Origin of the sequence: Streptomyces sp. NPDC056128, from assembly GCF_042263835.1 — a bacterium.
Lineage (GTDB): Bacteria > Actinomycetota > Actinomycetes > Streptomycetales > Streptomycetaceae > Streptomyces.
On record NZ_JBHJVQ010000020.1, the window covers coordinates 1 to 50,299 of the forward strand.

General features: G+C 71.0%; 41 protein-coding genes and 1 pseudogene. 22 read left to right on the forward strand and 20 right to left on the reverse strand.

What is annotated here, in order from left to right; all coding sequences use genetic code 11:
• Positions 1-577: 577 nt before the first annotated feature.
• On the reverse strand, positions 578-1,585 hold the full coding sequence (locus ACFC1X_RS28295; RefSeq protein ID WP_352155801.1) for a stage II sporulation protein M: 1,008 nt from the start codon (positions 1,583-1,585) through the stop codon (positions 578-580).
• Positions 1,586-1,711: 126 nt separating this feature from the next.
• Here ACFC1X_RS28295 and ACFC1X_RS28300 point away from each other — a divergent pair, with 126 nt between their 5' ends.
• On the forward strand, positions 1,712-2,647 hold the full coding sequence (locus tag ACFC1X_RS28300; RefSeq protein WP_376358522.1) for an RDD family protein: 936 nt from the start codon (positions 1,712-1,714) through the stop codon (positions 2,645-2,647).
• Positions 2,648-2,649: 2 nt separating this feature from the next.
• Here ACFC1X_RS28300 and ACFC1X_RS28305 read toward each other — a convergent pair whose 3' ends face one another.
• From ACFC1X_RS28305 to ACFC1X_RS28345, 9 genes are all read right to left on the reverse strand, one after another.
• Positions 2,650-3,264 carry a hypothetical protein gene (locus ACFC1X_RS28305; RefSeq protein WP_376358525.1) on the reverse strand — a complete coding sequence of 205 codons (615 nt, stop codon included), beginning with the start codon at positions 3,262-3,264 and terminating at the stop codon, positions 2,650-2,652.
• A 106-nt stretch (positions 3,265-3,370) separates the two neighbouring features.
• Positions 3,371-4,828, reverse strand: coding sequence for an adenosylhomocysteinase (gene ahcY, locus ACFC1X_RS28310; protein WP_376358528.1), 1,458 nt, complete (start codon positions 4,826-4,828; stop codon positions 3,371-3,373).
• A gap of 219 nt (positions 4,829-5,047) precedes the next feature.
• Entirely contained in the window at positions 5,048-6,028 is a 981-nt protein-coding gene (locus ACFC1X_RS28315) for a cation diffusion facilitator family transporter (protein ID WP_376358531.1), read from the reverse strand.
• Between the two features lie 154 nt (positions 6,029-6,182).
• The gene (manA, locus tag ACFC1X_RS28320; protein ID WP_376358534.1) at positions 6,183-7,334 is read right to left on the reverse strand and encodes a mannose-6-phosphate isomerase, class I; all 1,152 of its coding nucleotides are present in this window, start codon (positions 7,332-7,334) and stop codon (positions 6,183-6,185) included.
• A 61-nt stretch (positions 7,335-7,395) separates the two neighbouring features.
• Positions 7,396-8,523 (reverse strand): SIS domain-containing protein, encoded by a 1,128-nt coding sequence (locus ACFC1X_RS28325; RefSeq protein ID WP_376358536.1) that lies wholly within the window; start codon positions 8,521-8,523, stop codon positions 7,396-7,398.
• 93 nt (positions 8,524-8,616) lie between these two features.
• Complete coding sequence (locus tag ACFC1X_RS28330; RefSeq protein ID WP_020940431.1) at positions 8,617-8,787, reverse strand: Trm112 family protein; 171 nt, start codon at positions 8,785-8,787, stop codon at positions 8,617-8,619.
• Between the two features lie 202 nt (positions 8,788-8,989).
• Positions 8,990-10,354 carry a phosphomannomutase/phosphoglucomutase gene (locus ACFC1X_RS28335; protein WP_376358540.1) on the reverse strand — a complete coding sequence of 455 codons (1,365 nt, stop codon included), beginning with the start codon at positions 10,352-10,354 and terminating at the stop codon, positions 8,990-8,992.
• Positions 10,355-10,433: 79 nt separating this feature from the next.
• Positions 10,434-12,050 carry an L-lactate permease gene (locus tag ACFC1X_RS28340; RefSeq protein WP_376358543.1) on the reverse strand — a complete coding sequence of 539 codons (1,617 nt, stop codon included), beginning with the start codon at positions 12,048-12,050 and terminating at the stop codon, positions 10,434-10,436.
• A gap of 137 nt (positions 12,051-12,187) precedes the next feature.
• On the reverse strand, positions 12,188-12,604 hold the full coding sequence (locus ACFC1X_RS28345; RefSeq protein WP_352155793.1) for a DUF3499 domain-containing protein: 417 nt from the start codon (positions 12,602-12,604) through the stop codon (positions 12,188-12,190).
• A gap of 294 nt (positions 12,605-12,898) precedes the next feature.
• On the opposite strand from ACFC1X_RS28345, the gene ACFC1X_RS28350 reads away from it, so the two are divergent.
• Positions 12,899-13,351 carry a metallopeptidase family protein gene (locus ACFC1X_RS28350; protein WP_376358770.1) on the forward strand — a complete coding sequence of 151 codons (453 nt, stop codon included), beginning with the start codon at positions 12,899-12,901 and terminating at the stop codon, positions 13,349-13,351.
• A gap of 47 nt (positions 13,352-13,398) precedes the next feature.
• Here ACFC1X_RS28350 and ACFC1X_RS28355 read toward each other — a convergent pair whose 3' ends face one another.
• From ACFC1X_RS28355 to ACFC1X_RS28365, 3 genes are all read right to left on the reverse strand, one after another.
• Positions 13,399-14,913, reverse strand: coding sequence for a DUF5719 family protein (locus tag ACFC1X_RS28355; protein WP_376358545.1), 1,515 nt, complete (start codon positions 14,911-14,913; stop codon positions 13,399-13,401).
• Complete coding sequence (locus tag ACFC1X_RS28360; RefSeq protein WP_376358548.1) at positions 14,910-18,701, reverse strand: glycosyltransferase family 2 protein; 3,792 nt, start codon at positions 18,699-18,701, stop codon at positions 14,910-14,912. Before ACFC1X_RS28360 ends, ACFC1X_RS28355 begins: the two co-directional genes overlap by 4 nt.
• 184 nt (positions 18,702-18,885) lie before the next feature.
• Complete coding sequence (locus ACFC1X_RS28365; RefSeq protein ID WP_010034659.1) at positions 18,886-19,149, reverse strand: WhiB family transcriptional regulator; 264 nt, start codon at positions 19,147-19,149, stop codon at positions 18,886-18,888.
• Positions 19,150-19,835: 686 nt separating this feature from the next.
• Here ACFC1X_RS28365 and ACFC1X_RS28370 point away from each other — a divergent pair.
• The 4 genes from ACFC1X_RS28370 (at position 19,836) to ACFC1X_RS28385 (ending at position 23,751) form a co-directional block, all read left to right on the forward strand.
• On the forward strand, positions 19,836-20,354 hold the full coding sequence (locus ACFC1X_RS28370; RefSeq protein ID WP_376358550.1) for a cysteine dioxygenase family protein: 519 nt from the start codon (positions 19,836-19,838) through the stop codon (positions 20,352-20,354).
• 33 nt (positions 20,355-20,387) lie between these two features.
• Positions 20,388-21,347, forward strand: coding sequence for a 2-phospho-L-lactate transferase (cofD, locus tag ACFC1X_RS28375; RefSeq protein WP_376358553.1), 960 nt, complete (start codon positions 20,388-20,390; stop codon positions 21,345-21,347).
• Positions 21,344-22,675, forward strand: a complete 1,332-nt coding sequence (locus ACFC1X_RS28380; RefSeq protein ID WP_376358556.1) for a coenzyme F420-0:L-glutamate ligase — start codon at positions 21,344-21,346, stop codon at positions 22,673-22,675. Before cofD ends, ACFC1X_RS28380 begins: the two co-directional genes overlap by 4 nt.
• A 95-nt stretch (positions 22,676-22,770) precedes the next feature.
• On the forward strand, positions 22,771-23,751 hold the full coding sequence (locus ACFC1X_RS28385) for a DNA-3-methyladenine glycosylase family protein (RefSeq protein ID WP_376358559.1): 981 nt from the start codon (positions 22,771-22,773) through the stop codon (positions 23,749-23,751).
• A gap of 388 nt (positions 23,752-24,139) precedes the next feature.
• Here the strand turns inward: ACFC1X_RS28385 and ACFC1X_RS28390 are convergent, their stop codons facing one another.
• Together ACFC1X_RS28390 and ACFC1X_RS28395 are read right to left on the reverse strand one after the other, a co-directional pair.
• Entirely contained in the window at positions 24,140-25,222 is a 1,083-nt protein-coding gene (locus ACFC1X_RS28390; protein ID WP_376358562.1) for a sugar phosphate nucleotidyltransferase, read from the reverse strand.
• Positions 25,223-25,325: 103 nt separating this feature from the next.
• On the reverse strand, positions 25,326-26,702 hold the full coding sequence (locus ACFC1X_RS28395) for a peptidoglycan recognition protein (RefSeq protein WP_376358565.1): 1,377 nt from the start codon (positions 26,700-26,702) through the stop codon (positions 25,326-25,328).
• A gap of 139 nt (positions 26,703-26,841) precedes the next feature.
• Between ACFC1X_RS28395 and ACFC1X_RS28400 the strand changes: the two genes are divergently transcribed.
• The 6 genes from ACFC1X_RS28400 to ACFC1X_RS28425 all read left to right on the forward strand — a co-directional run bounded on the left by ACFC1X_RS28400 (position 26,842) and on the right by ACFC1X_RS28425 (position 36,579).
• Complete coding sequence (locus ACFC1X_RS28400) at positions 26,842-27,606, forward strand: TIGR03089 family protein (RefSeq protein WP_376358567.1); 765 nt, start codon at positions 26,842-26,844, stop codon at positions 27,604-27,606.
• Positions 27,607-27,902: 296 nt separating this feature from the next.
• Positions 27,903-29,084, forward strand: a complete 1,182-nt coding sequence (locus tag ACFC1X_RS28405) for an LCP family protein (RefSeq protein ID WP_376358570.1) — start codon at positions 27,903-27,905, stop codon at positions 29,082-29,084.
• 262 nt (positions 29,085-29,346) lie between these two features.
• Positions 29,347-31,056 (forward strand): LCP family protein, encoded by a 1,710-nt coding sequence (locus ACFC1X_RS28410; protein ID WP_376358573.1) that lies wholly within the window; start codon positions 29,347-29,349, stop codon positions 31,054-31,056.
• 195 nt (positions 31,057-31,251) lie between these two features.
• The gene (locus tag ACFC1X_RS28415) at positions 31,252-32,976 is read left to right on the forward strand and encodes an LCP family protein (protein ID WP_376358576.1); all 1,725 of its coding nucleotides are present in this window, start codon (positions 31,252-31,254) and stop codon (positions 32,974-32,976) included.
• A 205-nt stretch (positions 32,977-33,181) separates the two neighbouring features.
• Entirely contained in the window at positions 33,182-34,930 is a 1,749-nt protein-coding gene (locus ACFC1X_RS28420; protein WP_376358579.1) for an LCP family protein, read from the forward strand.
• Between the two features lie 77 nt (positions 34,931-35,007).
• Complete coding sequence (locus tag ACFC1X_RS28425) at positions 35,008-36,579, forward strand: LCP family protein (RefSeq protein ID WP_376358582.1); 1,572 nt, start codon at positions 35,008-35,010, stop codon at positions 36,577-36,579.
• A gap of 6 nt (positions 36,580-36,585) precedes the next feature.
• Here the strand turns inward: ACFC1X_RS28425 and ACFC1X_RS28430 are convergent, their stop codons facing one another.
• A complete protein-coding gene (locus ACFC1X_RS28430) occupies positions 36,586-37,641 on the reverse strand; it encodes a glycosyltransferase family 2 protein (protein WP_376358585.1) in 1,056 nt (351 codons plus the stop codon).
• A 287-nt stretch (positions 37,642-37,928) separates the two neighbouring features.
• Here ACFC1X_RS28430 and ACFC1X_RS28435 point away from each other — a divergent pair, with 287 nt between their 5' ends.
• Positions 37,929-39,305, forward strand: a complete 1,377-nt coding sequence (locus tag ACFC1X_RS28435) for an LCP family protein (RefSeq protein ID WP_376358588.1) — start codon at positions 37,929-37,931, stop codon at positions 39,303-39,305.
• Between the two features lie 24 nt (positions 39,306-39,329).
• Here ACFC1X_RS28435 and ACFC1X_RS28440 read toward each other — a convergent pair whose 3' ends face one another.
• Positions 39,330-40,610, reverse strand: a complete 1,281-nt coding sequence (locus ACFC1X_RS28440; RefSeq protein ID WP_376358591.1) for an LCP family protein — start codon at positions 40,608-40,610, stop codon at positions 39,330-39,332.
• Between the two features lie 120 nt (positions 40,611-40,730).
• Between ACFC1X_RS28440 and ACFC1X_RS28445 the strand changes: the two genes are divergently transcribed.
• Positions 40,731-41,297 carry an acyl-CoA thioesterase gene (locus ACFC1X_RS28445; RefSeq protein WP_161329101.1) on the forward strand — a complete coding sequence of 189 codons (567 nt, stop codon included), beginning with the start codon at positions 40,731-40,733 and terminating at the stop codon, positions 41,295-41,297.
• Here the strand turns inward: ACFC1X_RS28445 and ACFC1X_RS28450 are convergent.
• Positions 41,251-41,780: pseudogene (locus tag ACFC1X_RS28450) on the reverse strand (ATP-binding protein). The gene ACFC1X_RS28445 and the pseudogene ACFC1X_RS28450 sit on opposite strands and share 47 nt — an antisense overlap.
• Before the next feature lie 225 nt (positions 41,781-42,005).
• Here ACFC1X_RS28450 and ACFC1X_RS28455 point away from each other — a divergent pair.
• On the forward strand, positions 42,006-42,860 hold the full coding sequence (locus tag ACFC1X_RS28455; RefSeq protein ID WP_376358594.1) for a helix-turn-helix domain-containing protein: 855 nt from the start codon (positions 42,006-42,008) through the stop codon (positions 42,858-42,860).
• Between the two features lie 11 nt (positions 42,861-42,871).
• Entirely contained in the window at positions 42,872-43,060 is a 189-nt protein-coding gene (locus ACFC1X_RS28460) for a DUF397 domain-containing protein (protein ID WP_376358596.1), read from the forward strand.
• 36 nt (positions 43,061-43,096) lie between these two features.
• Here the strand turns inward: ACFC1X_RS28460 and ACFC1X_RS28465 are convergent, their stop codons facing one another.
• Complete coding sequence (locus ACFC1X_RS28465) at positions 43,097-44,137, reverse strand: vWA domain-containing protein (protein ID WP_376358599.1); 1,041 nt, start codon at positions 44,135-44,137, stop codon at positions 43,097-43,099.
• A 403-nt stretch (positions 44,138-44,540) separates the two neighbouring features.
• Between ACFC1X_RS28465 and ACFC1X_RS28470 the strand changes: the two genes are divergently transcribed.
• The 5 genes from ACFC1X_RS28470 (at position 44,541) to ACFC1X_RS28490 (ending at position 47,436) form a co-directional block, all read left to right on the forward strand.
• The gene (locus tag ACFC1X_RS28470) at positions 44,541-44,732 is read left to right on the forward strand and encodes a hypothetical protein (protein WP_376358602.1); all 192 of its coding nucleotides are present in this window, start codon (positions 44,541-44,543) and stop codon (positions 44,730-44,732) included.
• Complete coding sequence (locus ACFC1X_RS28475) at positions 44,716-45,240, forward strand: DUF6879 family protein (protein WP_376358605.1); 525 nt, start codon at positions 44,716-44,718, stop codon at positions 45,238-45,240. Before ACFC1X_RS28470 ends, ACFC1X_RS28475 begins: the two co-directional genes overlap by 17 nt.
• Complete coding sequence (locus ACFC1X_RS28480) at positions 45,237-46,067, forward strand: helix-turn-helix domain-containing protein (protein WP_376358607.1); 831 nt, start codon at positions 45,237-45,239, stop codon at positions 46,065-46,067. The genes ACFC1X_RS28475 and ACFC1X_RS28480 overlap by 4 nt, the downstream gene beginning before the upstream one ends.
• Positions 46,068-46,599: 532 nt before the next feature.
• A complete protein-coding gene (locus tag ACFC1X_RS28485) occupies positions 46,600-46,824 on the forward strand; it encodes a DUF397 domain-containing protein (protein ID WP_376358609.1) in 225 nt (74 codons plus the stop codon).
• Between the two features lie 87 nt (positions 46,825-46,911).
• On the forward strand, positions 46,912-47,436 hold the full coding sequence (locus ACFC1X_RS28490) for a hypothetical protein (protein WP_376358612.1): 525 nt from the start codon (positions 46,912-46,914) through the stop codon (positions 47,434-47,436).
• A gap of 90 nt (positions 47,437-47,526) precedes the next feature.
• Here ACFC1X_RS28490 and ACFC1X_RS28495 read toward each other — a convergent pair whose 3' ends face one another.
• Positions 47,527-48,684, reverse strand: a complete 1,158-nt coding sequence (locus tag ACFC1X_RS28495; protein ID WP_376358615.1) for an acyl-CoA dehydrogenase — start codon at positions 48,682-48,684, stop codon at positions 47,527-47,529.
• 182 nt (positions 48,685-48,866) lie between these two features.
• Between ACFC1X_RS28495 and ACFC1X_RS28500 the strand changes: the two genes are divergently transcribed.
• A complete protein-coding gene (locus tag ACFC1X_RS28500; RefSeq protein WP_376358618.1) occupies positions 48,867-50,210 on the forward strand; it encodes a UDP-glucose dehydrogenase family protein in 1,344 nt (447 codons plus the stop codon).
• Positions 50,211-50,299: the final 89 nt, after the last annotated feature.

Genomic DNA, 50,299 nt, shown 5'->3' on the forward strand with positions numbered 1-50,299 from the left:
ACTCTCCGTGAATGTTTACCCGTAATCGGGTGACACCACGAGAGCGGAACAGTCGGAGGAATAATCCGACCGTTCACAGCGTCCTCGCTGTGTGTATTTCAAAGGAACCTCAACCCGATCAGACGAAACCGATCAGGCCGGAGGTATCAACATATCTGGCGTTGACTTTTGGCACGCTGTTGAGTTCTCAAGGAACGGACGCTTCCTTTGTACTCACCCTCTCGGGCTTTCCTCCGGGCGCTTCCCTTCGGTCTTGCGTTTCCGACTCTATCAGATCTTTCCGATCCGATTTCCTCGGTGCCTTTCAGGTTCCCGCTTTCGCGTTTCCCTTTCCGGCGACTCCGACTTTATCAGAAGTTCTGAGTCGGTCTGACCGGCTCGTTCGTTTCCGATTTGATCGAGAGAGTGCTTCGTCGAATTCGAGATTCGGGAGGAAGCAAGCAGATGTTCACTGTGACCCTCGGGGATGAACCCCGTCTACAGGCAACTGTTCAAATCTACCTCCCCGCTAGCTCCGTGTCAACGGCTCTTGCGGGAACGAAGAGGACACTAGCAGCTCACCAAGGCCCGATGCACATCAGGCGGCCGTGGGCACCGTGGCGCTGCGTTCGGCCTCCTCCACGTCGCCCGTGTCACCTTCGCGTACGGCACGACGACCCAGGACGTAGACGTAGGCGAGGAAGGCCAGCTCGGCGACGACGCCGATGGTGATGCGGGCCCAGGTGGGCAGTCCGGACGGGGTGACGAAGCCTTCGATGGCGCCGGAGATGAAGAGGACCAGGGCGAGTCCGATGGCCATGCCTATGGCGGCTCGGCCCTCTTCGGCCAGGGCGATGCGCCGGCTGCGGGGGCCCGGGTCGATCAGGGTCCAGCCGAGGCGGAGTCCGGTGCCCGCGGCCACGAAGACCGCGGTCAGTTCGAGCAGGCCGTGGGGCAGGACGAGGCCGAGGAAGGTGTCGAGGCGCCCGGCCGACGACATCAGACCGAATCCGACGCCGAGGTTCAGCATGTTCTGGAACAGGATCCAGATGACGGGCAGGCCCAGGAAGACGCCCAGGATCAGGCAGAGCGCGGCGGCCCACGCGTTGTTCGTCCAGACCTGTGCGGCGAAGGAGGCCGCGGGGTGGCTCGAGTAGTACGTCTCGTACTGACCGCCCGGGCGCGTCATCTCGCGCAGTTCGGCGGGCGCCGCGATGGTCGACTGGACCTCGGGGTGCGTGCCGATCCACCAGCCGAGGAGCGCCGCGACGGCGGTCGACAGGAGTGCGGTGGGGACCCACCAGTGCCGGGCCCGGTAGACGGCGGCCGGGAACTGCCGGGTGAGGAAGCGGGTGACGTCGCGCCAGGAGGCTCGACGGGTGCCGGTCACGGCACTGCGCGCGCGTGCCACCAGCTGGCTCAGGCGTCCGGTCAGCTGGGGGTCGGGCGCGCTGGACTGGATCAGGGAGAGGTGAGTGGCGGTGCGCTGATAAAGGGCGACGAGTTCGTCGGTCTCGGCGCCGGTGAGTCGGCGCCGGCGCCGGAGCAGGGCGTCGAGGCGGTCCCACTCCGCGCGGTGGGCGGAGACGAAGACGTCGAGGTCCATCGGTGTGCCTGCTCCTCGGCTATCGTCAGCGGCTCGTCGTGGATCAGCTTGTCGTACTGCGGCGCGGTGCGTCCTCAGCTTGGCAGACTGGCGGGGACGGGGGGAGACGAGGGAAGGGCGGCGGGCGTGAGCGAGCTGGTGACGGGCGAGGCGGTGGCGCTGGAGCTGCGCCCCGCGAGGCTGCCCAGCAGGGCGTTGGCCGTGCTGCTCGACCTTGCGGTGGCCGTGGCTGTCTACATAGCGGTCACCATCGCCCTGGTGGCCTCCACCGCCTCCTTGGACATGGCGGCGCAGACCGCGCTGTCGATCGCCGTCTTCGTGCTCGTCCTGGTGGGTGGGCCGATCGCCGTCGAGACGCTCAGCCATGGACGTTCGCTCGGGAAGATGGCGTGCGGGCTGCGGGTGGTGCGGGACGACGGCGGGCCGATCCGGTTCCGGCACGCGCTGGTGCGGGGCCTGATCGCGGTGATCGAGATCCTCATGACGTTCGGGGTGGTCGCCTGTATCGCCTCGCTGGTGTCGGCGCGGGGGCGTCGGCTCGGGGACGTGTTCGCGGGCACCCTGGTCGTGCGGGAGCGGGTGCCGGTCGCGTCCGCAGGGTTCATGCCGCCGCCTCCGCCGTGGCTGGCCGGGCGTTTCTCGGGGCTCGACCTGTCCGCGGTGCCCGATGAGCTGTGGCTCGCCGTCCGTCAGTACCTGACGCGGATGGGGCAGCTCGATGCCCGCGTCGGCTGGGCCATGGCGGAACGGCTCGCCGCGGACGTGGCGGCTCGGACGGGCGCCCCGGTGCCGCAGGAGGTTCCGCCGCCCGCCTATCTCGCGGCCGTGTTGCAGGAACGGCAGGCGCGGGAGGCGCGGCGGGCGTTCGGGGGTGCGGCCGTGGGTGCGGATCCGGCGGCGACGGCATCGCCGCGTCCTCCGGTCACTCCTGTAGCTCCTCCTGTGGCTCCTGTAGCTCCGGTCACCCCTGCCCCTCCCCCACCGAGTTCCTCCGCCGTGCCTCCGGCCGCGCCGTCGGACGGGCGCCCCGGTTCCGGTACCGGGTTCGTGCCGCCCGCGTAGTTTCACGGGAACGCGGACGGCGGCGACTCCAGGTCCTCCAGCTCGATGCCGGGGGCCGCGAGCACTACGTCGCCGGCGATGTGCACGGCATGCTGCTCGCCGGTGTCCAGGGCTGTGACCTGGTATTCGTCCACGGTGAGGGGGCCGTTGTCAGTGGCGTGTGCTTCTCTCTTCAGCAAGGCCCAGGACTGGTCCACGGTGCGGGGGGCGAGGACCGGGTCGGTGAGGGCGACGAGGCGTAGGCGTGTGGCTGATCCGGAGGGGGTGAGGCGCAGGAGACGGGTGACGGCGACGAGGAAGGCCGGGGAGCTGCCGGTGAAGGCGTGGGCGCGCACATTGCCTTCGGTGGCGTGGACTCCGGTGGGGTCGGTACGGACCCAGGTGATGCCGTCGATGGCCGCGCCGCGTACCTGCCAGTCGGCGGCGTGGAGTTCGAGGCGGATGGGGCGGCCGAGTTCGTCGAGGGCGAGGTCGACGGAGCCGTGGTGTTCTCCGGTGGGCGTGGTCAGCCGGGAGACGTAGCGCCAGCCGGAGGGTCCGGGGGCGCACTGGAAGTGTTCTTCTGCGAGGGGGGTGTGGTCATGCGGGTCGTGGAGCGAATAACGGCCGCGGGGCATGGTGGTCCTGGAGGGTGACGGGCTGCTGTTCCGGCCGCTGCGGCGCCAACGGGGCAGGCCCCCGGCACGGGGGTGCGGGGGCCTGTCTCGGAGGAGCCGGCAGGGCTCAGTAGCGGTAGTGGTCCGCCTTGTAGGGGCCCTCGACCTTGACGCCGATGTACTCGGCCTGCTCCGGGCGGAGCGTGGTCAGCTTGACGCCGAGGGAGTCGAGGTGGAGGCGGGCGACCTTCTCGTCCAGGTGCTTGGGCAGCACGTACACGTCGGTCGGGTACTCGTCGGGCTTGGTGAACAGCTCGATCTGGGCCAGCGTCTGGTCCGCGAACGAGTTGGACATGACGAACGACGGGTGGCCGGTCGCGTTGCCCAGGTTCAGCAGGCGGCCCTCGGAGAGGACGATGAGGACCTTGCCGTCGGGGAAGGTCCAGGTGTGGACCTGCGGCTTGACCTCGTCCTTGACGATGCCCGGGATCTGGGCGAGGCCGGCCATGTCGATCTCGTTGTCGAAGTGGCCGATGTTGCCGACGATGGCCTGGTGCTTCATCTTGGCCATGTCCACGGCCATGATGATGTCCTTGTTGCCGGTCGTCGTGACGAAGATGTCGGCCTGGCCGACCACGTCGTCCAGCGTCGAGACCTGGTAGCCGTCCATCGCCGCCTGCAGGGCGCAGATCGGGTCGATCTCGGTGATGATCACGCGGGCGCCCTGGCCGCGCAGGGACTCCGCACAGCCCTTGCCCACGTCGCCGTAGCCGCAGACGACGGCGGTCTTGCCGCCGATCAGGACGTCGGTGGCGCGGTTGATGCCGTCGATCAGGGAGTGGCGGCAGCCGTACTTGTTGTCGAACTTCGACTTCGTCACGGCGTCGTTGACGTTGATGGCCGGGAACAGCAGGGTGCCGTCGCGGTGCATCTCGTACAGGCGGTGGACGCCGGTCGTGGTCTCCTCGGTCACGCCGCGGATCTCGGACGCCAGCTGGGTCCACTTCTGCGGGCTCTCGTTCACCGTGCGGGTGAGGAGTTCGAGGATGACGCGGTGCTCGTCGGACTCGGCGGTGTCGACCGAGGGGACCTTGCCGTCCTTCTCGTACTCGACGCCCTTGTGGACGAGGAGGGTGGCGTCACCGCCGTCGTCCAGGATCATGTTCGGGCCGCCGGTGGGGGTGTTCGGCCAGGTCAGCGCCTGCTCCGTGCACCACCAGTACTCCTCCAGGGTCTCGCCCTTCCAGGCGAAGACCGGGACGCCCTGCGGGTTGTCCGGCGTGCCGTTCGGGCCGACGGCGATGGCGGCGGCCGCGTGGTCCTGGGTGGAGAAGATGTTGCAGGAGGCCCAGCGGACGTCGGCGCCGAGGGCGACGAGGGTCTCGATGAGTACGGCGGTCTGCACGGTCATGTGCAGGGAGCCGGTGACGCGGGCGCCGGCGAGGGGCTGGGCCTCGGCGTACTCCTTGCGGATCGCCATCAGGCCCGGCATCTCGTGCTCGGCGAGAGTGATCTCCTTGCGGCCGAACGCGGCCAGGGAGAGGTCGGCGACCTTGAAGTCCTGTCGGTTGTCGACAGTCGTCATTACGGGCTGCTCCTCGGGTTGGGTCGAGGTGGGTACGGCTGACCTGCGCGGCGGCGGACACAGGGGTGTCCCGGAAGAGGACACAGGCATGCCCGCGTACGCGCAGCGCAGTCCGTCGGAGGCCCTCTCTCCCTCGGCCGGTCCGTCCTGGACCGCCCGACCGCCATCAGCAGCGACGTCTGGCTCCACCCCAAGCTACACCGCGGACGTCCGTGGGCGTCAGTGGGCGTCGGGCGGTGTGGCCGGGCCGCCGGGGGTCGCCTCGCGGTCCGGTCCCTTGGCGGCCTCGGACTTGTTGTAGATGTCCGGCTCCAGGTAGATGACGCGGGCGATCGGGACGGCCTCGCGGATGCGGGACTCGGCGGCGTCGATCGCGGAGGCGATCTCGGTGGCCGTGCCGTCGTGGCGGACGGCGATCTTGGCGGCGACGAGGAGTTCCTCGGGGCCGAGGTGGAGGGTGCGCATGTGGATGATGCCGGTGACGGTGTCGCCGGCGACGATCGCGGCCTCGATCTGCTGGACCGCCTCGGGGCCGGCGGACTCACCGAGGAGCAGGGACTTGGTCTCGACGGCCAGGACCAGCGCGATCACGATGAGCAGCACGCCGATGCACAGGGTGCCGATGCCGTCCCAGACGCCGTCGCCGGTGAGCAGGGCCATGCCGACGCCGCCGAGGGCGAGGATCAGACCGACGAGGGCGCCCAGGTCCTCCAGGAGGACGACCGGCAGCTCCGGGGCCTTGGCGTGGCGGACGAACTCCTTCCAGGACTTCTGTCCGCGCAGGGCGTTGGACTCCTTGATGGCGGTCCGGAAGGAGAAGGTCTCGGCGATGATCGCGAAGACCAGGACGCCCACCGGCCAGTACCAGTGCTCGATCTCGTGCGGGTGCTTGATCTTCTCGTAGCCCTCGTAGAGGGCGAACATGCCGCCGACCGAGAAGAGCACGATGGAGACGAGGAAGGCATAGATGTAGCGCTCGCGGCCGAAGCCGAAGGGGTGTTGGGGGGTGGCGGCGCGCTTGGCCCGCTTGCCGCCGAGGAGCAGGAGTCCCTGGTTGCCGGAGTCGGCCAGGGAGTGCACGGACTCGGCGAGCATCGACGACGATCCACTGAAGAGGAACGCCACGAATTTCGCTACCGCGATCGAGAGGTTGGCGAGCAGTGCCGCCACGATCGCCTTGGTTCCGCCTGACGCGCTCATGTGTCGCGTTGTCCCTTCGCCTTCGTCTGCGTCCGTACGCCGGTGGGGGCGCGGCCGGTGACCGGCTTTGCCCCTCCTTTGCGGTGCGCCATTGTTGCAGCCCTCGGCGGCTCCCGGGTGCCGGGTGATCCGTCGTGTGCGCGTCAGGCGGGTGTCAGACGCGCACGGTGGCCCGGAAGATCGTGCCACTCCCGGACACTTCGGCTTTTTCGCCCGCGGGGACGAAGACGGAACGGCCGGGCGTCAGTTCGTGGTCGCCGGCCCGTACGGTGCCCGCCGTGCAGAGCAGGATCTGCGGGGTGGGCAGGGTGAGGTCGTGGGCGCCGGTGCCCTCGGGCAGGACGTGGCGGGACAGGCGGAACTCGTCGATCGGGGTCTCGTAGACCTCTTCGCCGTCCGGGGACGCCTCCGGGCGCAGCACGCCGGGGTCGCCGGCCTCGAAGCGGACGATGCGCAGCAGTTCGGGGACGTCGACGTGTTTGGGGGTGAGGCCGCAGCGCAGGACGTTGTCGGAGTTGGCCATGATCTCGACGCCGAGGCCGTTCAGGTAGGCGTGCGGGATTCCGGCGCCGAGGTAGAGGGCCTCGCCGGGCTGGAGCCGGACGTGGTTGAGGAGCATCGCGGCGAGGACGCCGGGGTCGCCCGGGTAGTGGTGGGCGATGTCGGCGTAGGGGGCGTAGGCGCCGCCGAGGCGGTCGCAGGCGGCCGCGACCTCGGTGACCGTGTGGGACATCTCCTCGGGGTCGGCCGTGAGGACGGCGGTGAGGACCTCGCGCAGGGCGGCGTCCTCGGGGTGTGCGCGCAGCAGGTCGACGTACGGCTTGAGGGAGGCGACGCCGAGGCCGTCGAGCAGGTCGGCCGTCTCGGTCGGCGGGCGGAAGCCGCACAGGCCGTCGAACTCGGTGAGGGCGCAGATCAGTTCGGGCTTGTGGTTGGCGTCCTTGTAGTTGCGGTGCGGGGCGTCCAGGGGGATGCCGCGGCGTTCCTCGTCCGCGTAACCGGCCCTGGCCTGGGCGAGGTCGGGGTGGACCTGGAGGGAGAGCGGGGCGCCGGCGGCGAGGAGCTTGAGGAGGAAGGGCAGCCGGGGGCCGAACTTCGCCACGGAGGCGGCGCCCAGTTCTTTCTCGGGGGCGGCGTCGACGACCTCGGCGAGGGTGCCCCGGCCGGTGCGGGAGGGGGCGCCGGGGTGGGCGCCCATCCACATCTCCGCCTGCGGTTCGCCGGTCGGCTCGGTCCCGAGCAGGGTCGGGATCGCGGTGGTGGAACCCCAGGCGTAGGGGCGGACGGTGTTGTCGAGGCGGTCCATGGGCTCTCTCTGCCGGTGCGTGTCCTGTGCGTGCGGTGCGTTCCCGATGGTGCGTACGGGATCAGGCGCCCGAGGCGAGCGCCAGGTAAACGGCGGCGAAATCCGTGATGGCGATCAGTTCGGCGAGGGTCTCCAGTTCGCCGCCCGCTTCCGGCTCCAGTTCGCTCATCGGCGTGTCGTGGCTGAGGGCCAGTTCACGGGCGTTGGGGGCGGCGGTGAGGCCCCCGCTGGGGCGGTCGCGCAGGAGCACCACGCGCGCGTGCAGGGCGGGTGTCTCCTCGACGCGGTCGCGGAAGAAGTCGTCGGGGTCGGCGCCGGCGGCGAGGCGTCCGGCGAGCAGGGCGGTGTGCGCGGCGAGCGCCTCGGGCAGGTCGGCGACGACGGCCGGGGTGCCGGACAGTTCGGCGAGCGCGGCGGCGAAACGGCGGCCGGCGGGGCCTGCGGAGGTGCCCTCGGTCCAGATCACCGGGAGGGAGTCGGCCAGCTCGGCCGCCAGGGTCTTGGCGGGGTTGCTGTACGTCACGATGGCGGGCCCGCAGCGTTCGGCGATGCGGTCGAGGCGGTCGGCGATCTTCTCGACGGCCTCGGGCGGCGCGTCGAGCAGGGCGGTGCGGTCGAGGAGTACGAGCAGCGGCGTGAGCAGCGCCCACAGGACTCCGGGGGCGGCACCGGCGAGGGGTTCGTCCTGGTCGTACGGGGCGGTCGCCATCGGGATGAACAGGCCGTGCGCGGCGTTCACCGACTCGCTGAGCGGGCAGCCGGCGGGGGCGACGGCGACGACCGTGCAGCCCCGGCGGTAGGCCTGTTCGGCGAGCAGGGAGAGGCCCGGCTCGGTGCCGTCGGGGGTGGTGATCAGCAGGAGGTCCACGGAACCGGCCCAGCCGGGCAGTTCCCAGCGCAGGGCGCCCGCGGCGGGGGCAACGCCGGTGGGTGCGAGGCGGGTGACGGGGCTGCCGGCGCCGGCGAGGGTGCCGAGGAGGTCGGCGGCGTGGGTGGCGGCGGCGCCGGGGCCGGCGATCAGGACGGCGCGGGGGCGGCCGTCGGGCTTGAGGTTGCCGACTCCGGCCTCGGCGGCGTGCCGGGCGGCGGTGCGTACGCGGGCACCGGCCTCGGCGGCGCCGCGCAGCAGGCCGCGGTGGTCGGCCTCGGTGAGGCGCTCCGGGGTGTCGAGGAGCGATTCGTCGAGCATGGCGGCAGGTCTCCGATCGCCGGGGCGTTCGTTCGGTTGCGCGGGGTCGCGGGGTCGCCGAGTGGCCGGGGTGCCGGGTCGCTTCGCCGTCGGTCAGGCGGGGCGGCGGGCCTCGTCGACGAGGAGGACGGGGATGCCGTCGCGCACCGGGTATGCCAGGCCGCAGTCCTGGCCGGTGCAGATCAGTTCCGCGTCCTGCTCCTTGAGGGGGGCGTGGCAGGCGGGGCAGGCGAGGATCTCCAGGAGGCCGGCTTCGAGCGGCATGGGGGTTCCCTTCGGGGGCGGTTTGTCTTGTGCGGATGTGCTGGTCAGGGTACCGCCGGTGGGGGCGTGGTGGAGGGGCGCCGCCCCTCTTGTGACCCCGCCAGGGGGCTCCGCCCCCTGGACCCCCGGCCTATGCCCACCCACCACCCGAAACTGTGCGCTGAAGAGCGGGCCAAGGACACAGACTCACCCCCGCCGCCCCTCACCCCCTGATGATCGCCAGCGCCGCGTCCCGCGCCTTCGTCATCGTCGGCTCGTCGCGGGCCTCCGCGTTCAGGCGGAGGAGCGGCTCGGTGTTGGAGGGGCGGACGTTGAACCACCAGTCGGCCGACGTGACGGTGAGGCCGTCGAGGTCGTCCAGGGTGATGTCGTCGCGGCCCTCGTACGCGGCCCTGATCGCGGCGAGGCGGTCCGCCTGGTCGGCGACGGTGGAGTTGATCTCGCCGGAGCCGGCGTAGCGGTCGTACTCGGCGACGAGGGCGGACAGCGGGCCCTGCTGACCGCCGAGGGCGGCCAGGACGTGGAGGGCGGCCAGCATGCCCGTGTCGGCGTTCCAGAAGTCGCGGAAGTAGTAGTGCGCGGAGTGCTCGCCGCCGAAGATGGCGCCGGTGCGGGCCATCTCGGCCTTGATGAAGGAGTGGCCCACGCGCGTGCGTACCGGTGTGCCGCCGTTCTCCTCGACGACCTCCGGGACGGACCAGGAGGTGATCAGGTTGTGGATGATCATGCCCCGGCCGCCGTTGCGGGCGAGTTCGCGGGCGGCCACGAGGGCGGTGACGGCGGACGGGGAGACCGGGTTGCCGTCCTGGTCGACGACGAAGCAGCGGTCGGCGTCGCCGTCGAAGGCGAGGCCGAGGTCGGCGCCCTCCTCGCGGACGCGCTTCTGGAGGTCGACGAGGTTGGCCGGGTCGAGCGGGTTGGCCTCGTGGTTGGGGAAGGTGCCGTCCAGTTCGAAGTACATCGGCACGAGGTCGAGGGGCAGCCCGGCGAAGACCGAGGGGACGGTGTGGCCGCCCATGCCGTTGCCCGCGTCGACGACGACCTTCAGGGGGCGGATGGCGGTGAGGTCGACCAGGGAGCGCAGGTGGGCGGCGTAGTCGGCGAGGGTGTCGCGCCGGGTGACGGTGCCCGGCCGGGACGCCGGTTCCGGGGCGCCGGTGTCGCTCCAGCGCTCCACGAGGGCGCGGATCTCGGCGAGGCCGGTGTCCTGGCCGACGGGTGCGGCGCCCGCGCGGCAGAGCTTGATGCCGTTGTACTGGGCCGGGTTGTGCGAGGCCGTGAACATGGCGCCCGGCAGGTCCAGCGCGCCGGAGGCGTAGTACAGCTGGTCGGTGGAGCACAGGCCGATCTCGGTCACGTCGGCGCCCCGGGCCGCAGCCCCGCGCGCGAAGGCGCCGGACAGGCCGGGCGACGAGGGCCGCATGTCGTGCCCGACGACGACGGCGTTCGCGCCGGTCAGCTCGACGAAGGCCGCGCCGAACAGCTCGGCCAGCGACTCGTCCCACTGGTCGGGTACGACACCGCGCACGTCGTACGCCTTCACGATCTGCGACAGATCAGCAGCCACGGCCAACCTTCCTGAAAGTCCCGTCGGTGTGCACAAACTACCCGCACCCACCGGCCGGCCGTCGCGCGGTTCCCGAAGGTCAGGGCAGCATCCAGCCCAGGACGACCGTGGACTGGCCGACCACGATCAGGCACATCACCAGCAGCAGGCCGAGGCTCCAGGGCAGTACCTTGCGCAGCAGGTCGCCCTCGCGGCCCGCTAGTCCGACGGCCGCGCAGGCGATGGTGAGGTTCTGCGGGGAGATCATCTTGCCGAGGACACCGCCGGAGCTGTTGGCGGCGGCGAGGAGTTCGGGAGAGAGACCGGACTCCCGCGCGGCGGTCACCTGGAGGGCGCCGAAGAGCGCGTTGGCCGAGGTGTCGGAGCCGGACACGGCGACGCCGAACCAGCCGAGGACCGGGGAGAGGAAGGCGAGCCCGGCGCCCGCCGCGGCGACGAAGTGGCCGATGGTGGCGGCCTGCCCGGAGAGGTTCATGACGTAGGCGAGGGCCAGCACCGAGGTGACGGTGAGGATCGCGAACCGCAGTTCGTGGACGGTCGCGAGCCACTCCTTGACCGCCACGCGCGCGTGCACGCCGAGGACGACGGCCGTGATCAGCCCGGCGAACAGGACGAGCGTGCCGCCGGTGGAGACGATCGGCCAGGAGAAGACGTTGCCGCCCACCGGGTTGCCCTCGGGGTCGGCCACGTCCAGGAACGGCCAGTCGTAGGTCTGGGTCGCCCGGGCCAGCCAGTCCTTGACCGCCGGGATCTGCGCGACGGAGAAGACGGCGACGATCAGGGCGTAGGGCGCGTAGGCGCGCAGCACCTCCCGGCGGGGGTCGTCCTCGTCCAGTTCCTCGCTGCGGGCGCCGGTCAGGACGGCCGCCCGGACGGGTTCGGCGGCGGGCCTGCGGGAGTGCGGTACGGCGACCAGGGCGCCGGCCCCGACGAGGGCGGCGGCGATGTCGGCGAGCTGGGCGGAGATGTAGTTGGAGGCGACGAACTGGGCGACGGCGAAGGCGACTCCGCAGGCCATCGCGGGCACCCAGGTCTCGCGCAGTCCGCGCCGCCCGTCCACCAGGCCGACCAGCAGCAGCGGGACGATCAGGGCGAGCAGCGGGGTCTGGCGGCCGACGACGGAGGCGACGTCGTCCAGGGGCAGCCCGGTGACCTGGGCCAGCGTGACCACGGGGGTGCCCATCGCGCCGAAGGCGACCGGCGCGGTGTTGGCGACCAGCGACACGACCGCCGCGCGGACCGGGTCGAAGCCGAGCGCGACGAGCATGACCGAGCAGATCGCGACGGGCGCCCCGAAGCCGGCCAGGGCCTCCAGCAGGGCTCCGAAGCAGAAGGCGACGACGAGGGCCTGGATGCGGGGGTCGTCGGAAAGCCGCCCGAAGGAGCGGCGCAGGATGTCGAAGTGCCGGGTGCGGACGGTCATCCGGTAGACCCACAGGGCGTTCACGACGATCCACAGGATGGGGAAGAGGCCGAAAACGGCTCCCTGGACGGCGCTGGAGGCCGTCTGGTCCAGCGGCATCCCGTACGCCAGCCACGCCACGAGTACGGCCGCCAGGAGGCCGGTGAGGCCCGCCAGGTGCGCCTTCATGCGGACGCCGCCCAGCAGGACGAGGACGATCACCAGGGGCAGGGCCGCCACCAGGGCGGACAGGCCGAGCGAACCGGCGACGGGTTCCAGTTCCTGCACGTACACGGGCGCCTCCCCGGATTCCGCATTGCGAAAGCGTTTTCTCACGGCTTCCGGAATGGTCGTGTCCGCGACAAGGCAACGTCAATGGGTGTGCAGCAACGGATGTGACGGGAGATGCCGGGGCGGGCGAACGGGCCTGCTCAGTTGTCCGGCGAGCGCAGCACGCGCAGATGACCGCGGCGCGCGACCTCCATCGGGTCGGCCGTGCGCCCGCCGCCCCCGGCCGCCCGCTCCTGGGGGCGGGCCGCCTCGCGCACCGCGTTGGCAAGCGCTTCCAGGTCGTCGCCGCTGGGGCGGGCCGGGGCCGACCCGTCGAGCAGGCGGACGACCTCCCAGCCGCGCGGGGCGGTGAGGCGCTCGGAGTGCTCGGCGCACAGGTCGTAGCAGTGGGGTTCGGCGTAGGTGGCGAGCGGGCCGAGGACCGCGGTCGAGTCGGCGTAGACGTACGTCAGCGTCGCGACGGCGGGACGGCCGCAGGCGGTGCGCGAACAGCGACGTACAGGGCTCACGATGTTGGACGGTACCGCACTCTTGAGCGGGCCGCGACGACTCTCCACCAGGTCACACCCCCGTGTCGTGGCGTGAAACGCCCTACGGACCTCTCGGAACACACCCCGGTGACCTGCGTGGACGCCGGTTTCCGGGAGTCGGGACCACCATGGAAGCGGTCACGACCTGATACAAACAGCGACATTTGCCTTGAGTTCCACGGTCGTGGAGAGATACGGAATCGAGCCCAACCTTGGCTGGAATGGTCATCCGACGACAAGCCGCGTCTCGGGCCTCGGCGCTGTCCGGTCCGCGTGTGCGGCCGGGCGCGCGACCTCGGCGGGGACTACCCTTCACCAGTGATGGACAACCCCGTGACGCCCCGTGATGCCGGTCGCCCAGGGCCCCGCCGTCGTGATCGCCACGGCCGGGGCATGCGCGGTCCGGTGGCGCCCCCGCAGGTGCCGCTCGCCGCGAGCCGCGGCGAGGTGTTCGCGGACCTGGTGCAGGACTCCGTGGAGCGCCTGGAGCGGCGGTGGCCGCAGCTCGCCGACATCGATTTCCTCGTCCTCGACGTACCCCGGCTGGACGGGCCCGGGGAGCTGTGGAACGACGAGGCCGTCCCGCTCGGCGGCACGGTGCCCTCGCGTGAGGGCAGGCGGGGACGGGTGGTCGTGTACCGGCGGCCGGTGGAGATCCGGACCAAGGGCCGGGACGAACGGGCGGCACTGGTGCACGAGGTCGTCGTGGAACAGGTCGCCGAGCTGCTGGGGCTGACGCCGGAGACGGTGGATCCGCGGTACGGGGAGGACTGAGGGCGCGGGGCGCCGTCCCCCTCCCCGGTCGCGCGTTCTACTTCTGCCTACTTCTGCAGCACCGAGAGGTCTTCGTCCGCGTTCGGCACCGAGACCGTCCCCCGGTCGTCGGGGAGGGTCTGGACGGTGAAGGACGCCGCGTCGTCGTCCGAGACGGTCAGGGTGCGGGACGCGTGGACCGCCCCCCCGGAGACGGTCTCGACGGTGAGCGCGTAGCCGCCCTTGAGGCCGGCCGGGACTGGTGCCTCGACGTTCTGGGTGGTGCCGCCCTTGACCGTGTACGTCTTGGTCGCCGTCGTGCCGCCCTCCGTGCCCGCCGACGCCGTCACCTTCACCTCGGCGCCCTCGCCGGGGGCGGTCAGGGCCAGGGTCGTGCCCTTGGCGCGGTTGTCCGCGGCCGTGGCGCGCGCTCCGACCGGGTCGGTCGCCGGGATGAACGCCGACTCCTGCTCGCCGCCCTTGCCCCGTACGACCCGGACCGCGGCCACCACCGGCACGGCCCCGTCCGTCGGCGTCAGCACCAGCGAACCCGCCTCGCCGCGCGTGACCTCGCCGAGGTCCACGCCCGTCGTCATGCCGGACTTGACGTGCACCGTCTCGTGTCCGGCGGGGGTGATCAGCCCCGACGGCGAGGCGAGCCGCACCTTCAGGTCGGCGTCGGTGCCGCCGGGGGTGAACAGCACCAGGCGGACGGCGGTCGCGTCCTGCGGGATGCCCGGCAGCACGAGGTCGCCCGCCGGGTCCGCGGCCGCGGTCAGCCAGTCGCCGCCGGTCTTGTCGTCCAGCGCCTGCACCGCGGCCCCGACCCGCCCGCTGCGCACGCCGACGTGCACGGTCACGTCGGTCTCCTTCACGTCGGCGAGCGTGGACAGCAGCAGGGCCTCGGTGCCGTGCGGCGGCACCGTGACGCCCTCCCCCACCGTGGACTTGAGGGCTCCGTCCTTGCCGTAGAGCTCGATGTCGACGACGGCGGCCGAGTCGTCGGGGTTCGTCAGGTGGACGTAGTCGGTGCGGCCGGCCGCCGTGCTGGCGCCCGGGAACCAGAACTCCGTGTCCGGAGCCGTGCAGTTGACCCCCTGGAGGCCCCGGCCCGTCCCGGCGGCGACCTCCGTGGTCTGCTGCACCGTCCAGCCGGGCGCCTGACCGCCCTCGGCGGTGCCGATGAGTGCGGGCGTGTCGGAGCCGGAGGTCTTGCCGGTGGCGGGGGTGCCGGGCTTCTTGGGCTCGACGGGCGGCTTCGCGGCCTTCCCGTCGTCCTTCTCGTCGTCCTTCTTCCCGTCCTCGGCGTCCCCGGCCTCGTCGCCCCGTGCCGCGGTGGTGAGCGCCGCCTCGCCCTTCTCCTCGGCGCCCTTCGTGACGGGCGTGAAGGAGGTGTACTGGGTCTCGGCGAGGTCGGACGTGCTGGGCGCCGGGCAGAGCAGGCTGGTGCGCTCCACGGGCAGCCGGGCGGCCGGCGCGGCGGTGTCGGTGCCGGAGCCGTCCGGGGTGGCGACCGCCGCGAATCCGGTGACGGCGGCGAGCGCGGCCGCGCAGGCGATCAGGGACAGGGTCGTGCGCTTCACTGCTGGCTCCCGTCTGGACGCTCACTGCCCGTGCCGTGGGGGTGGTGGGGCTGGGAGGGGTCGTACGGCGCGTCGTATCCGCCCTGGCCGTACGCCTGGTCGTAGGCGGGGTCGTACCCGCCCTCCTGGGGCTGGGCCTGCGCCTGCTCGCCGTAGGCGTACGGGGCGTACTGGTCCGGCTCGTACGGGGCGCCGCTGCCGTCCTGGTAGGCGTCCGCGGGGTAGGGCTCCGCCTGGTACGGATCCCCCTGCTGGTACGGCTGCTGCGCGTACCCGCCCTGGTCGTACTGCTGCTGGACGCCGCCCTGGTACTGCTCCTGGCCGTAGGCGTCGTAGGTGCCGTACTCGGTCCGGTACCCCGTCGAGTCCCACTCGCCGTACGCCGGCTGCTGCGGGACCGGCGCCGGGGGCATCGGGGGCGCCGCGGGTGGTTCGGGCGCCTCGGGGGCGCCGTCCGCCGGTGCGACCGGCGGCTCGGTGTCCGTCCCGGCCTCGGCCTCCGCCTCCGCCTGGGCGCGCAGTCGCCGTGCCCGGCGTCCTTCGCCCTCCAGGGCCTCGGCGGGGATCAGCGGTTCCTCGGGCAGGTCGTCGTCGACGTCGCGGCGCCTGCCGGGCAGCGCGAGGACGACCAGGACCACGGCGAGCAGGCCCTGGGCCCACAGCCAGACGCTGTGGGTGAACGGGTCGTCGTAGGTGACGTCCAGCCTGCCGCCGGAGGCGGGGAGTTCGAAGCCCTGGGCCCAGCCGTCGACCGTGGTGCGACTGAGCGGCTTGCCGTCCAGGGTGGCGGTCCAGCCCTCGGCCGCGGTGTCGGCGAGGCGCAGCACGCGGCCGTCGGGGCCCGGTTCGATGTCGGTGTGGATGTCGACGGGTCCGGCCGCCACGGGCTGCGGCGCGCCGGTGGCGGAGTCGCCGCCCGACACGATGGTCGCGCGGGCGACCTCCTGGTCCACCCGCCACAGTCCGCTGCCGTCCTGCTGGCTCAGCCTGCTCAGGCCGGGGGTGGCGTCCAGGACCCGGGTGACCTCGCGGGGCGCGCCCTTGTGCACGAGCACGTAGCGCACGGCGAAGCCGCCGAGCTGGTCCGCCTGGTCCGCGCCGGAGCCGGCCACCAGGTTGGCGACGATCTTGTCGAGGGTGCTGTTCTCGCCGTCCTCGGCGGCCAGTTCGCCGTCGCCGAGGCGGGCTCCGGAGCCGCGGACCAGCATGTATCCCACGTGGGCGGTGGAGTCGCTGTCGAGGACGAGGGTGCGGGCCTGGTCGCGGGTGCGGCTCTCCTCGGCGACGAACGCGGGCACCTGTGCGGGGTCGCGTCGCTCGACAGGGCCGTCGGCGCCCCCGATCATCCACCCGGTGGCGGCGATCAGCGGGCCGACGGCCGAGGCGAGGGCGATCAGCGCGGCGACGGGCTGGCGCCAGCCGAAGCTCTGCTCGGCGACGCGGAAACGGGCTCCGTCGGCGCCGAGGGTCGCGGCGGCCAGCAGGGCAATGCCGTAGACGAGGGTGGCGGGGCCGGCCCAGGTGGAACGGTTGGAGAGGACCGCGAAGACGAAGCCGGCCAGGGCCACGGCCCACGCGACCCGGATGCCCAACTGCCGCTCGGAGCGCAGCAGGGCGGCCAGCGCGGCCAGCACGATGCCGATGAGGACCAGCCCGCCGGTCGTCCCCGGGCCGCCGGGGCTGGCGCCGAGCAGGTCGAGAGCGGAGGCGGCCGACGCGCCGTACTCCAGTCCGGCCTCGTCGAAGAAGCCGAAGGGCAGCAGCGACAGCGACCAGGGCGCGAGCAGCAGCAGGGGGGTGCCGAGCTGGGCGAGGAAGCGCAGTCCGTACGCGGTGATCTCGCCGCGGCGCAGGGCCAGGACCCCGAGGCCGAGGAGGAGCGCGAGCGGCCACACGACGGGCGTGAAGGCGGTGGTGACCGTCAGCAGCAGCGCGTACGCCCAGGTGGCGCGCCAGCTGCCGCGGGCGCCGGACGTGCTCGTCAGACCGGCCGCCGCGACGCCCGCGCGGGCGATGAGCGGCAGCAGTACGGCGAGGACGGCGGTGCCGATGCGGCCGCCGGCGAGGGCGCCGGTGGCGGCGGGCAGGAAGGCGTAGGCGACGGCCGCCCAGGCGCGCAGCAGCCGGGACATGACCAGCGGTCGGGACGCGAAGTACGCGGTGGCGCCGGCCAGGGGCACCGAGCCGACCAGCAGCAGGGTGACGGCGGTGCCGGTCGAGCCGAGCAGCGCGGAGGCCAGCGCCGCCAGGATCGCGAGGTAGGGCGGCGCGGAGGCGGTGCCGCCGGTGCCGACCGTGTGCCAGGCGTCCGCGTACCGCGACCACAGCTCGCCGGCGTCGGCCGGGGCGGGCAGCAGCGCGCCGCCCGCGAGGGCACCGCCGCCGAGGAGGGCTCGGCAGGCGGCCAGGGAGGCGAGCAGCAGGATCAGGAAGAGCACCGGGCCGGGCTTGCGGGCGATGCGCTTGAGGCGGGCGAACTGCTCGATCTCCAGGAAGTCGGCGTCGTCGCCGCCCGGTCCGGACTCGATGCCGCCGCCGTGCCGTCCGGCGCCCGCGGCGGTCTCGGCCTCGGAGCTGCCGACGAGGTTGCCCGCGACCTGTTCGACGGTGACGCGGATGGTCGCTCCGGGGGGCGGGAACAGGGGGCGCAGTTCGTCCTTCTCGACCTGCGGGCGGCCGCGTTCCCGCCGGGCGGCGATGATGCGCTCGGGGCGCAGCAGGACGCCCAGCAGGCCCCGGATCTCGTCGAGCGCCTGCCCGGGCACCTTGCCGACGAGATAGGCGACGGTGCGCAGCATCGTGCCGAGGACGATGCGCAGCAGCACCCAGGGCAGGGCGGCCGTACGGACGTTGACGAGGAGGGTGTGGACGGCGCCTGCCTTGTCCACCTTGTGCGGGGAGGCGGTGGTGCGGCCCGCGCAGTCGACGGCGCGGCGCTCGCGGGAGGCCGCCTCGGCGTGGCGGACGACCGCCTCGGGGGCGATGAGGACGCGCAGTCCGGCGGCGTGCGCGCGCCAGCACAGGTCGACGTCGTCGCGCATCAGGGGCAGCCGGCGGTCGAACCCGCCGAGCCGTTCGAAGACATCACGCCGGATCAGCATGCCGGCGGTGGACACCGACAGGACGGGCCGGACGTGGTCGTGCTGTCCCTGGTCCTGTTCGCGGCGGTCCAGGCCGGTCCAGCGGCGGCCGGAGTTGGCGATGGAGACGCCGACCTCCAGCAGTTGCCGGCGGTCGTACCAGCCGCGGAGCTTGGGGCCGACGACGGCGACGTCGTCGCGGCCGAGTTCGTACTCGGTGTCCACGACGCGCAGCAGCTGGGCCAGGGCGTCGGGTTCGGGGGCGCAGTCGTCGTGCAGCAGCCACAGCCACTGGACCGGCTCGCCGTGGGGCAGTTCGGGCAGGTCGTAGGCGTCGTCGCGCCAGGTGCGCGTGACGGGGTCCCAGCCGCTGGGCCGCTTCAGGTACGGCAGGTCCTCCGGGGTGAGGACGGGGACGGTGCGGGCCGCCTCCTCGACGGCCTGGCCGAAGCCGGTGCGCCGGGCGAGGTGCAGCACGTGGTCGCCGCCGAGGGCTTCGCCGACCAGCCGGGCCGAGTCGTCGGCACTGCCGGTGTCGGCGGCCACGGCGTACTGGACGGGGCGCTCCTGGCCGAGCAGCCCGGCGAGCGCGTCGGGCAGCCAGCGGGCTCCGTCGTGGGCGACGAGGACCGCGGTCACGACGTGACGCGGGAACTCAGGTGTGGCAGCGAGGTCTTGCTGGGCTGCCGTGTGACTCTGCACGGACATCGAGGTACGGGCCCCGGTTCGGTGGACTGCGGTGGACGCCCGTGCCTGTGGGGAATGGCGGGGCGTCTCGGACGAGCGCCCACACTATCGGCTGGACAGCAAGAGGGCCCGCCGCCTGTGGACAACCCACCTGCGAGGGGCCGTTCCCGCTGGTCCCGCCGTTCGCGCCGGTTCTGGCGCCTCGTCAGACGGCGGCCTTCTTCAGCCGGCGGCGCTCCCTCTCGGACAGGCCGCCCCAGATGCCGAAGCGCTCGTCGTTGGCAAGGGCGTACTCGAGGCATTCGGAGCGGACCTCGCAGGCGAGGCAGACCTTCTTGGCCTCGCGGGTCGAGCCGCCCTTCTCGGGGAAGAAGGACTCGGGGTCGGTCTGGGCGCACAGTGCGCGCTCCTGCCAGCCGAGCTCCTCGTCCGCGTCGTCGACCAGCAGTTGCTGCACCGTCTCGGTCATGTGCGCCCCTCGTCTGTCTTCGCGTCCCCGTGATCTGGCCGTTACCGATTCCGGCTGAACGACACGAGTGAAATTACAAGTGTGCTGCTCCGGGCGAGTCAAGCCGAGATCTGCTATTGGGCCCCTTATTCACTCTGCGGAACCAAGGCAAAGCGGAAAGTGTTCAAATCGCCATAAACCTTGACATCCCAAAGAGGCCCGTCCGGGCACTCGACCCGCGCTCCGCTCGTACCGGGGAAGACGCCCAGGCGTTCGATCCCGTTCCGATATACGCGCCGAAGCGAACCTGATCACATTCGGGTCACAGGATCACTACGGGGGTTGTGCGCCCGGCTTGTGCGCCATGTGTCCCGGGACCCCCCTGAACAAACCTTTCCCCTGCGAGATGAACCGGAAGAGGTGAAACATGTCCCACATACCGGGCATCGAGTTGACAGTGCCGGTGTGAACCGGTGTCCTTGTGGGCATGCTCGCGAACTTGGCGCTCGCCTCGACCCGCACCGCCGGGTCCCACGGTGCTGCCCGCGCTCGCTGTAGCTGTTGCCGCTGTTCCAGCTGTTGAGCCAACCGCGCTCCGGCTGTCCCCAGAGTCCACGCGACTCGATGCTCCATTTCCCGCCCCACCAGGGCGTTCTTGGTCATCCGTTCCGCCCGCCGCACACTTCCGCCGAGGAACCACCGCACCCATGAACAGCGACAGCGACCTCCAGATCGCCGGCGACATCCTCGAAGTCCCCCACCTCCTCCAGGCACCCCGCGAGCACCCGGCCACCGTGGCCGAGTTCGCCGGGCTGGCCCGCTCCCTCGCCGACGACCGCTCCGAGTGGGAGCACCTCGTCCGGTACGACGCGACGACACGCTGGTACCACCGGCTGCGCACCGGCCCGGGCTACGAGGTGTGGCTGCTGTCCTGGGTACCGGGACAGGGCAGCGGACGCCACGACCACGGCCCCTCCTCCGGCGTGTGGACCGTCCTGGAGGGGACCCTCACCGAGCACACGGAGCGCGGCACGCGCGCGTTGCGGGCCGGCACCCAGCGCGTGTTCGCACCCGGGCACGTGCACGAGGTCGTCAACGACGCGCTGGAGCCCGCGGTCAGCCTGCACGTCTACTACCCGGGCCTCACCGAGATGCCCATGCACGCCCCGCAGTGCTCGGCCGCCACGTCGCGGGACGCGGACACCGGCGCCGTGCCGACTGCCTGACGCGGTGTCGTACCCGCCTGCAAGACTGGGGCCATGCGCATTGTGGTTCTGGCAGGCGGCATCGGCGGTGCCCGGTTCCTGCGTGGTCTGAAGCAGGCCGCGCCCGACGCGGACATCACCGTCATCGGCAACACCGGGGACGACATCCACCTCTTCGGTCTGAAGGTCTGCCCGGACCTCGACACGGTGATGTACACGCTCGGCGGCGGCATCAACGAGGAGCAGGGCTGGGGACGGGCCGACGAGACCTTCCACCTCAAGGAGGAGCTGGCGGCGTACGGCGTGGGGCCCGAGTGGTTCGGCCTCGGCGACCGCGACTTCGCCACGCACATCGTGCGGACGCAGATGATCACCGCGGGCTTCCCGCTCAGCGCGGTGACGCAGGCCCTCTGCGACCGCTGGAAGCCCGGAGTGCGCCTCATCCCGATGACCGACGACCGCGTGGAGACCCACGTCGCGGTCGAACTGGAAGGGGAGCGCAAGGCGGTCCACTTCCAGGAGTACTGGGTACGGCTGCGCGCCTCCGTCCCCGCCGAGGCGGTCGTGCCGGTCGGCGCCGAGCAGGCCAAGCCGGCACCGGGCGTCCTGGAGGCCATCGCCGAGGCGGACGTGATCCTCTTCCCGCCGTCCAACCCGGTGGTCTCCGTCGGCACCATCCTCGCCGTGCCCGGCATCCGGGAGGCGATCGCCGACGCCGGGGTGCCCGTGGTGGGCCTGTCCCCGATCGTGGGGGACGCGCCCGTGCGCGGGATGGCCGACAAGGTGCTCGCGGCGGTCGGCGTGGAGTCCACGGCGGCCGCGGTCGCCGAGCACTACGGCTCGGGGCTGCTCGACGGCTGGCTGGTCGACACGGTCGACGCGGACGCCGTCACGCGTGTGAAGGCGGCCGGCATCCTCTGCCGCGCCGTACCGCTGATGATGACCGACCTCGACGCCACGACGCGGATGGCCCGGGAGGCGCTGACGCTCGCGGAGGAGGTGCGGGAGGCATGAGCGACGGCACGCGCGACGACGCCCTCGGCCGCCCGGAGGGCTACCGGGTGTGGGCCCTGCCCGGCCTGCCCGAGGTGCAGCCCGGCGACGACCTCGCCAAGCTGATCGCCGCTGCCGAGCCGGGGCTGGCCGACGGGGACGTGCTGCTCGTCACCTCCAAGATCGTGTCCAAGGCCGAGGGCCGCGTCGTACGGGCCGCCGACCGGGAGGCCGCGATCGACGCGGAGACCGTGCGGGTGGTGGCCAGGCGCGGCCTGCTGCGCATCGTCGAGAACCGGCAGGGGCTGGTCATGGCGGCGGCCGGCGTCGACGCCTCCAACACCCCGTCCGGCACCGTACTGCTGCTCCCCGAGGACCCGGACGCCTCCGCGCGCGGCATCCGCGAGGGACTGCGCGACACGCTGGGCGTCGACGTGGGCGTCGTCGTCACCGACACCTTCGGGCGCCCCTGGCGGGCGGGGCTCACGGACGTGGCGATCGGCGCCGCCGGTGTGCGGGTCCTCGACGACCTGCGCGGCGGCACGGACGCGCACGGCAACCCGCTCGGCTCCACCGTCGTCGCCACCGCCGACGAGCTGGCCGCGGCGGGCGACCTGGTCAAGGGCAAGGCGTCGGGTCTGCCGGTCGCCGTCCTGCGCGGGCTGCCGCTCCTGGTGGCCGACGACGACGGGGAGGGCGCGCGGGCGATGGTGCGCGGCGCGCGCGACGACATGTTCCGGCTGGGCACGTCGGAGGCGGTACGGCAGGCGGTCACCCAGCGCCGTACGGTACGGGCCTTCACGGACGAGCCGGTCGATCCCGGCGCGGTACGCCGGGCGGTCGCGGCGGCGGTCACCGCACCGGCGCCGCACCACACGACACCGTGGCGGTTCGTGCTCCTGGAGTCCGGGGAATCCCGCACCCGGCTGCTGGACGCGATGCGGGACGCCTGGATCGCGGACCTGCGGCGGGACGGCAAGAGCGAGGAGTCCATCGCCAAGCGCGTCCGGCGCGGGGACGTGCTGCGCAACGCGCCCTACCTCGTCGTCCCCTGCCTGGTCATGGACGGTTCGCACGTGTACGGGGACGCGCGGCGGGACGGGGCCGAGCGGGAGATGTTCGTCGTCGCCACCGGCGCGGGCGTGCAGAACCTGCTCGTCGCGCTCGCCGGGGAGCGGCTGGGGTCGGCGTGGGTGTCCTCGACGATGTTCTGCCGGGACGTGGTGCGGGAGGTGCTGGGGCTGCCGGGCGACTGGGACCCGATGGGTGCGGTGGCGGTCGGTCATCCGGCGGAGGAACCTCGCGCGCGGCCGGAGCGGGACGCGGGGTCGTTCATCGAGGTGCGGTGAGGCCTCTACTCTCGTAGAGGCTCTCTCCTTTCTTCTCCCGCTTCCCTTCCTCTTCCTCTTCCGCTTCTCCCGCGCTTCGCTCAAGGACCTCACTCGTGGCAGGACGTTTCGCTCCCCGGCCCCCGCGTGCCGCTGTGCGTGGCGGGATACCCCGGCAGGGGGTCGCGCCGGGCCGGGTACGGGTGTGGGTGCCGGACGGGCCGCTGGAGCTGGGGCTGGTGCTCGGGCCGCTGCGGCGCGGGCCGGGCGATCCGACGTTCCGGACGACACCGGACGGGGCCGTGTGGCGGACCAGCCGCACGCCCGGCGGGCCGGGGACGCTGCGGGTCACCGCGCGCGGTGACGAGGTGCGGGGCGAGGCCTGGGGGCCCGGAGCGGAGTGGCTGCTGGAGCAGCTGCCTCGGATGCTGGGCGCCGAGGACGACCCGTCCGCGTTCGTGCCGAGGCACCGGCTGCTGGCGCTGACGCGGCATCGGCGGCCGGGGCTGCGGCTGACGCGGACCGGGCTGGTGCTGGAATCGCTGATCCCCTCGGTCCTGGAGCAGAAGGTCACGACGCTGGAGGCGTACCAGGCGTGGCGGCTGCTGGTGCGGAAGTTCGGGGAGCCGGCGCCGGGGCCCGCGCCCGGGCGGATGTGTGTCATGCCGTCGGCGCGGACGTGGGCGCTGATCCCGTCCTGGGAGTGGCATCTCGCCGGGGTGGACAACAAGCGGGCGTCGACGATCCTGCGGGCGGTGCGGGTCGCCGCGCGGCTGGAGGAGGCGGCCGGGATGGAGCCGGGGGCGGCGCAGGAGCGGCTGGAGCTCGTGTCCGGGGTCGGGCCGTGGACGTCTGCGGAGACCGTGCAGCGCAGTCATGGGGCGCCGGACGCGGTGACGGTGGGGGATCTGCATCTGCCGGGGATCGTGGGGTTCGCGCTGGGCGGGGACCGGTACGCGGACGACGCGGAGATGCTGCGGCTGCTGGAGCCGTATGCCGGGCAGCGGCATCGGGCGGCTCGGCTGGTGCTGCTGAGTGGGCGGGTGCCGGGGCGGCGGGCGCCGCGGATGGCTCCGCGGGGGATTGAGCGGCTCTGACTGGGCCGGGGGTGACGCTGCGGCCGGCGTGGGGTGGGTGACGCGGCCCGGCGTTCACGTCGCACCCGGCGTGGGTGCGGGCGCGGGGTGGGTGACGCGGGCCGGCGCTGGCCGGGTGCCGCCGCGCCCACCCGTGCCGCCCCAGCGGCACGACTGCCCGCAGCTGGGGGAGACGGCGGAGAGCCGCGTACGGCGGGAAGGGGTCGTGTCGGGGGGTGTCCGCCCGCAGCGGTTGGCGCGTCAACGGAGGTCACTTCTGTGGCCGACCGATTCCGCGCCGTTCCGAGGACGGACACCCCCCGGCGCGGCCCCGACCCACCACCGAACCCGAAGCGCTACGCGCACCCCCACCGAAGCAGCCACAGGCCGCCGCAGGCACCCCCCAGCGCTACGCGTCCGAGGAGAAGCGTAGGGATGCTGGGGGGATGTGGGCGTCGCACCAGATTCTGGCGCCGGAGCGGAGTTCGTTGTCGGCGCCGATGATGGCGCCGTCGCCGATGACCGTGTCGCTGAGGACCGAGCGGGTGCCGACGCGGGCGCGGGTGCCGATGAGGGAGTCGGTGATGACGGCGCCGGGCTCGATGACGGCGCCGGGCAGGATCGTGCTGCCGAAGACGCGCGCGCCCTCCGCCACGAAGGCGCCCTCACCGATCACCGTGCCGCCGGCCAGCTTCGCGTCGGGCGCGACCTGGGCCGTGGGCAGGACCAGGCGGTCCCCGCAGCGGCCCGGTATCGCCGGGGACGGGGCGCGGCCGAGGACCAGGTCGGCCGAGCCGCGCACGAAGGCCGCCGGGGTTCCGAGGTCCAGCCAGTACGTGGAGTCGACCATGCCCTGGAGGTGCGCCCCGGTGGCGAGGAGTTCCGGGAAGGTCTCGCGTTCGACCGAGACGGGCCGCCCCGCCGGGATCGTGTCGATGACCGAGCGGCGGAAGACGTACGCCCCCGCGTTGATCTGGTCGGTGACGATCTCCTCCGGGGTCTGGGGCTTCTCCAGGAAGGCGAGCACTCGGCCCGTGTCGTCGGTGGGGACCAGCCCGTACGCCCTGGGGTCGGTGACCTTCGTCAGGTGCAGGGAGACGTCCGCGCCCGTCGTCTCGTGGGTGCGGACCAGCGCGCCGATGTCCAGACCCGTCAGGATGTCGCCGTTGAAGATCAGGACCGGTTCGTCCGGCCCCGAGTGCAGCCGGGACGCCACGTTGCGGATCGCGCCGCCCGTGCCGAGCGGCTCCTCCTCGGTGACGTACTCGAGGTGCAGCCCCAGCGCCGAGCCGTCGCCGAAGTACGGTTCGAAGACCTCGGCCAGGTAGCTCGTCGCGAGCACGATGTGGTCGACGCCCGCCGCCTTCGCCCGCGCCAGCTGGTGCGTGAGGAACGGCACCCCGGCCGCCCGGACCATGGGCTTCGGGGTGTTCACCGTGAGCGGACGCAGCCGCGTGCCCTTGCCGCCGACCAGGAGGATCGCTTCTGTCACCGTCGTCTCTGCTTCCTGCCGGGACCGGCCGAACTGTGTTTCGGCCGGCCAGTGTATGCAGACCGTTCCTCGGCGCCCTCGACGGCCGTGCGGTGCTCCGCCCTCAGCGGCCCTGGTACCGCGCCGCCTTCGAGCGGCTCGTGTCGAGCTTGCCGTAGAGCAGCCTGCCGGGGCAGTTCGTCGCGAAGCCGTCGCGGTGACCGGAGATGACGTTCAGTCGTACGTTCTTACCTTTTCGGTAGAGATTGCCACCACCCGACTTCAGGTATGTCTTCCCGTCCGGATTCATGCCGTAGATGCCGAGCTTCCACGCGGTGAGCCGGGCGATCGCCTTCACGGCGGCCGACGACGGCTTCCTGTCGCTGTACGTGCCGAGAACGGCGATGCCCATGCTGTTGGAGTTGAACCCCAGGGTGTGGGCGCCGAGTACCGCTTTGGACACTCCCCCGGCGCGGCCCTCGTAGATGTTTCCGCACTTGTCGACGAGGAAGTTGTAGCCGAGGTCGCGCCAGCCCGTGCTGTGGACGTGGTAGCGGTAGATACTGCGAATGACTGACGGCGCCTGTGCGCAGCGGTAGTTGTTGCCGGTGGCCGAGTGGTGCACGAAGGCCGCCTTGACCTTCTTCGTGTACTCGAACCCCTTCTCCCGCAGCCCCTCGTCCGCGCCCCAGCCGTGGCGCGTGGTGATGCTCGGGCGGGCGCCGACGTACGGCTTGGCCTGCTGCCCGGTGCCGAGTTCGGCCTCGGTCCGGGCCTGACTGAGGGCCGGGATCTCGGTGGCGCCGAGCGGGGCGAGGCCGGCGTTGGCGGCGGAGGCGGCGAGCGCTTCGGCGGACGTGGCGGACGCCGCCGTGGTGCGGGGCTCGTTCTCCGGTCCGTCCTCCGGTCCGGGTGCCGCCGTGGGCGGGGCGCCCTTGCCGGGGTCGACGAGTTCGAGGCGCATGCCGGTGGGGAGCGTCGACGCGGTGGCCGCCGGGACGGCTCGGGTGGCGGCCTCGGGCCCGCTCTCCGCCCGGACCCGCACCTCCACCCCGTCGGACTCGCCCACCCACAGGGGTGCGGTGGCGCCGCGGACCCGGTCGGAGGTGCTCTCGGTGGTGCCGGGGTCGGCGGCGTGTTCGGCGTTGTGGGTCTCCAACTCCTGCCAGCCGGACCAGGCGCCGGTGGCGGTCGCGCGAGTACGGACCTCGACGCGGCCGTGCAGTTCGGTGCCCGGGTTGTCCCAGACGACGCCGACGAGCGAGAAGTGCCGTACGTCCCGGCGGGGCAGGCCCTGTGCGGCGGCGCCGGGGGCGCGGTCGCGGGCGAGGGGGGTGAGGGGCAGCGACTGGGTGCCGCCGGGGGCGTATGCCTCGGCCTGCGCCGCTCTCGGGGTCGTGGGCGGGGGCGCGGAGGTGGCCGCCGCCGCGGGTGGGGCGAGCGGGACGGCCAGGGCCGCCGCGGTCGTGACACCGATCGAGGAAGCAAGGAATCCACGCATGCCCCTGATACTGGACATGGTCATACAAATATGTCCATTTGAGATCTGACGGTCCGTAGGGTGTCTTCATCCGAACCGGTGGTGGTGCGGTACGCCGTCCGCTCGGTGCGGGTGTTGGGGGCCGCGTACGCTTGCGCGGGTGAACGCGACCGATCGCACCCCTGCCGACCTGCTGAGTTCCGCGCTCGCCGCGGACCCGGGACGCCCCCTGGTGACCTTCTACGACGACGCCACCGGCGAACGCGTCGAACTGTCCGTCGCCACCTTCGCCAATTGGGTGGCCAAGACCGCGAATCTGCTCCAGGACGAACTCTCCGTCGAGCCCGGCGACCGGGTCGCGCTGCTGCTGCCCGCGCACTGGCAGACGGCGGTGTGGCTGCTGGCGTGCGCGTCGGTGGGTGTCGTCGCCGACGTGGCGGGTGACCCGGCGTCGGCCGACGTGGTCGTCAGCGGGCCGGAGCCCGAATCGCTGGACGCCGCGCGGGCGTGCTCGGGCGCGCGGATCGCGCTGGCGCTGCGGCCGCTCGGGGGGCGGTTCGCGCCGCGCGCGCCGGAGGGCTTCGCCGATTACGCGGTGGAGGTGCCGGGGCAGGGGGACCGGTTCGTGCCGTACGCGCCGGTGGATCCGGAGGGGCCTGCGCTGATCGTCGCCGGGCGGGAGTTCAGCGGGGCGGAGGTCGTGGAGCGGGCGCGGGCGGAGGCGGCCGGGCTGGGGCTCACCGGGCCGGGGGCGCGGATTCTGTCGGGGCTGCCGTACGACACGTGGGAGGGGTTGAGCGCGGGGTTGTACGGGCCGTTGGCGAGTGGGGGGTCGGTGGTGTTGTGCCGGCATCTGGAGCGGGCGGGGGACGGGGTGCTGGATCAGCGGATCGAGGCGGAGAGGGTATCGGCGACGGCTCGGTGAGTTTCTTGGCAGAGCCCAGGTCGGGTGTACGCGAGGTACTGACCCGGCGTTGACCGGGCGCCCGGCGTCGGAGCTGGGCGGGGGTGGGTGTCGCAGCCCGGCGTGGCGGGGTGCCGCTCTCTTTGGGACGGGAGCCGCCCCAGCGGCACGACTGCCCGCAGCTGGGGCGGGAGCGACTGCCCGCAGCTCAGCAAGCAGGACGGCTGCCCGCAGCTGGGTCGGCAGACGGCTGGCCGCAGCTGGGGCGGTGACCCGTTCGGCTCACTAACGTTCCGCGTCCCCGCCGCCCGCGCTGCATGGTCGTAGGAGCGCACGGGTGTGGGACGGAGGGAGACGTGAGCGATGACGCCGGGAAGGGGGCGGGGGCGTCCGCGTCCGGGGACGGGCTGAGGCGGCGGCGTCGGAGGCGGCGGCTGGCCCGGGCGGGGATCGCGGTCGGCGTGGTGGCCGTCGGTGCCGTGGGCGTCGGGTGGGCGGTGTACGCGAAGCTGAACGGCAACATCACGTCGGACGAGGCGGCGGCGGCCGAACTCGCCCGGTACGAGAAGGAGCGCCCCACCGCCCTGGTGCGCGGCGCGCAGAACGTGCTGCTGATCGGGTCGGACTCGCGCGCCGGCGACGGCAACGCGCGCTACGGCCGGGACTCCGGGACCGAGCGGTCGGACACCACGATCCTGCTGCACCTGGCGGCGGGCCGGGACAGCGCCACCGCCGTCTCCCTCCCCCGCGACCTGATGGTGAACGTGCCCGGCTGCCACGGCCCGGACGGGGCCCGCACCGAGCCGGTGTTCACCCAGTTCAACTACGCCTTCGCGGCCGGTGGTTCGGCGTGTTCGATCCGGACCGTGGAGAAGCTGACCGGCATCCGGATCGACCACCACGTGGTCGTCGACTTCCAGGGCTTCAAGAAGATGGTCGACGCCCTCGACGGCGTCGAGGTGTGCCTGCGCAAGCCGGTCGACGACGAGGACGCCAAGCTGAAACTGCCCGCGGGCCGGGTGACGCTCGACGGTGAGCAGGCGCTCGGCTACGTCCGCGCCCGGAAGTCGCTCGGGGACGGCAGCGACACCGACCGGATGGACCGGCAGCAGCGCTTTCTGGGGGCGCTCGTGAACAAGGTGCAGAGCAATGGCGTACTGCTGAATCCGGTGAAGCTGTACCCGGTTCTCGACGCGGCCACGTCGTCACTGACCACGGACCCGAATCTGGCGAGTCTGCGTGGCCTGTACGACCTCGTGCGCGGGCTGCGCGACATTCCCACCGAGCGCGTGCAGTTCCTGACCGTCCCCCGGGAGTCCTACGCGGGCGACGCCGACCGCGACCAGCTCGTGCAGCCCGACGCCGAGAACCTCTTCACCCGGCTGCGGACGGACGACCCCGTGACGATCGCGGCGCCGGCCCACGGCGAGACCGGTGACGCCGATTCTCCGGCGCCGACGTTCAGCGGGAACACCGCCGACGAAGACGTCTGCGAGTAAAGCGCGTTCAAAGTCACGGCAAGACCCGTGCAAGGCGCGCATGAAAGTACGGACAATTGTCCAAGAAATGCGCTGGATTGCCCAGTTGTAAGTTTCGTGGCATGCGTCACTGCCATCGCCCCGAGCCGAACCGGGCGGTTAGTGTGAGCGATCCCGGTGTGCCCGGCCCCGAGGCTCTGCCCGAGGCCGCGCACCGAGTGAGCGAGACCGGGCGCCCGGAGGGGAGGGCGCCGCGTGGCCCCGACGGAGGATTCGGACAACCGTGGACGCGCAAGGCCGTGGACGGGCGGGCGACATCGACCCCGCAGACCAGTGGGTACTCAATCCGGACACCGGCGAATACGAACTGCGACTGTCCCCTTCCACAGCGCAGTCACCGGTCCCGGGTCCCCGGGGCGCCGCCGCGCCCTCCTCGGCGCCGGACCGTGAGGTGCCCGCGCAGCGCAGGCGCCGTTCGGCTCCCGAGGAACCGCCGCCGGGACGGGCCGGGCGACGGCGGCCGGCGAAGAAGAAGTCGAGGGGCAAGCGGGTCCTGCTGTGGACGGGCGGCACCATGGCGTTCGTCGTCCTCGCCGGCGGCACCGCCGGATACCTCTATCTCCAGCACCTGAACGGCAACATCCAGTCCGTCTCCGACGACGGCGCGAGCACCGGTGGCTTCCAGAAGGACAAGGCCATCAACATCCTGCTGATCGGCACCGACAAGCGCACCGGCAGCGGCAACGAGGGCTACGGCGACACCGGCAGCGCCGGCCACGCCGACACCACGATCCTGCTGCACGTGTCCAAGGACCGCTCCAACGCCACCGCGCTCAGCATCCCCCGCGACCTGATAGTCGACATCCCCGACTGCCCGACCACGCAGGAGGACGGGACGAAGAAGGTCATCCCCGGCTCCAGCGGCGTCCGCTTCAACACCAGCCTCGGCCAGAGCGGCCGTACGCCCAGCTGCACCATGCGGACCGTCACTGAGCTGACGGGGGTGACGCCGGACAACTTCATGGTGGCCGACTTCAACGCGGTCAAGACGCTGACCTCGGCCGTCGGCGGCGTCGAGGTCTGCCTGGCGAAGGACATCGACGACCCGGACTCGCACCTGAAGCTGCCGGCGGGCGAGCACACCGTCGAGGGCGAGCAGGCGCTGGCCTTCGTCCGCACCCGGCACTCCGTGGGCTTCGGCGGCGACCTGAGCCGTATCGAGATCCAGCAGCAGTTCCTCAGCGCGCTGATGCGCAAGTTGAAGTCCAACGACACGCTCACCAGCCCGTCGAAGATGCTGAAGCTGGCCGAGGCGGGGACCGAGGCGCTGACCGTCGACTCCAAGCTGGACAGCATCGGCAAGCTGAAGGACCTCGGCCTGGAGCTGGGCAAGCTCAACACCAAGAACCTGACCTTCACCACGGTGCCGGTGATCGACAACCCGGCCGAGAAGGTCAAGGCGACGGTCGTGCTCAAGGAGGGGCCCGCCCAGCAGGTCTTCGACATGATGCAGAACGACGTCTCCTTCACCGAGGTCAAGAAGAAGGAGTCGGAGAAGGAGAAGAAGGAGGCGGCCGCGGTCGCCGCCCGCCTCAAGGGCGAGCAGTCCGAGCCCTCCGAGGTCCGCGTCCGCGTCTTGAACGGCGGCGCCCCCGCCGGCAGCGCCCAGCAGGAGCTGGCCTACCTCCAGACGGACGCCGGCGTCACCAAGTCCGAGAACGCGGGCAACGCGCCCAAGGAAGTCGCCAAGACCACCCTGGAGTACGCCCCCGACCAGGCCGACCAGGCCCGCGCCCTCGCCGAGATCCTCGGCCTGTCCGGCGCCGCCATGAAGCCCGGCGAGAGCGTCACCAACTCCCAGGGCCTGCCCACCATGACCCTCACCCTCGGCAAGGACTTCAAGGGCGCCGGAGTCAAGATCAGCGCCTCCGCGGGGAAGACGCCCGAGGGCGTCGACAAGTCCACCGCGGACAAGGTCGAGTGCGCGAAGTGACCTGAGGGCCTCCAAACCCGTCTGACAGTACGACAGTCCATCGGTGCGCCGGGGGACGGCCGGGACGGAAGCGGCCCCGCGGGGCGTGCGATCCGTCGGGACCGCCGTACAGCCAACGAGGGGCTCCGTACGTCCAACTGTGCGAACAGGTCGCGCGCAGGGGCACGTTCACGGGCCCGAGGGTGGGAGAGGGACATGACGCAGGGCAGTGTGCACGGGGAGGGAACGCGACCGGGCGCGGTCCGACAGGCGCACGGCAGGGACACCGGCGCCGAGGGCGGGGGCGGGGGCGGCACCGGTACGGCAGGACCGCCGGGCCGGGGGGACGGGAACCGCCGCCGGTCCGGGCGGCGGCGCTCCGGACGCCGGCGCCGGGCGCTGCGCTGGTCGGCGACGGTCCTCGCGGTGCTGATACTCGGCACGGCGGGCGCCGGATACCTCTACTACCAGCACCTGAACGGCAACATCGAGAAGGGCGCGCGGAGCAGCGGCGACTCCAAGGCGCACCGCACCGAGCCGAACGCGGCCGGCCAGACTCCCCTGAACATCCTGCTGATCGGTTCCGACAGCCGCGCCTCCGAGGCCAATGTGGCGCTGGGCGGCGGCAAGAACAACCGCGACAACCCGCCGCTGGCCGACGTGCAGATGCTGATCCACCTGGCCGCGGACCGCAAGAGCGCGGCGGCGGTGAGCATCCCCCGTGACACCCGCGTGGACATCCCCGCGTGCCAGAACACGGAGACCGGGGAGAAGTTCCCCGCGACCAACGCCATCATCAACGAGTCGCTGGCCCGCGGCGGCGCCGGCTGCACCCTGGCCACCTGGGAGAACCTCACCGGGGTCTACATCGACCACTGGATGACGATCGACTTCGCGGGCGTGGTCTCGATGGCGGACGCCGTCGGCGGCGTCGAGGTCTGCGTGAACCAGAACGTGTGGGACCGGCCGCTGCCCGGCGTACCCGGCGGCTCGGGCCTGAAGATGGAGGCCGGCCGCAACAAGGTGCAGGGTGAGCAGGCGCTCCAGTGGCTGCGCACCCGGCACGCCTGGGGCAGCGACCCGCTGCGGGCCCGGGCCCAGCACATGTACATGAACTCGATGATCCGCACGCTGAAGCAGCAGAACGTCTTCACCGACACCGGCCGGCTGATGGACCTGGCGGAGGCCGCCACCAAGTCCCTGACCGTCTCCGAGGAGATCGGCACGGTCAAGAAGCTGTACGACCTGGGCATGCAGCTCAAGACGGTGCCCACGGACCGCATCACCATGACGACGATCCCCACCGTGGCGGACGACCAGGACGCCAACCACCTGCTGCCGGCCGCCGGCACGGACCAGATGTGGGCGATGCTCCGCGACGACGTGTCCTTCGACGACAAGGGCGCCAAGGGCGACAAGGGCGACAAGGGCGCCAAGGGCGGCAAGGGCGGTGGGAGCGGCAAGGACGATAAGGACCCGAAGGGCGCCGAGGGCGCCACCGGGAAGCCCTCCGACGAGCCCGCCGCCGACTCCGACATCGGCGTCCTGGTCCAGAACGCCACCCGCTCCGACTCGCTCGGCCCGGTCAGCGGACGGGCTGGCGCGGTCGCCGGGACGCTGGCGGAGAAGGGCTTCTCCAGGGCGACGACCGACACCTCCGCCGCGCTCTCCGAGGAGCGGACCCTGGTCCGTTATCCGAGCGACGAGCTGGCGGGTGACGCGCGGCGCGTCGCCGATGCGCTGGGCATCCCGGCGAGCGCGGTGCGCAAGTCCACCGACGTGTCCGGGATCACGCTCGCCGTGGGAGCTGACTGGCGCTCGGGCACGTCCTATCCGAAGCAGAAGACGCCCGAGGCGGGAGACCTGCCGGACGACAGCGACGCCCTCAACGGCTCGGACACCGGCAAGTGCATGGACGTCTACAAGCCCTACCGATGGTAGGAGTTCACGAAAATAGGAGGGATTGCCCTGTTGTAGGGGAGTCGAATGTGACACCAGAGTCGTTCGACGCTGAACTGGGCGGATAGTGTGAGCGCTCCAGTGCCCCTGCCGCGAGGCCAGCCCTGGCGTCGTGCACTAGTTGACCCTTTATCGTGCGCCTTCCGGAGAAGGCGCCGCGTGGCCCCCGACGGAGGATTGGGAGACCGTGGACGCGCAAGGACGTGGGCGGGCAGACGATGTCGATCCCGCAGACCAGTGGGTACTGAATCCACGCACCGGTGAATACGAACTGCGACTGTCCCCTTCCGCACCGCAGTCGTCCGTTCCGGGCCCCCGCCGGGGCGCCCCCCGCTCCTCCGGCGCATCCGGCGACGCCGGCGGCGGCACGGCGGGCACGGCCCGTCGCCGTACGGCCGCGCCCGGCCGCGAGGTCCCGCCCCAGCGGCGGCGCAGGCCCGCGCCCGAGGAGCCGGTACCGGGGCGGCGCGGACGCCGGCCGGAGAAGAAGTCGAAGGGCAAGCGGGCCCTGCTCTGGGTCGGCGGCAGTACCGCCTTCGTCGTCCTCGTGGCCGGGGTCGGCGGCTACGTCTACCTCAAGCACCTCGAGGGCAACGTCTCGACGACGGACGTCGGCAGCGCCGGAAGCAGCAGCTTCAAGAAGAACGAGGCCTTCAACATCCTCATCATCGGCACCGACAAGCGCACCGGTGAGGGCAACGAGGGCTACGGCGACAAGGGCAGCGTCGGGCACGCGGACACGAACATCCTGCTGCATGTCTCCGAGGACCGCTCCAACGCCACCGCGCTCAGCATCCCCCGCGACCTGATCGTCGACGTCCCCGACTGCGAGACCATGCAGAAGGACGGCACGAAGAAGATCATCCCCGGCACCTCGAACGTCCGCTTCAACACGAGCCTCGGCGAGAGCGGCCGGGACGCGGGCTGCACCATGCGCACGGTGAAGGAAGCGACCGGGATCCAGCCGAACCACTTCATGATGGCCGACTTCAACGCGGTCAAGACGCTGACCACCGCGGTCGGCGGCGTCGATGTGTGCGTGGAGCACGCCGTGGACGACCCGAAGTCCCATCTCAAGCTGCCCGCGGGCGAGTCCAAGGTGGAGGGCGAGCAGGCGCTGGCCTTCGTCCGTACCCGGCACGCCTTCGGCAACGAGGGCGACCTCGACCGCATCAAGGTGCAGCAGCAGTTCCTGGGCTCGCTCATGCGCAAGATGTCCTCCAGCGACACCCTCACCAGCCCCACCAAGCTGGTGAAGCTCGCCGAGGCCGCCACCAACGCCCTGACCGTGGACAAGGCCATCGGCAAGGTGGGCACGCTCAAGGACTTGGCCCTGGAGCTGAAGAAGGTGCCGCCGAAGAACATCACGTTCACCACGGTGCCGGTGATCGACAACCCCGCCGAGAAGGTCAAGGCGACGGTGGTCGTGAACGAGACCACGGGCCCCCAGGTCTTCGACATGATCAGGAACGACATCTCCTTCACCGAGGTCAAGCAGAAGGAGAAGAAGGAGGCGGCCGCGGTCTCCGCCCGCCTCAAGGGCGAGCAGTCCGAGCCCTCCGAGGTCCGCGTCCGCGTCATGAACGGCGGCGCCCCCGCCGGCAGCGCCCAGCAGGAGCTGGCCTACCTCCAGACGGACGCCGGAGTCACCAAGTCCGAGAACGCGGGCAACGCGCCCAAGGAAGTCGCCAAGACCACCCTGGAGTACGCCCCCGACCAGGCCGACCAGGCCCGCGCCCTCGCCGAGATCCTCGGCCTGTCCGGCGCCGCCATGAAGCCCGGCGAGAGCGTCACCAACTCCCAGGGCCTGCCCACCATGACCCTCACCCTCGGCAAGGACTTCAAGGGCGCCGGAGTCAAGCTCGACACCGCCTCCGTCAAGAAGCCGGACCTGGACACCGAGTCCACGGCCGACCAGAAGCTGTGCGCCAGTTGACCTGACGGGCCTGTCGTGCGTCTCACATGACGGCGACGGGTCCGCGCGGTGGCGCGGGGGTGGGGAGGGACGCGCAAGTGACGCGGAGCGGTGTGCAGGAGGAGGACAGACGGGAGGCCGTCCCGGACGTCCAGGAGAGTGGCCAGGCCGGCGGACGCCGTCCGCGGCGGGCCCGCCGGGCGCTGCGCTGGAGCGCGGTGGTGCTCGCCGTGGTCCTGGCCGGCACGGCCGGTGCCGGTTACCTCTACTACGAGCACCTCAACGGCAACATCAAGAAGGACCCGCTGAACCTGGGGGACGGCAAGGTGGCCGCGCCGACGCCGAACGCGGCCGGGCAGACCCCGCTGAACATCCTCGTGATCGGCTCGGACGCCCGGGACAGCGAGGAGAACCAGCAACTGGGCGGCGCCCGCGAGACGTTCGGCTCCACGCCGCTGGCGGACGTGCAGATGCTGGTGCACGTGTCCGCCGACCGCAGCAACATGTCGGTGGTGAGCATGCCGCGCGACACCCTGGTCGAGATACCCAAGTGCACCGACCCGGACGACGGGAAGGTGTACCCGGCGAGCGACGGCCGGGTGATGACCAACCAGAGCCTCGGGCACGGCGGCCCGGGCTGCACGGTGGCCACCTGGCAGGAGCTGACCGGCATCCACATCGACCACTTCGTGATGGTGGACTTCGCGGGCGTGGTCGCGATGGCGGACGCCGTCGGCGGCGTCCCGGTGTGTGTGGACGCCAACATCCACTCGCGCGACAGCAAGGGCCACGGCTCCGGTCTGAAGCTGGAGAAGGGCACGCACCCGGTCAAGGGCGAGCAGGCCCTGCAGTGGCTGCGCACCCGCTACGGGTTCGAGGACGGCAGCGACCTGGCGCGGGCGAAGGCCCAGCACATGTACCTCAACTCGATGGTCCGGACGCTGCGCGAGAACGCGACCCTCGGCAACCCGAACAAGCTGCGCAGGCTGGCCGAGGAGGCCACTTCGGCGCTCACCGTGGACCCGGGCCTGGACACCGTCAAGAAGCTGTACGACCTCAGCGACGAGCTGCGCCGGGTGAAGCCGGAGCGCATCACCATGACCACGATGCCCAACCGGTACGTGGGCGCGCGCGTGGAGCCGACCGAGGACGCCGAGCAGCTCTTCCGGCTGGTGCGCGAGGACATCGCGCTGGACGGCAAGGACGCGAAGACCAAGCCCGAGGCGGAGCCGGAGGAGCCGGACGACCCCGCCGCCCCCGACGGCGAGATCGCGGTCCAGGTCCGCAACGGCACCCGCACGGACCGTCTCGGCGCGGCCGGCGGACGCGCGAACACGGTCGCCGGTCTGCTGGTGGAGCGGGGTTTCACCCGGGCCGTAGCGGACCCCTCGGTGCTGCCGAGCGAGGACCGCACGGTCGTCCGCTATCCGAGCGCCGACCTGGAGGGCGACGCCCGGCGCGTGGCCAAGTCACTGGGGATACCGGCGAGTTCGGTGCAGCGCTCGACCGACGTCTCGGGGGTCACGCTCGTCGTGGGCGCCGACTGGCGCGAGGGTACGGCGTACAAGGCGCCCGAGTCCGACGACCGGACCCCGGAGTCGGCCGAGGCCCTCAACGGCGCGGACGAGAGCGCCTGCATGAAGGTGGACCCGGCGTTCAGCTGGTCCTGACCGGCGTCAGCGCACCTCGGCGGCGTCGGCGGTCCCGGGGTCGGGCTGGACGGCCGGGCGCCGTGAGGCGATGACCTTCCTGGCCAGCGACTTGGGGCTGGTCAGGAAGCCCCACCCCCACGACATGTGCATGGTCGCCAGCGCCACGGGGATCTGGGCCCGCGCCTTCAGCCCCAGCCCCTTGCCCGCCGGGACCGAGCCCGCGGCGATCGCGGCCAGGTAGGCGCCCGGTATGACGAAGCCCCACGGGGTCAGCGCGGCGCCCACCACGACACCGGCCGCGATGGCGCACACGGCGGTCGGCGGGGCGAGGTAGCGCAGGTTGATGGAGCCGGAGTGGTAGCGGGCGACGACGTGCCGCCAGCGGCCGTAGTCCTTGTACTGCTTGGCCAGCGCCCGCACGCTCGGCCGGGGGCGGTAGGAGACCCGCAGCTCGGGCGAGAACCAGATCAGGCCGCCGGCCTCGCGGATGCGGAAGTTCAGCTCCCAGTCCTGGGCGCGGATGAACTCCTCGTTGTACCCGCCCTGCCGCTCCAGCGCCTCGCGGCGGAAGACGCCCAGGTACACGGTCTCGGCGGGTGCGGCCTCGCCGCCGGTGTGGAAGGCGGCGTTGCCCACGCCGATCTTCGACGTCATCGCGGCGGCGACGGCGTCCTCCCAGGCGTTCTCGCCCTCGGCGTGCATGATGCCGCCGACGTTGTGCGCGCCGGTCTCCTCCAGCAGCCGTACGGCCGTGGCGATGTAGCCGGGCGACAGGATGCCGTGGCCGTCGACGCGGACGACGACGGGATGGCGGGAGGCCTTGATGGCGGCGTTCAGCGCGGCGGGCGTACGGCCGGTGGGATTCGGCACGGTGTGCACGCGCGGATCCTCGGCGACGAGTGCGGCGGCGATCTCGTCCGTGCGGTCCGTCGAGGGACCGAGGGCGATCACGACCTCCATCTCGCCGGAGTACTCCTGGGCGAGGATGGCGCGGACGGCGCCGCGCAGGTGCCGCTCCTCGTTGAGGACGGGCATGATCACGGAAACGGCGGGCGGCCGCACGTCGGACTTGGCGTTCATCGGTGCTCACGTTACCGCGAACGGGGGACACGGGTGCGCGCCGCGGGGGTCACAGCCCCGGGCAGCAGATCGTATGGGCCTACGGTGCTCACGGATCCCACGTCCGGCCTCACGGTCCGCAGCCAAGGGCCCGTCCTCGCGGAGGTGTCACCTTGCCCACGCCGCCCCGCTCCCCCCGGGTCCCGGCCTCGTCCCCCCGGGGCGGTCCCCCGCCGCAGCGCCGCGGCCCCCGGCCCGCCGGGCGTCCGCCGAGGCCCCCCGTACGGCGGAAGAAGCCGCGCTGGGCCATGCGGGCGGTGACCGCGCTGTCGGTGGTGGTGCTGGCCTCCGCCGGCATCGGGCACGCGGTGCTCTCCGGCCTGGACGCGGACATCTCGCGGGTCGACCCCTTCAAGGACATGAAGAACCGGCCCCGCGCGGGCGACGGCATGAACGTCCTGATGGTCGGGACCGACGGCCGGGACCGGATCAGCGAGGCGGAGCGGCGCAAGTACAAGCTGGGCGGCGCACCCTGCCACTGCACCGACACGATCATGATCGTGCACATCTCGGAGGACCGGGAGCGGGCGAGCGTGGTGAGCCTGCCGCGCGACTCGTACGCCGAGACGCCCGGCCACACCGACCGCACCACCGGGGAGCGGCACAAGGGGCACCCGGTGAAGCTGAACGCGGCCTACGCCGAGGGTGGCCCGCAGCTGACCATCCGCACCGTGGAGAACATGACCCACGTGAAGATCGACCACTATCTGGAGGTCGATTTCACCAGCTTCATGAAGACCGTGGACGTCCTCGGCGGTGTGAAAATCTGCACCGTCCAGCCGCTCAAGGACAGCCACACCGGGCTCGACCTCGCGCCCGGCGACCACACCCTGATGGGCGGGCAGGCGCTCCAGTACGTCCGGGCCCGCCACCTCGACGGGGCCTCCGACCTGAGCCGGATGAAGCGCCAGCAGCGCTTCCTGGCCGCCCTGATCGACCGGGCGACCTCCTCGGGCATCCTGCTGAACCCGCTCAAGTTCCGTGACGTCACCCGCGCCGTGCTGGGCTCGGTGCGGGCCGACAAGGGCTTCGGCACCGACGAGCTGCTGGCGCTGGGGCGGGCGATGCGGAACTTCTCGCCGTCCTCCTCCGAGTTCACCACCGTGCCCATCGGGAAGATGGGGTACGCCGTGAAGGGCGTCGGCTCCACGCTGAAGTGGGACCCGGTGAAGTCCGAGCGGATCTTCGACGCCCTGCGCGAGGACAAGCCGCTGTCGGCGCCCCGGCCGAAGCCCACGGGTCCGGCGCCGGTGCGGGTCCCGGTGGACCCCAAGCAGATCCGGGTCCAGGTGGAGAACGGCACCCGCACCCCGGGCCTGGGCAAGCGGGTGGACGACGCGCTGGCCGCGACCGGGTTCCGCACCACGCGGGCGCCGCGGAACGCCACCGACCGCGCCGTCGAGCGCACCCTGGTCGCCTACGACCCCCGCTGGGACCAGTCGGCGAAGTCGCTGGCCGCCGCCCTGCCCGGCAGTGAGCTGCGGCCGGTCAAGGGTCTGGGGGCGACGCTGAAGGTGATCGCGGGCGCCGACTTCAGGCAGGCCGTGAAGGTCCGCCCGGCCGACCCGCCGCAGGAGTCGGGCACGGTGGTGCGGGGCGACGAGGTGGTCTGCGGCAAGGAGTGAGGGGCCCGGTTTCCCGGTCCCGGCTCAGTTGCCGGAGACGGTGACCTTCTCGTCGTTCTTCAGCTCCTTGACGAGCTGCTTCACCTTGGCGTCGTCCCACTTGAGGTTTCCGCCCACGCTGCCGGAGACCGGCATGTTCATCGAGGTGCCGTCGCCGCCGCTGACGCTCTTCATCGCCCAGAACATGCTCGCCAGGTCGAACAGGCCCATGTCCTTGTCGACGATGAGGGAGTCCAGGCCGGCGCCCATCGTCGGGTACAGCTTGAACGGGTTGAGGATCGTCGAGGGGGTGGCCACCTGGCTCGCCAGCGCCGACAGGAACTTCTGCTGGTTCTTCGTGCGGTCCAGGTCGGAGCCGGCCAGCGCGTACCGGGTGCGGACGAAGGCGAGGGCCTCCTCGCCGTTCAGGGTCTGCTTGCCCTTCTTGAGGTCGGCGCCGGACTTCTTGTCCTTGATGTCCTGCGGGATGTCCATCTCCACGCCGCCGACCGCGTCCACGATGTTCGCGAAGCCGGCGAAGCCGATCTCCACGTAGTGGTCTAGGCGCAGCCCGGTGTTGTGCTCGACGGTGCGCACCAGCAGCTCGGGGCCGTCCTCGGCGTACGCGGCGTTCAGCTTGGTGTGGCGGCCGGTGCCGGGGTACGTCTTGCCGGAGTCGGAGCCGACGAAGGACGGGATCTCCACGTCCGAGTCGCGGGGCAGCGAGATCAGCGTCGACCCGTTGTCCCCGGTGTGCAGGATCATCATCGAGTCGGTGCGCTTGCCCTCGGCGTCACCGGTGTGCAGGTTCTTCTTCTGGTCGTCGGTCATGCCCTCGCGGCTGTCGGAGCCGACGATCAGGTAGTTCGTGCCCTCGCCGGCCTCGGGCCGCTCGATGACCTTGGACAGGTCGACCTCGCGGTTGAGCTTGGAGTCGGCCCAGAAGTAGGTGCCGACGGTGGTGACGACCAGCGCGGTCACGACCGTGATCGCGGTCCACTTGATCCGGCGGCGCCAGTCCGGCGCGGGCCGGCCGGGGCGGCCGGGGCCCTGACCGGGTCCGTGGCCGCCGGGGCTGCCGTAGACCTGGCCGGTGTTGTAACCGCTGTCGTAGCCGTCGCCGCCGTGCCCCTGGCCGTCGACGTAGGACGGCTGCTGCGGCACCCCGCCGCCGTACGGCGGGGCCGACGGGCCCGGGCCGGGCGGCGGAGCCGCGCCGCGGCGGACCTGGCGCATCACGCGTGCGCTCTCGGGCTGTGCGCTCCCGCTGCCACGTCCGTACCGGCCGCGGTTGTCACCGGACCATCCCTCGGGCCAATCATTCATGCGCACCAGTGTGCAGGTACGCGCTGTGGGCCATACAAGGGTCGTCGGAAAATAGGGTCAGCGCTGTTGCGAAGCTGACACAAAATTACGCCGGTGTCGCCCCGGCATAAGGTGGAGGCCATGACAGACCAGGCAGAACAGGCCTCGGCCGCGCGGTCGGCGCCACCGGAGATCCCGGGCAAGCCGACCTCGGCCTCCCGCACCACCCTCAGCCACATCATGACGCACGGCGACACCAACCTTCTGGGCACCGTGCACGGCGGCGTGATCATGAAACTGGTCGATGACGCGGCCGGCGCCGTGGCGGGACGGCACTCCGGCGGGCCGGCGGTCACCGCGTCCATGGACGAGATGGCGTTCCTCGAACCGGTCCGCGTGGGCGACCTCGTCCATGTGAAGGCCCAGGTCAACTGGACCGGCCGCAGCTCCATGGAGGTCGGCGTCCGGGTCATGGCGGAACGCTGGAACGAGTCCACCCCGGCCACCCAGGTCGGCTCGGCGTACCTGGTCTTCGCCGCGGTCGACGCGGACGGCAAGCCGCGCACGGTCCCGCCGGTGCTGCCGGAGACGGAGAAGGACAAGCGCCGCTACCAGGAGGCCCAGATCCGCCGCACCCACCGCCTGGCCCGCCGCCGCGCCATCATGGAGCTGCGCGAGCGGCGGGTGGCGGAGGGGTACCAGGACTGACCGGCCGGGGCCGGCCCTCGAGGTCAGGGGCAGGACACCGCACCTCGAACCAGAGCAGCTTCCCGGCCCCCCCCGTCCGAGCAGATCGTCGCCCAGCGACCAGCCACCCCACGATTCGGCGCAAGCCCGCAGCAGGTGCAGCCCTCGTCCGCCGCCCGCGTTTTCCGCCGGGGCGGGATCCGTGCGTCGCCCTCCGGGCGGTTCCGCGAAGGGCGCGGGGATGTACGGGTGGCTGTCCCACACCCCGACCCGCAGCCGCCCGTCGCCGAGCGCGGTGAGCCGCAGCGAGCACGGGCCGCGGGTGTGCCGGTAGGCGTTGGTGACCAGCTCGGACGTCAACAGCTCGACGGTGTCCAGCACTTCATGCCGCCCGTGCCCGCCGAGAGCGGCCCGTACGGTCACACGTGCGACGCGTGCGGCTCTGGGGTCGTGCGGCAGGCGGAGGGCGTACGCCCAGGTGTCGTGCAGGGATACGGTGCCCATGAAGGGGCCTCCTGGAGAGAGGGGATCGGCTTGCCCGACGACCGCACCGAGCGGTGGCTGTGCCTGTGGGGGTGCGCTTCCGGCTTATGGGGGCGGGGAGTTGGGCGGTGGAACGAGACTCACCATAGAGGGTTCGATGTGATACTTAACATCGAACAGAGCATAGGATTCACATTTTCCTCGTGTGAGTGACGCGAGGGAGCGCGCCGCGACGAGAGAAGGACCGTGCCGCCCAGCACACCGCCCACCCTGCGCCAGCAACGTCTCGGCGCCGAACTCCGCAAGCTCCGCGAGCAGTCGGGCCTGACGTCAACCGCCGCAGCAGCGCTCCTCGGACTCAAGCAGGCACAGATCAGCAGCATCGAATCGGGCCGCTACGCCGTCGGCGCGGACCGGGTTCGTACCCTCGCCCGCGCGTACAGCTGCCCCGACGAAGCGCTGGTAGAGGCGCTGGCCGCCATGACGGGCGGCCGCATCCGTGGCTGGTGGGACGAGTACCGGGACTACCTTCCGGTCGGTCTGATCGACCTCGCCGAACTGGAACATCACGCGGCCGCGCTCCGCGTAGCCCTGGCACTCCACATCCCCGCGCTGTTGCAGACCGCCGATCACGCCCGGGCAATGCTCAGGGAAGCCGTGCCATCCTTTCGGCCCTATGAGCTCGAACACCGACTCTCGTATCGCATCAAGCGACAGGAGGTCCTCCATCGCGCCGGGGGTCTTCCCTATACCGCCCTGGTGCACGAAGCGGCACTGCGCATGCAGTACGGAGGACTGGACGTCACCCGTACACAACTGGTGCACATCCTCGAACTGGGCGAACAGGAGAACATCACAGTCCAGGTGATCCCCTACTCATCGCCGCACTTCCCCGGAAACGGCCAGTCCTTCGACTACGCGGCCGGCCCGGTCCCGCAACTCGACACGGTCCAGTTGGACACCCACCACGGTGGTTGCGAGTTCCTGGACGCTGAGGCCCAACTGACGAAGTACCGGACACTCCTGGACCGCATGGAGACCTGCGCACTCGGCCCCGCAGCGTCACGCAAGTTCATCGAACGCCTCGCCCAGAGTCTTTGAAAGGGAACAACGTGCATCCCCTCACCTGGCGGAAGTCCACCTACAGCCCCGACGGCTCGAACTGCGTCGAGATAGCCACCACCTCGACCACAGTCCTGGTCCGGGACTCCAAGGCCCCCGCAGGGTCACGCCTCAGCTTCCCCTCCGCCGCGTGGGCGGACTTCCTCTCCCACGCGGCGGACGGCCCCTCCGGCACTTGAGGGCGCAGCCGGGCGCGCGCTCTCAAGAACGGTGTGTCAAAGCATCAGCAGCAGCCGTGTGTTCGGCACGAGCTTCCGGTTCACGCTGGTGCTCTGCACGAAGATCGTGAAGTCGTCGTTGTGGTCCGGCCTGACGCGGACCTCCACGTCCGGCAGACCGAGCAGCGCTCGGGCTTCAGGCCCCGTGTACACCCGGTCCGTCTTCTTCTCCAGCACCGATATCTGCTTCTTCGGCTGGACCTTCTCCGACTTGCTCAGCTGGTAGAACGCACCGCCCGTACGGTAGGTGTACCCGCTTTCGACGACCCAGTCCCGAATCGCCGCGTCACGCGTCACGGGGACCAGCTGGTACTTCGACGAGTCCACCGGGGTGAGGCCGGCCGCCTTGATGGTGTCCTTGTTGACCGCGTCCGCGCCCGTGGAGAACACCGCCCGCGACCCCCGGATGCCCTGAGCGCGGCCCACCATGAACTTCTCGGTGGCCTCCTGGATGACCTGCCCGGCCTCCTGCAGACCCTGCGTGCTCGTGGCGTCCCAGATGGCGATGTTGTCCTTCGGGAACCCGTACTGCATGGCCTCGCGCTTGCCCATCTGATCCGGCACGAGGACAGCCAGCGTCCAGTTGTCCTCCTGTGTCTCGATCATCCCGGCCACGGCGTCGACCAGTGCACGCGGATCCTTGGCCGGGGCGTCCGGGCAGCGATGGCTCACGTTCTCCTGCCCGTCGGTGAGTACGAACGTCAGGAAGCTGTGGTCGCCGTACAGTTGAGCTGTCTGCGCCAGCTCCCGCTGCGACTTGAGCGTGGCCGCCAGCAGCGCCGTCATTCCACCGACCCGGTACATCTGCTTCAGCGACGGCATCCGCAGCACGTCCTTGTCGTAGATGACGCACTCCACCCTGTCGGCGAAGACGTACACCGTGACGCGGGTCTCCTGGTCCAGTTCCTGCGATCGGCGGGCCAGATACGCGATCTGCTCGTCGGCGACTTCGACCACCTTGTGGCTCAGGCGGGACATGGACGAACTGGCGTCCAGCACGAGAGCGACGTGATTGATGTAGTTCTGGCTTCCGGACAAGGCGGCTCCCCCTCTTTCCGACTCGATGCCCCTACCGTCTCACCCACCACTGACAATCGACCCGTACGACGACAGCCCCCGGCGTCACGCCGGGGGCTGCGTGCTAAGGAAGGTTCCTGGCCATCACGGCTGCGTGCTTTACAGGCCATACGGCTCCGACCTGCATGAACAGCCCTCCCAGAGGGGACCTCCCCAGCATTTCCCCATGATCGTCAACAGTCTGCGCAGGTCGGCCTAGCTGGACCGGAGCCACGACTGGGAGCGCGCCAGACGAGCAGGCTTGGAAGAGGTCACGGGGTTTCCCGTTCCGTCAACCGTGATCGCTTGACCAGCACACCCGGCCCTCGGGAGCATCAACCCAGACGCGAGGCACTGACAGCGGCATGGGAGGGGAACCCAGACCATGAAGGTCACCAAGCTGGTCAGCACGTGCGACGTCAAGGACTGCCCGACGATCTACGCGACGGATCGCGGCACCTTCTTGGTGCAAGGCGAGACGCCAACGGACCACGGGCTTCAGATTCCCGCTCACGAAACCCTCGTCGAGATCCCGATGGAACTGCTCCAGAAGGCCATCCGTGACAAGCTCATCTAATACCCTCGGCGACCTCTTCGACTCATTCCAGCGTGAGGCTTTCCGTCTGGAGACCCTGGCCGACTACAGCAAGTCCGGGAACGTCGACGCGTATCACACCTACCTGGCCGGAGAGCCGCAGCCAGACGACTACAATACCGGGTGGGTGGAGGAACTCCGCTCGCACACCGAAAACGGGAAGCGGGTCTATCGAGTACACATTCTGACGCGCCCACTCACGGACTATCTTTGCTTCGAACTCGGGTGGGGTTACCGGAAGAACATGACCGGGGGCGAAGAGTTCTTTATCCTCGACGTCACCGACAAACCAAATCCCCTGGCCGGCGTGCCGGACTTCTGGTGCTTCGATTCGGAGTCCGTGGCCGTGATGAACTATGACGGGGCGGGAAAGTACCTGGGCTCGGAAGTGCTGGAGCCGGAGCGGGTGCCTGAGTTCACTAGGTACCGCGACGCGGCACTCGCCGACGCGGAACCATTCCCCGATTGGTGGGCCAAGTACGGGGCGTGAATAGATCACAGCTTGGGGCCGCGCTGCGGGCGCTGCGAATGGCATCCGGAAAGGAAGCCAAGGCAGTGGCCCGCAGCGCCCTCATGTCTCCGTCCAAGCTGTCCAAGATCGAGAATGCCAAGCTCGCACCGAGCGCCACGGATGTTGAACGCATCCTGACCGCCATCGGCGTCTCAGATGAGGTCAAGGCCGAGTACACGGAGGCCGCCCGAGCATCGGCGACCGAAGCGACAGCGTGGCGGCTACTGAAGCGCATCGGCGTCCACAAGGGGCAGCAAGCCGCCAAGGCCCTGGAAGCCCAGATGTCGAAGCTGCGGCTCTTTCAACCGGCACTGGTCCCCGGTCTGCTTCAAACCCCCGAGTACATCCGTGCCGTTCTGAAACGGCATAACCTGAGCGAAGACGCCCTCACACGCACGATCAACGGAAGACTTGAACGGCAAGCGGTTCTCTACGACAGCACGAAATCACTTCAGTTCGTCATCACGGAACCCGTGCTGAGGTGGAGAATCGTCCCGCCGCAGATGATGGCAGCGCAACTCGACCGCATTGCCTCGATATCGCGCCTGCCTCACGTGGATATTCGGTTGGTACCGCTGGCGATTCAGCAGCACGACATCGCCAATCACGCGTTCGTCATTCGCGATGACCACATGGTGACGATAGAGACCGTGCACGCTGAAGTGGTCGTTACGGACCCCAGGGACGTTGGACTGTACGTAGATAAGTTCGATGGGTTCACAGCCGTAGCTCTGTCGGGTGACAGAATGCGGGGCCTGCTCGAAGACATCCGCAACGACTTTTTGCGGGAACAGGAAACAGCCTAGAGGCGCACCCCCGGCCAGCCGAAGATGGCGTCATGGGGAGCGAAGAGAGAACTTCCGATCCAGAGTCGACCGCATCGGAAATCAGTCTGATGGAGGGGACAAGTGAGCCGTCCCCTAAGCCTGGTTGCCGTACGTGCCTCTCGCTGTCGGTCGCTCGCGAGAACGCGCGATCCGCAGGGGACTACAGCGGGGTTTCAGACGGCAACGTGAGACTCCGTCGCCACCAAGCTGAGGTACACGCGTGACGCGCAGGGGAGCGGCGCAGCGGCTCTTCGCTGACCGGCCGCTGATGACGATGCGCGTTTCCCGGGACTCCGGGCGCTCGTGGGAGCCCGAGCAGGCTGTGTCCGCGAGCGATGAGCTGGCACCTCTGATGACTTCAGCGTGGCCTCCGTGCGAGTGCGCGCGGTGCGCCGACTCCGGCAAGCGATCCAACCGCTGAAGCGCGGTTCTATCTCCCCCTTTGAACTCCCGCCCAAGTGGGCGGCGGCGGTCAGCCATGACCGCGATTAGTTAGCAGGAAGGTGCAGTGATGCAGAACGGAACCGACCTGTACGCGCTCGACATCAGCGGGGCCTCGTTCGTGAAGGCGTGCGGCGGCCCCTGTACGGAGGGGTGCGTGACCCTGGCCCAGATCGGTGACGCCCTCTGGGCGCTCGGTGACAGCAAGCGGCCGGCCGCGCAGCCGCTGCGGTTCACCACGGAGGAGTTGGACGCGGCCGGTATCGACCCGGCGCGCTTCGGCCTGAACGTCTGATCCTCCCCTGCCGCCAGTCGGGCCGGGTCCATCCCCCGTCCCTGGGTCCGGCCCGGCTGGCACCTCCCTCTCGAACGGGAACGACTGGTGCACCACCACGGCTATCTATGGATCGGACCGAAAGAGCGCTTCGACAACGAGGCCCTACGGCGTCCCCCGCACCCTGCGCCTCCACCGGCGCCAGTGTCTAATGAGGACGTGAAGGCAGAGCAGCTACTCAAGCGCTACCGGGAGGTAGTGGCCGAGTTCCCGACATGCGAACTGCCACCGATCGAAACGGCGTACTGGCTCATCAAGCCCCGTTCTTTGGTTCGTGGCACCTGGGATGAGGCCAAGGAAGCGGCAGCATGGATCGGTGAACGGCTGGCCGAGTACGCGTCCCGGTTCGCCTCCGAGCGTGACCGGGACACCACCCGCCTGGCACAACTGGTAACCGCTTCTGCCGAACGACTGCACACGGGCGGTGATGTGTCGTCCGGCTTCTACCTTGAGCGTCCCTCGTATCTGTCCCTGGCTGTGGTGACGTGCTCCCCGAACCGTTCAATGCCTGAACTGGCCTGTCCCGTGAGGTACGTCACCGAGCGATTCCGGCTAGGAGCCCAGACGTGCTGAGGGAGCGCTACCACTACAGCCCCGGCTTCGCGCCGGGGCTGTGTTGTTTGTGCAGACCTTCGAAACCGCCTCTGACCTGTGAAAACCCCGCTAGGGAAGATTCCTCGCCATGACGATCCGCTGGACCTGGTTCGTGCCCTCATAAATCTGCGTGATCTTGGCGTCGCGCATCATGCGCTCCACCGGGTAGTCACGGGTGTAGCCGTAGCCGCCGAGGAGCTGGACGGCGTCGGTGGTGACCTCCATCGCGACGTCGGAGGCGAAGCACTTGGCGGCGGCGCCCTGGAAGGTCAGGTCGCTGTCGCCGCGCTGGGACTTGGCGGCGGCCGCGTACGTCAGCTGCCGGGCGGCCTCGATCTTCATGGCCATGTCGGCGAGCATGAACTGGATGCCCTGGAAGTCGGCGATCGGCTTGCCGAACTGCTTGCGCTCCTTGACGTAGCCCTTGGCGTAGTCGAGGGCGCCCTGGGCGATGCCGAGGGCCTGGGCGGCGATGGTGATGCGGGTGTGGTCCAGCGTCTTCATCGCGGTGGCGAAGCCGGTGCCCTCCTCGCCGATCATGCGGTCGGCGGGGATGCGGACGTTGTCCAGGTACACCTCGCGCGTGGGCGAGCCCTTGATGCCGAGCTTCTTCTCCGGGGCGCCGAAGGAGACGCCCTCGTCGGACTTCTCGACCACGAAGGCGGAGATGCCCTTGGAGCGCTTGGCGGGGTCGGTGACGGCCATCACCGTGTAGTACTCGGACTCGCCGGCGTTGGTGATCCAGCGCTTGACGCCGTTGAGGATCCAGTGGTCGCCGTCGCGGACGGCCTTGGTCTTCATGCCGGCCGCGTCGGAGCCCGCGTCGGGCTCGGAGAGGCAGTAGGAGAACATGCCCTCGCCCTGGGCGAGCGGGGTCATGTACTTCTTCTTCAGGTCCTCGGAGCCGGAGAGGATGACCGGCAGGGAGCCGAGCTTGTTCACCGCCGGGATGAGGGAGGAGCTGGCGCAGACGCGGGCGACCTCCTCGATCACGATCACCGTGGCGAGCGCGTCGGCGCCCGCGCCGCCGTACTCCTCGGGGACGTGCACCGCGTGCAGGTCGTTCGCGGTCAGGGCGGTGAGGGCCTCGCGCGGGAAGCGGGCCTCCTCGTCCACCGCCGCGGCGTGCGGCGCGATCTTCGCCTCGGCCAGCGCACGGACGGCGTCGCGGAGCATGTCGTGCTCCTCGGACGGGCGGTACAGGTCGAAGTCAGCCGATCCGGCCAAGGTGTCTCACGCTCCAAAACGCTGTGATGCTGGGCACGCTAACTACCGTTAAGTAACCAAAATTTTAGAGCCCTGGCCGGGGTCATGGATAGGTGAGCTTGGCGACAGCCGACCGACGGGGCCGCCCCGCACCCCCGTTATGCTCGGGCGCGCACCCCACGCCGTACACCTCTGGAGCACCCATGGCCCTCAAGATCACCGTGATCGGTACCGGCTATCTCGGCGCGACCCACGCGGCGGCGATGGCCGAGCTCGGTTTCGAGGTGCTGGGCCTGGACGTGGTGCCCGAGAAGATCGAGATGCTCAAGCGGGGCCAGGTGCCCATGTACGAGCCCGGTCTGGAGGAGTTGCTGGCCAAGCACGTCGCCGGGATCGAGGGGTCCAGCGGGCGGCTGCGCTTCACCACCGACTTCGCGGAGGTCGCGGCCTTCGGCGACGTGCACTTCCTGTGCGTGAACACGCCGCAGAAGCACGGCGAGTACGCCTGCGACATGTCGTACGTCGACGCGGCGATCGCCTCGCTCGCGCCCCATCTGACGGGCCCGGCGCTGGTCGTCGGGAAGTCGACGGTGCCCGTGGGCTCCGCCGACCGGCTGGCCGCCTACCTCGCCGAGCACGCGCCGGCCGGCGCGGACGCCGAACTGGCCTGGAACCCGGAGTTCCTGCGCGAGGGCTTCGCCGTCCAGGACACGCTGCGCCCCGACCGGCTCGTGGTCGGTGTCCGCAGCGAGCGGGCGGAGAAGCTGCTGCGCGAGGTGTACGCCACACCGATCGCGGAGGGATCGCCCTTCGTCGTCACGGACTTCCCGACCGCCGAGCTGGTGAAGACCTCCGCGAACTCCTTCCTGGCCACCAAGATCTCCTTCATCAACGCGATGGCGGAGGTGTGCGAGGCGGCCGACGGCGACGTCGCCAAGCTGGCCGAGGCGATCGGCTACGACGACCGGATCGGCCGGAAGTTCCTGCGGGCCGGGATCGGCTTCGGCGGCGGCTGTCTGCCCAAGGACATCCGGGCGTTCATGGCCCGCGCCGGTGAGCTGGGCGCCGACCAGGCGCTCACCTTCCTGCGCGAGATCGACTCGATCAACATGCGCCAGCGTGGCCAGATGGTGGAGCTGACCCGGCAGGCGCTGGGCGGCGGCCCGTTCCTCGGCAAGCGGATCGCGGTGCTCGGCGCCACCTTCAAGCCCGACTCGGACGACGTACGGGACTCCCCCGCGCTGAACGTCGCCGGGCAGGTCCACCTCCAGGGCGCCCAGGTGACGGTGTACGACCCCAAGGGCATGGCGAACGCGCGGCGGCTCTTCCCGACCCTCGGGTACGCCGACTCCGCGCTGGAGGCGGTGCGGGGTGCCGACGTGGTGCTGCACCTGACGGAGTGGCGGGAGTTCCGCGAGCTGGACCCCGAGACGCTGGGCGAGGCCGCGGCGGCCCGGGTGATCCTGGACGGGCGCAACGCCCTGGACCCGGAGACCTGGCGCAAGGCCGGCTGGACCTACCGGGCGATGGGCCGCCCCACGGCCTAGGCCCTCAGCCGGTGAAGGGTGGCGCCCCGTTGGGCCCCGGAACCGCCACCCCACCCACCCCCACCCCCAAAAAACACCAAACGGCGGCC

What these genes read in the sequence shown, in the direction of transcription:
- ACFC1X_RS28295 (WP_352155801.1), bottom strand. Translation starts at nt 1,585, where the DNA reads ATGGACCTCGACGTCTTCGTCTCCGCCCACCGCGCGGAGTGGGACCGC.
- ACFC1X_RS28305 (WP_376358525.1), bottom strand. Translation starts at nt 3,264, where the DNA reads ATGCCCCGCGGCCGTTATTCGCTCCACGACCCGCATGACCACACCCCC.
- ahcY (WP_376358528.1), bottom strand. Translation starts at nt 4,828, where the DNA reads ATGACGACTGTCGACAACCGACAGGACTTCAAGGTCGCCGACCTCTCC.
- ACFC1X_RS28315 (WP_376358531.1), bottom strand. Translation starts at nt 6,028, where the DNA reads ATGAGCGCGTCAGGCGGAACCAAGGCGATCGTGGCGGCACTGCTCGCC.
- manA (WP_376358534.1), bottom strand. Translation starts at nt 7,334, where the DNA reads ATGGACCGCCTCGACAACACCGTCCGCCCCTACGCCTGGGGTTCCACC.
- ACFC1X_RS28325 (WP_376358536.1), bottom strand. Translation starts at nt 8,523, where the DNA reads ATGCTCGACGAATCGCTCCTCGACACCCCGGAGCGCCTCACCGAGGCC.
- ACFC1X_RS28330 (WP_020940431.1), bottom strand. Translation starts at nt 8,787, where the DNA reads ATGCCGCTCGAAGCCGGCCTCCTGGAGATCCTCGCCTGCCCCGCCTGC.
- ACFC1X_RS28350 (WP_376358770.1), top strand. Translation starts at nt 12,899, where the DNA reads ATGGACAACCCCGTGACGCCCCGTGATGCCGGTCGCCCAGGGCCCCGC.
- ACFC1X_RS28360 (WP_376358548.1), bottom strand. Translation starts at nt 18,701, where the DNA reads ATGTCCGTGCAGAGTCACACGGCAGCCCAGCAAGACCTCGCTGCCACA.
- ACFC1X_RS28365 (WP_010034659.1), bottom strand. Translation starts at nt 19,149, where the DNA reads ATGACCGAGACGGTGCAGCAACTGCTGGTCGACGACGCGGACGAGGAG.
- ACFC1X_RS28370 (WP_376358550.1), top strand. Translation starts at nt 19,836, where the DNA reads ATGAACAGCGACAGCGACCTCCAGATCGCCGGCGACATCCTCGAAGTC.
- cofD (WP_376358553.1), top strand. Translation starts at nt 20,388, where the DNA reads ATGCGCATTGTGGTTCTGGCAGGCGGCATCGGCGGTGCCCGGTTCCTG.
- ACFC1X_RS28380 (WP_376358556.1), top strand. Translation starts at nt 21,344, where the DNA reads ATGAGCGACGGCACGCGCGACGACGCCCTCGGCCGCCCGGAGGGCTAC.
- ACFC1X_RS28395 (WP_376358565.1), bottom strand. Translation starts at nt 26,702, where the DNA reads ATGCGTGGATTCCTTGCTTCCTCGATCGGTGTCACGACCGCGGCGGCC.
- ACFC1X_RS28405 (WP_376358570.1), top strand. Translation starts at nt 27,903, where the DNA reads ATGGTCGTAGGAGCGCACGGGTGTGGGACGGAGGGAGACGTGAGCGAT.
- ACFC1X_RS28415 (WP_376358576.1), top strand. Translation starts at nt 31,252, where the DNA reads ATGACGCAGGGCAGTGTGCACGGGGAGGGAACGCGACCGGGCGCGGTC.
- ACFC1X_RS28430 (WP_376358585.1), bottom strand. Translation starts at nt 37,641, where the DNA reads ATGAACGCCAAGTCCGACGTGCGGCCGCCCGCCGTTTCCGTGATCATG.
- ACFC1X_RS28435 (WP_376358588.1), top strand. Translation starts at nt 37,929, where the DNA reads ATGCGGGCGGTGACCGCGCTGTCGGTGGTGGTGCTGGCCTCCGCCGGC.
- ACFC1X_RS28440 (WP_376358591.1), bottom strand. Translation starts at nt 40,610, where the DNA reads ATGAATGATTGGCCCGAGGGATGGTCCGGTGACAACCGCGGCCGGTAC.
- ACFC1X_RS28445 (WP_161329101.1), top strand. Translation starts at nt 40,731, where the DNA reads ATGACAGACCAGGCAGAACAGGCCTCGGCCGCGCGGTCGGCGCCACCG.
- ACFC1X_RS28470 (WP_376358602.1), top strand. Translation starts at nt 44,541, where the DNA reads ATGAAGGTCACCAAGCTGGTCAGCACGTGCGACGTCAAGGACTGCCCG.
- ACFC1X_RS28485 (WP_376358609.1), top strand. Translation starts at nt 46,600, where the DNA reads ATGCAGAACGGAACCGACCTGTACGCGCTCGACATCAGCGGGGCCTCG.
- ACFC1X_RS28500 (WP_376358618.1), top strand. Translation starts at nt 48,867, where the DNA reads ATGGCCCTCAAGATCACCGTGATCGGTACCGGCTATCTCGGCGCGACC.